Source organism: Pseudomonas sp. ZS1P83 (genome assembly GCF_054897825.1).
The window spans coordinates 5,773,882-5,829,806 of record NZ_CM142706.1 but is presented as its reverse complement, the minus strand read 5'-3'; the positions used below and the strand labels follow the sequence as shown (position 1 = coordinate 5,829,806).

The 55,925-nt window shown below is 59.8% G+C and carries 53 protein-coding genes (2 of these 53 only partly in view); 23 read left to right on the top strand and 30 right to left on the bottom strand.

All coding sequences use genetic code 11. The features are described from left to right. Together ftsE and ftsY are read right to left on the bottom strand one after the other, a co-directional pair. A protein-coding gene (gene ftsE, locus ACYZT0_RS27335) for a cell division ATP-binding protein FtsE (RefSeq protein WP_008152655.1) crosses the window boundary here: on the bottom strand, window positions 1–223 show its 5' portion. The gene continues 449 nt to the left of window position 1, outside the view; the window shows 223 of its 672 coding nt (coding positions 1–223); its start codon is at window positions 221–223; its stop codon lies off the left edge, out of view. Then, window positions 220–1,740, bottom strand: coding sequence for a signal recognition particle-docking protein FtsY (ftsY, locus tag ACYZT0_RS27330; RefSeq protein WP_462043808.1), 1,521 nt, complete (start codon window positions 1,738–1,740; stop codon window positions 220–222). The genes ftsE and ftsY overlap by 4 nt, the downstream gene beginning before the upstream one ends. A gap of 344 nt (window positions 1,741–2,084) precedes the next feature. Here ftsY and ACYZT0_RS27325 point away from each other — a divergent pair, with 344 nt between their 5' ends. From ACYZT0_RS27325 to ACYZT0_RS27310, 4 genes are all read left to right on the top strand, one after another. Further along, entirely contained in the window at window positions 2,085–3,440 is a 1,356-nt protein-coding gene (locus ACYZT0_RS27325) for a M16 family metallopeptidase (RefSeq protein WP_462043807.1), read from the top strand. After that, on the top strand, window positions 3,433–4,923 hold the full coding sequence (locus tag ACYZT0_RS27320) for a M16 family metallopeptidase (RefSeq protein WP_462043806.1): 1,491 nt from the start codon (window positions 3,433–3,435) through the stop codon (window positions 4,921–4,923). The genes ACYZT0_RS27325 and ACYZT0_RS27320 overlap by 8 nt, the downstream gene beginning before the upstream one ends. Continuing rightward, a complete protein-coding gene (gene rsmD / locus ACYZT0_RS27315) occupies window positions 4,923–5,534 on the top strand; it encodes a 16S rRNA (guanine(966)-N(2))-methyltransferase RsmD (RefSeq protein ID WP_282383173.1) in 612 nt (203 codons plus the stop codon). The genes ACYZT0_RS27320 and rsmD overlap by 1 nt, the downstream gene beginning before the upstream one ends. A gap of 63 nt (window positions 5,535–5,597) precedes the next feature. Beyond that, window positions 5,598–6,596: a hydrolase gene (locus tag ACYZT0_RS27310; protein ID WP_462043805.1), complete on the top strand. Its 999-nt coding sequence runs from the start codon at window positions 5,598–5,600 to the stop codon at window positions 6,594–6,596. A gap of 40 nt (window positions 6,597–6,636) precedes the next feature. Here ACYZT0_RS27310 and ACYZT0_RS27305 read toward each other — a convergent pair whose 3' ends face one another. Together ACYZT0_RS27305 and ACYZT0_RS27300 are read right to left on the bottom strand one after the other, a co-directional pair. Continuing rightward, window positions 6,637–7,491, bottom strand: coding sequence for a sulfurtransferase (locus ACYZT0_RS27305; protein ID WP_462043804.1), 855 nt, complete (start codon window positions 7,489–7,491; stop codon window positions 6,637–6,639). A gap of 33 nt (window positions 7,492–7,524) precedes the next feature. Further along, on the bottom strand, window positions 7,525–8,196 hold the full coding sequence (locus ACYZT0_RS27300; RefSeq protein ID WP_462043803.1) for a TetR/AcrR family transcriptional regulator: 672 nt from the start codon (window positions 8,194–8,196) through the stop codon (window positions 7,525–7,527). Window positions 8,197–8,342: 146 nt separating this feature from the next. Between ACYZT0_RS27300 and ACYZT0_RS27295 the strand changes: the two genes are divergently transcribed. The 5 genes from ACYZT0_RS27295 (at window position 8,343) to ACYZT0_RS27275 (ending at window position 13,044) form a co-directional block, all read left to right on the top strand. After that, complete coding sequence (locus ACYZT0_RS27295) at window positions 8,343–9,773, top strand: coniferyl aldehyde dehydrogenase (RefSeq protein ID WP_462043802.1); 1,431 nt, start codon at window positions 8,343–8,345, stop codon at window positions 9,771–9,773. Window positions 9,774–9,798: 25 nt separating this feature from the next. Continuing rightward, window positions 9,799–10,344 carry a twin-arginine translocation pathway signal protein gene (locus ACYZT0_RS27290; RefSeq protein ID WP_462043801.1) on the top strand — a complete coding sequence of 182 codons (546 nt, stop codon included), beginning with the start codon at window positions 9,799–9,801 and terminating at the stop codon, window positions 10,342–10,344. A 155-nt stretch (window positions 10,345–10,499) separates the two neighbouring features. Further along, a complete protein-coding gene (locus ACYZT0_RS27285; protein WP_462043800.1) occupies window positions 10,500–12,095 on the top strand; it encodes a GMC family oxidoreductase in 1,596 nt (531 codons plus the stop codon). A gap of 115 nt (window positions 12,096–12,210) precedes the next feature. Further along, window positions 12,211–12,690, top strand: coding sequence for a pantetheine-phosphate adenylyltransferase (gene coaD / locus ACYZT0_RS27280; RefSeq protein ID WP_008150570.1), 480 nt, complete (start codon window positions 12,211–12,213; stop codon window positions 12,688–12,690). A gap of 102 nt (window positions 12,691–12,792) precedes the next feature. Next, a complete protein-coding gene (locus ACYZT0_RS27275) occupies window positions 12,793–13,044 on the top strand; it encodes a YfhL family 4Fe-4S dicluster ferredoxin (RefSeq protein WP_010466792.1) in 252 nt (83 codons plus the stop codon). A 126-nt stretch (window positions 13,045–13,170) separates the two neighbouring features. Here ACYZT0_RS27275 and ACYZT0_RS27270 read toward each other — a convergent pair whose 3' ends face one another. The 3 genes from ACYZT0_RS27270 to ACYZT0_RS27260 are packed head-to-tail and all read right to left on the bottom strand — an operon-like array spanning window position 13,171 to window position 15,203. Then, a complete protein-coding gene (locus tag ACYZT0_RS27270; protein WP_462043799.1) occupies window positions 13,171–13,494 on the bottom strand; it encodes a multidrug transporter in 324 nt (107 codons plus the stop codon). A gap of 52 nt (window positions 13,495–13,546) precedes the next feature. Beyond that, window positions 13,547–14,359 carry a bifunctional DNA-formamidopyrimidine glycosylase/DNA-(apurinic or apyrimidinic site) lyase gene (mutM, locus tag ACYZT0_RS27265; protein ID WP_462043798.1) on the bottom strand — a complete coding sequence of 271 codons (813 nt, stop codon included), beginning with the start codon at window positions 14,357–14,359 and terminating at the stop codon, window positions 13,547–13,549. A 28-nt stretch (window positions 14,360–14,387) separates the two neighbouring features. Continuing rightward, window positions 14,388–15,203, bottom strand: coding sequence for an HDOD domain-containing protein (locus ACYZT0_RS27260; RefSeq protein WP_462046646.1), 816 nt, complete (start codon window positions 15,201–15,203; stop codon window positions 14,388–14,390). Between the two features lie 313 nt (window positions 15,204–15,516). Here ACYZT0_RS27260 and ACYZT0_RS27255 point away from each other — a divergent pair, with 313 nt between their 5' ends. From ACYZT0_RS27255 to ilvD, 5 genes are all read left to right on the top strand, one after another. Next, on the top strand, window positions 15,517–16,713 hold the full coding sequence (locus tag ACYZT0_RS27255; RefSeq protein WP_462043797.1) for a class I SAM-dependent rRNA methyltransferase: 1,197 nt from the start codon (window positions 15,517–15,519) through the stop codon (window positions 16,711–16,713). Window positions 16,714–17,137: 424 nt separating this feature from the next. Then, window positions 17,138–18,217 (top strand): SagB family peptide dehydrogenase, encoded by a 1,080-nt coding sequence (locus tag ACYZT0_RS27250; RefSeq protein WP_462043796.1) that lies wholly within the window; start codon window positions 17,138–17,140, stop codon window positions 18,215–18,217. After that, window positions 18,214–19,191, top strand: coding sequence for a diiron oxygenase (locus ACYZT0_RS27245; RefSeq protein WP_462046645.1), 978 nt, complete (start codon window positions 18,214–18,216; stop codon window positions 19,189–19,191). Before ACYZT0_RS27250 ends, ACYZT0_RS27245 begins: the two co-directional genes overlap by 4 nt. After that, on the top strand, window positions 19,184–20,392 hold the full coding sequence (locus ACYZT0_RS27240) for an MFS transporter (protein ID WP_462043795.1): 1,209 nt from the start codon (window positions 19,184–19,186) through the stop codon (window positions 20,390–20,392). The genes ACYZT0_RS27245 and ACYZT0_RS27240 overlap by 8 nt, the downstream gene beginning before the upstream one ends. Before the next feature lie 258 nt (window positions 20,393–20,650). After that, complete coding sequence (ilvD, locus tag ACYZT0_RS27235) at window positions 20,651–22,492, top strand: dihydroxy-acid dehydratase (RefSeq protein WP_462043794.1); 1,842 nt, start codon at window positions 20,651–20,653, stop codon at window positions 22,490–22,492. Window positions 22,493–22,585: 93 nt separating this feature from the next. Here the strand turns inward: ilvD and ACYZT0_RS27230 are convergent, their stop codons facing one another. Then, window positions 22,586–23,653 carry an HAD family hydrolase gene (locus tag ACYZT0_RS27230; protein WP_462043793.1) on the bottom strand — a complete coding sequence of 356 codons (1,068 nt, stop codon included), beginning with the start codon at window positions 23,651–23,653 and terminating at the stop codon, window positions 22,586–22,588. A 255-nt stretch (window positions 23,654–23,908) separates the two neighbouring features. Between ACYZT0_RS27230 and ACYZT0_RS27225 the strand changes: the two genes are divergently transcribed. Then, the gene (locus ACYZT0_RS27225) at window positions 23,909–25,300 is read left to right on the top strand and encodes an L-cystine transporter (protein ID WP_462043792.1); all 1,392 of its coding nucleotides are present in this window, start codon (window positions 23,909–23,911) and stop codon (window positions 25,298–25,300) included. Window positions 25,301–25,420: 120 nt separating this feature from the next. Here ACYZT0_RS27225 and ACYZT0_RS27220 read toward each other — a convergent pair whose 3' ends face one another. Further along, a complete protein-coding gene (locus ACYZT0_RS27220) occupies window positions 25,421–25,933 on the bottom strand; it encodes a dihydrofolate reductase (RefSeq protein ID WP_462043791.1) in 513 nt (170 codons plus the stop codon). Between the two features lie 85 nt (window positions 25,934–26,018). On the opposite strand from ACYZT0_RS27220, the gene ACYZT0_RS27215 reads away from it, so the two are divergent. Next, on the top strand, window positions 26,019–27,398 hold the full coding sequence (locus tag ACYZT0_RS27215) for a DUF2868 domain-containing protein (protein WP_462043790.1): 1,380 nt from the start codon (window positions 26,019–26,021) through the stop codon (window positions 27,396–27,398). Next, complete coding sequence (locus tag ACYZT0_RS27210) at window positions 27,391–28,767, top strand: GTPase/DUF3482 domain-containing protein (protein ID WP_462043789.1); 1,377 nt, start codon at window positions 27,391–27,393, stop codon at window positions 28,765–28,767. Before ACYZT0_RS27215 ends, ACYZT0_RS27210 begins: the two co-directional genes overlap by 8 nt. Window positions 28,768–28,881: 114 nt before the next feature. Here the strand turns inward: ACYZT0_RS27210 and ACYZT0_RS27205 are convergent, their stop codons facing one another. From ACYZT0_RS27205 to ACYZT0_RS27165, 9 genes are all read right to left on the bottom strand, one after another. After that, window positions 28,882–29,325 carry a hypothetical protein gene (locus ACYZT0_RS27205; protein WP_462043788.1) on the bottom strand — a complete coding sequence of 148 codons (444 nt, stop codon included), beginning with the start codon at window positions 29,323–29,325 and terminating at the stop codon, window positions 28,882–28,884. Next, window positions 29,316–29,849 carry a hypothetical protein gene (locus ACYZT0_RS27200; RefSeq protein ID WP_462043787.1) on the bottom strand — a complete coding sequence of 178 codons (534 nt, stop codon included), beginning with the start codon at window positions 29,847–29,849 and terminating at the stop codon, window positions 29,316–29,318. The genes ACYZT0_RS27205 and ACYZT0_RS27200 overlap by 10 nt, the downstream gene beginning before the upstream one ends. Window positions 29,850–29,982: 133 nt before the next feature. Further along, a complete protein-coding gene (locus ACYZT0_RS27195; protein ID WP_462043786.1) occupies window positions 29,983–30,543 on the bottom strand; it encodes a phosphonate degradation HD-domain oxygenase in 561 nt (186 codons plus the stop codon). Further along, a complete protein-coding gene (locus ACYZT0_RS27190) occupies window positions 30,543–31,676 on the bottom strand; it encodes a TIGR03364 family FAD-dependent oxidoreductase (protein ID WP_462043785.1) in 1,134 nt (377 codons plus the stop codon). The genes ACYZT0_RS27195 and ACYZT0_RS27190 overlap by 1 nt, the downstream gene beginning before the upstream one ends. Before the next feature lie 119 nt (window positions 31,677–31,795). Beyond that, on the bottom strand, window positions 31,796–32,821 hold the full coding sequence (locus ACYZT0_RS27185) for a putative 2-aminoethylphosphonate ABC transporter substrate-binding protein (RefSeq protein ID WP_462043784.1): 1,026 nt from the start codon (window positions 32,819–32,821) through the stop codon (window positions 31,796–31,798). Window positions 32,822–32,869: 48 nt separating this feature from the next. Next, window positions 32,870–34,594, bottom strand: a complete 1,725-nt coding sequence (locus ACYZT0_RS27180) for a putative 2-aminoethylphosphonate ABC transporter permease subunit (RefSeq protein ID WP_462043783.1) — start codon at window positions 34,592–34,594, stop codon at window positions 32,870–32,872. Next, entirely contained in the window at window positions 34,594–35,670 is a 1,077-nt protein-coding gene (locus ACYZT0_RS27175) for a putative 2-aminoethylphosphonate ABC transporter ATP-binding protein (RefSeq protein ID WP_462043782.1), read from the bottom strand. Before ACYZT0_RS27175 ends, ACYZT0_RS27180 begins: the two co-directional genes overlap by 1 nt. Window positions 35,671–35,901: 231 nt before the next feature. Next, window positions 35,902–36,765: a LysR family transcriptional regulator gene (locus ACYZT0_RS27170; RefSeq protein WP_462043781.1), complete on the bottom strand. Its 864-nt coding sequence runs from the start codon at window positions 36,763–36,765 to the stop codon at window positions 35,902–35,904. A 16-nt stretch (window positions 36,766–36,781) separates the two neighbouring features. Further along, window positions 36,782–38,992, bottom strand: a complete 2,211-nt coding sequence (locus ACYZT0_RS27165; protein WP_462046644.1) for a heavy metal translocating P-type ATPase — start codon at window positions 38,990–38,992, stop codon at window positions 36,782–36,784. Between ACYZT0_RS27165 and ACYZT0_RS27160 the strand changes: the two genes are divergently transcribed. Together ACYZT0_RS27160 and cadR are read left to right on the top strand one after the other, a co-directional pair. After that, window positions 38,951–39,130, top strand: coding sequence for a hypothetical protein (locus ACYZT0_RS27160; RefSeq protein WP_462046662.1), 180 nt, complete (start codon window positions 38,951–38,953; stop codon window positions 39,128–39,130). The genes ACYZT0_RS27165 and ACYZT0_RS27160 overlap by 42 nt on opposite strands. A 49-nt stretch (window positions 39,131–39,179) precedes the next feature. After that, entirely contained in the window at window positions 39,180–39,629 is a 450-nt protein-coding gene (gene cadR / locus ACYZT0_RS27155; RefSeq protein ID WP_462043780.1) for a Cd(II)/Pb(II)-responsive transcriptional regulator, read from the top strand. Window positions 39,630–39,749: 120 nt separating this feature from the next. Here the strand turns inward: cadR and ACYZT0_RS27150 are convergent, their stop codons facing one another. The 3 genes from ACYZT0_RS27150 to ACYZT0_RS27140 form a co-directional block, all read right to left on the bottom strand. Beyond that, window positions 39,750–40,721, bottom strand: a complete 972-nt coding sequence (locus tag ACYZT0_RS27150) for a thymidylate synthase (protein WP_462043779.1) — start codon at window positions 40,719–40,721, stop codon at window positions 39,750–39,752. Between the two features lie 48 nt (window positions 40,722–40,769). Continuing rightward, window positions 40,770–41,579, bottom strand: coding sequence for a prolipoprotein diacylglyceryl transferase (gene lgt / locus ACYZT0_RS27145; protein WP_462043778.1), 810 nt, complete (start codon window positions 41,577–41,579; stop codon window positions 40,770–40,772). An 83-nt stretch (window positions 41,580–41,662) separates the two neighbouring features. After that, window positions 41,663–42,445 (bottom strand): sulfite exporter TauE/SafE family protein, encoded by a 783-nt coding sequence (locus ACYZT0_RS27140; RefSeq protein ID WP_462043777.1) that lies wholly within the window; start codon window positions 42,443–42,445, stop codon window positions 41,663–41,665. A 133-nt stretch (window positions 42,446–42,578) separates the two neighbouring features. Between ACYZT0_RS27140 and ACYZT0_RS27135 the strand changes: the two genes are divergently transcribed. Beyond that, on the top strand, window positions 42,579–43,325 hold the full coding sequence (locus ACYZT0_RS27135; RefSeq protein ID WP_462043776.1) for an NRDE family protein: 747 nt from the start codon (window positions 42,579–42,581) through the stop codon (window positions 43,323–43,325). A gap of 119 nt (window positions 43,326–43,444) precedes the next feature. On the opposite strand, the gene ptsP is transcribed toward ACYZT0_RS27135, so the two are convergent. Next, on the bottom strand, window positions 43,445–45,724 hold the full coding sequence (gene ptsP / locus ACYZT0_RS27130) for a phosphoenolpyruvate--protein phosphotransferase (RefSeq protein ID WP_462043775.1): 2,280 nt from the start codon (window positions 45,722–45,724) through the stop codon (window positions 43,445–43,447). A gap of 22 nt (window positions 45,725–45,746) precedes the next feature. Further along, window positions 45,747–46,226 (bottom strand): RNA pyrophosphohydrolase, encoded by a 480-nt coding sequence (locus ACYZT0_RS27125; RefSeq protein WP_095083604.1) that lies wholly within the window; start codon window positions 46,224–46,226, stop codon window positions 45,747–45,749. Window positions 46,227–46,369: 143 nt separating this feature from the next. Between ACYZT0_RS27125 and ACYZT0_RS27120 the strand changes: the two genes are divergently transcribed. Then, entirely contained in the window at window positions 46,370–47,026 is a 657-nt protein-coding gene (locus tag ACYZT0_RS27120; RefSeq protein ID WP_462043774.1) for a histidinol-phosphatase, read from the top strand. A gap of 95 nt (window positions 47,027–47,121) precedes the next feature. Here ACYZT0_RS27120 and ACYZT0_RS27115 read toward each other — a convergent pair whose 3' ends face one another. Both ACYZT0_RS27115 and ilvA read right to left on the bottom strand, forming a co-directional pair. Further along, window positions 47,122–47,547 carry a DUF2269 domain-containing protein gene (locus ACYZT0_RS27115; RefSeq protein WP_462043773.1) on the bottom strand — a complete coding sequence of 142 codons (426 nt, stop codon included), beginning with the start codon at window positions 47,545–47,547 and terminating at the stop codon, window positions 47,122–47,124. 39 nt (window positions 47,548–47,586) lie between these two features. Then, the gene (ilvA, locus tag ACYZT0_RS27110) at window positions 47,587–49,101 is read right to left on the bottom strand and encodes a threonine ammonia-lyase, biosynthetic (protein ID WP_462043772.1); all 1,515 of its coding nucleotides are present in this window, start codon (window positions 49,099–49,101) and stop codon (window positions 47,587–47,589) included. 280 nt (window positions 49,102–49,381) lie between these two features. On the opposite strand from ilvA, the gene rpiA reads away from it, so the two are divergent. Beyond that, window positions 49,382–50,053, top strand: coding sequence for a ribose-5-phosphate isomerase RpiA (gene rpiA / locus ACYZT0_RS27105; RefSeq protein WP_462043771.1), 672 nt, complete (start codon window positions 49,382–49,384; stop codon window positions 50,051–50,053). 122 nt (window positions 50,054–50,175) lie between these two features. Here the strand turns inward: rpiA and ACYZT0_RS27100 are convergent, their stop codons facing one another. The 4 genes from ACYZT0_RS27100 to ACYZT0_RS27085 form a co-directional block, all read right to left on the bottom strand. Beyond that, window positions 50,176–50,994 carry an SdiA-regulated domain-containing protein gene (locus ACYZT0_RS27100; RefSeq protein WP_462046643.1) on the bottom strand — a complete coding sequence of 273 codons (819 nt, stop codon included), beginning with the start codon at window positions 50,992–50,994 and terminating at the stop codon, window positions 50,176–50,178. Between the two features lie 73 nt (window positions 50,995–51,067). Further along, entirely contained in the window at window positions 51,068–51,997 is a 930-nt protein-coding gene (locus tag ACYZT0_RS27095) for an SdiA-regulated domain-containing protein (RefSeq protein WP_462046642.1), read from the bottom strand. 261 nt (window positions 51,998–52,258) lie between these two features. Next, entirely contained in the window at window positions 52,259–52,924 is a 666-nt protein-coding gene (locus tag ACYZT0_RS27090) for a fumarylacetoacetate hydrolase family protein (protein WP_462043770.1), read from the bottom strand. 36 nt (window positions 52,925–52,960) lie between these two features. Beyond that, entirely contained in the window at window positions 52,961–54,355 is a 1,395-nt protein-coding gene (locus ACYZT0_RS27085; protein WP_462043769.1) for an FAD-binding oxidoreductase, read from the bottom strand. Between the two features lie 204 nt (window positions 54,356–54,559). Between ACYZT0_RS27085 and serA the strand changes: the two genes are divergently transcribed. Continuing rightward, a complete protein-coding gene (gene serA / locus ACYZT0_RS27080; RefSeq protein WP_462043768.1) occupies window positions 54,560–55,789 on the top strand; it encodes a phosphoglycerate dehydrogenase in 1,230 nt (409 codons plus the stop codon). A 63-nt stretch (window positions 55,790–55,852) separates the two neighbouring features. Here the strand turns inward: serA and ACYZT0_RS27075 are convergent, their stop codons facing one another. Continuing rightward, window positions 55,853–55,925: the 3' end of a DUF4399 domain-containing protein gene (locus tag ACYZT0_RS27075; protein ID WP_462043767.1), read on the bottom strand. It continues 353 nt past the right edge of the window; 73 of the gene's 426 nt are visible here — the last part of the coding sequence; its start codon lies off the right edge, out of view; it ends in the stop codon at window positions 55,853–55,855.

Here is a 55,925-nt window from a genome sequence, read left to right as displayed (position 1 = left end):
GGATCTGCGCATTGCTGATGGTGCTCAGATCTTGACCGGCCAGCAGCAATTTGCCGGTGGTTGGACGCTCCATCGCCAGCAGCAGGCGCAATAAGGTGCTTTTACCGGCGCCGGAATGGCCGGTCACAAACAGAAACTCGCCCCGACGGACGCGAAAGCTCAGCTCATGCAAGCCGACGTGACCGTTCGGGTAGCGCTTACCGACCTGCTCGAAACGAATCATGAACGCTCCCGCTCGGCAAACAGTGCCTGGACAAAGGGTTCTGCTTCAAAAGTACGCAAATCATCGATGCCTTCACCGACGCCGATGTAGCGAATGGGCAAACCAAACTGCTTGGCGAGGGCAAAAATCACCCCACCTTTGGCGGTGCCGTCGAGCTTGGTCAGCGCCAGGCCGGTCAGTTCGACGGTCTGGTTGAATTGCTTGGCCTGGTTGATCGCGTTCTGCCCCGTACCGGCATCGAGCACCAACAGCACCTCGTGAGGCGCGTCGGCGTCGAGTTTGCTGATAACCCGGCGAACCTTCTTCAGCTCTTCCATCAAATTGTCTTTGGTGTGCAGACGACCGGCGGTGTCGGCGATCAGCACATCGATGCCACGGGCCTTGGCCGCTTGCACGGCATCGAAGATAACCGAAGCCGAGTCAGCGCCGGTGTGCTGGGCGATGACCGGGATCTTGTTGCGCTCGCCCCAGACCTGCAATTGCTCGACGGCGGCGGCGCGGAAGGTATCGCCGGCCGCGAGCATGACTTTCTTGCCTTCAAGTTGCAGCTTTTTCGCCAGTTTGCCGATGGTGGTGGTCTTGCCGGCACCGTTGACACCGACAACCAGAATCACGAACGGCTTGCTCTGCGAAATGATTTTCAGCGGTTGCTCGACGGGCTTGAGCATCGCCGCCAGTTCCGCTTGCAGGGATTTGTACAGCGCATCGGCATCGGCCAGTTCTTTACGGGCGACTTTCTGGGTCAGATGCTGAATGATCACCGACGTCGCCTCGACGCCAACGTCGGCGGTCAGCAGGCGGGTTTCGATGTCTTCGAGCAACTCGTCATCGATGATCTTCCTGCCCAGGAACAGGCTAGCCATGCCTTCGCCGATGCTGGCGCTGGTCTTGGACAAGCCTTGTTTCAGGCGGGCGAAGAAACCGGCTTTGGTTTCTTCGGTACGCGCAGGCTCGGCAGGCGTTTCGACGGGAGCGACAGGTGCGGCGGCAACGGGAGCGACAACCGGTGCGGGTGCAGGTGCTGGAGAAACCGGAGCAACCGGAGCAATAAATGCAGGAGCGACAGGCTCTGGGACCACGCGCACAGGCTCGGCCATGACAACTGGCGCGACAACCGGCTCGACCACTGGCGCTTGAACGGGCTCAGGAGCCAATGCGCTCGGCGCCGGGATAGGCGGTGTAACGTGCGGCGCCAGCTCATCTTCGACCAATGCCACCGGTTCTTCCGCCACAGGTAACGTCAGCCACGGCTCGGCAATGGGTGTCAGCGGCACCTGAGTCACGACTTCGGCAACCACATCAGGCTCAGGCTCGGTGACCGCTTGCAGCACCGGCTCGGCGATCGGCAAGACAACCGGCGCGGGCTCTTCTTCTATGCCCGGCGCAGGTGTTGGCTCAGGAAGTGGCTGTGGCTGTTCGACGACGGGTTCCTGCGGCTTTTTGCGCAGCCATCCGAACAGGCTTTTCTTCTCACCAGCCGCAGCTGGGGCTTTCTTGTCGTCGTTGGAACCAAACATGGAGGACGGCTATCTCACGGTAGCGACGCGCCAAAGGGCGCCTCGGCAAATAAATATTCGATGCAGAACAGACTGCGATTGACCCAGCTTGTTCACGCGCAACATTTTGTCGAGGTGCAAACAGCACCTCAAAGGTTGACTAATACGAAGGACTGGAACGGCATCGTCGGCGAAAACGCAGAGTTTAGCTGACAAACTCAAAGCTTCCGCAGGTAACCCATGCAACCTTCCGGCCGATCAAAGGCCTGATAGGCGTGGCCGCCAGTAAAACGGACCAGTATCCTAGCACCCTCTCGCCCGCCGACGCTAAGACCAAGCGGGCAGCTCAACAGGTTTAAAAACGAATGAATGCTTTAGCCCGCCGCGCTGCAGGCCTGCTGCTCAGCACAGTTTGTCTGCCCCTCTCGGCCTTGGCTGCCGATCCACAACCCACCCACGAATTCACCCTCGATAACGGCCTGAAGGTCGTCGTGCGCGAAGACCATCGTGCACCGGTGGTGGTTTCCCAAGTCTGGTACAAGGTCGGCTCAAGCTACGAGACGCCGGGTCAGACCGGTTTGTCCCATGCCCTGGAACACATGATGTTCAAGGGCAGCGAAAAAGTCGGCCCCGGCGAAGCTTCGCTCATCCTGCGCGACCTCGGCGCCGAAGAGAACGCGTTCACCAGCGACGACTTCACTGCTTATTACCAAGTGCTGGCCCGTGACCGTCTGGGCGTGGCCTTCGAGCTGGAAGCCGACCGCATGGCCAGCCTGCGTCTGCCGGCCGACGAGTTCGCCCGCGAGATCGAAGTCATTAAAGAAGAACGTCGCCTGCGCACCGACGACAAACCAATGTCCAAGGCCTACGAACGCTTCAAGGCCATGGCCTACCCGGCCAGCGGTTACCACACGCCGACCATCGGCTGGATGGCTGACCTCGATCGCATGAAAGTCGAGGAGCTGCGCCACTGGTACCAATCCTGGTACGTGCCGAACAACGCCACGTTGGTCGTGGTCGGCGACGTGACCCCGGACGAGGTCAAAACCCTGGCCCAGCGCTACTTCGGCCCGATCGCCAAACGTGATGTGCCACCGGCGAAAATCCCGCTGGAACTGGCCGAACCCGGCGAGCGGCAGATCACCCTGCACGTGCAGACCCAACTGCCAAGCCTGATGCTGGGTTTCAATGTGCCAAGCATCGCCACCGCCGAAGACAAACGTTCGGTGAATGCCTTGCGCCTGATCTCGGCCCTGCTCGACGGCGGCTACAGCGCACGCATCCCGACGCAACTGGAGCGCGGCGAAGAGCTGGTGTCCGGCGGTTCGTCGAGCTACGACGCCTACACCCGTGGCGACAGCCTGTTCACCTTGTCGGCAACGCCCAATACCCAGAAAAAGAAAACCATGGCCCAGGCCGAAGCCGGTTTGTGGAAGCTGCTTGAACAGCTGAAAACCACCGCGCCGTCCGCTGAAGAGCTGGAACGCGTCCGCGCACAAGTCATCGCAGGCCTGGTCTACGAGCGTGACTCGATCACCAGCCAGGCCACCGCCATTGGCCAATTGGAAACAGTTGGCCTGTCGTGGAAGCTGATGGACACCGAACTCGCCGACCTGGAAAGCGTGACCCCGGAAGACATCCAGAAAGCCGCCAAGCTGTATTTCACCCGCGAACGTCTCAGCGTCGCCCATGTATTGCCAGAGGAGACGACTCATGAGTGAGCGTAAAAAACCGCGCTTGGCCCTGATTGGCCTGATCGCTGTCGCATTGATCGGGTCTGCAGCTTTTTACTTCTCGAAGACCGACGAATCCAAGGCCAGCGAAGCCCTCGACAAGGCCAAGGCCAGCCAGAAGCTGCAATCGCTGGCAGAACTCGACGGCAAGGCGCCAAGTCACCGCACCCTGGACGTGCAGACCTGGAAAACCGCCGAAGGCGCCAAGGTGCTGTTCGTTGAAGCCCGGGAGCTGCCGATGTTCGACATGCGCCTGATCTTCGCTGCCGGCAGCAGCCAGGATGGCGATGCGCCGGGTCTGGCGGTGCTGACCAACGCGATGCTCAACGAAGGTGTGGCCGGCAAAGACGTTGGCGCCATCGCTCAGGGCTTCGAAGGCCTGGGCGCTGACTTTGGCAACGGCGCGTTTAAAGACATGGCACTGGCTTCCCTGCGCAGCCTCAGCGCCGCGGACAAACGCGAACCGGCCCTGAAGTTGTTCTCTGAAGTCGTCGGCAAACCGACCTTCCCCGCCGATTCCTTTGCGCGCATCAAGAACCAGATGCTCGCCGGTTTCGAATACCAGAAGCAGAACCCCGGCAAACTGGCGAGCCTGGAGCTGATGAACCGTCTGTACGGCGATCACGCGTACGCGCATTCCAGCGACGGCACGGCGAAAACCGTTCCGGCGATCACCGTGGCGCAACTGCGCGCGTTCCATGAGAAGGCCTATGCGGCTGGCAACGTGGTGATTGCGCTGGTGGGCGACCTGTCTCGCGCCGAGGCGGAGGCGATTGCTTCGCAAGTCTCCAGCACGCTGCCAAAAGGTCCTGAGCTGGCGAAAATTCCGCAACCGGAGGAACCGAAAGCCAGCATCGGTCACATCGAGTTCCCGTCCAAGCAGACCAACCTGATGCTCGCGCAATTGGGCATCGACCGTGACGATCCGGACTACGCGGCACTGTCCATGGGCAACCAGATTCTGGGTGGCGGTGGTTTCGGCACCCGGTTGATGAGCGAAGTGCGCGAGAAGCGTGGCCTGGCTTACGGCGTCTATTCGGGCTTCACCCCGATGCAGGCGCGCGGCCCGTTCATGATCAACCTGCAAACCCGCGCCGAGATGAGCGAAGGCACGCTGAAACTGGTGCAAGACGTGCTCGCCGACTACCTTAAAACCGGCCCGACCGAGAAGGAACTCGACGATGCCAAGCGTGAACTGGCCGGCAGCTTCCCGCTGTCCACTGCCAGCAACGCCGATATTGTCGGCCAGCTCGGCGCCATGGGTTTCTACAACCTGCCGCTGAATTATCTGGATGACTTTATGCGTGAGTCCCAAAGCCTGACGGTCGAACAGGTTAAAACCGCACTGAACAAACACTTGAGCACGGACAAAATGGTCATCGTCAGCGCTGGCCCGACCGTGCCGCAAAAGCCGTTGCCGGCCCCAACTGATAAACCTGCCGAGCAACCGCTCGGGGTCCCGGAGCATTAATGGCCACTCGTCCTAAAAAACCCGTTCACAACGTGCACAACGGTGTGAACCAACTGCGCATCATCGGCGGTGAATGGGGCAGCCGAAAGCTGAGCTTCCCTGACGCACCGGGCTTGCGCCCGACCCCGGACCGGGTGCGTGAAACTTTGTTCAACTGGCTCGCGCCGTACGTTGCCGGGGCCAAAGTGTTTGATCCGTTCGCCGGCAGCGGCGCGTTGTTCCTCGAAGCCTTGTCCCGTGGCGCGGCCATGGGTCAAGCGCTGGACGCCAGCAACATCGCGGTCGCCAGCATCAAGGAGCATCTGGGCACGCTGCGCTGCACCACCGGCCAGATTCAGACCGCCGATGCCTTACGCTACCTGGAAACCCAGACAGCAACTGCGTACGACGTGGTGTTCCTCGACCCGCCGTTCAACCAGAACTTGTTGCCGACCGTCTGCACGCTGCTTGAAGAGCGTCAATGGCTGGCCAACGAGGCCTGGATCTACACTGAAAGCGAAAACGCACCCTCGATACTCGGTCTGCCAGGCAACTGGCGCCTGCACCGGGAGCAGAAATCCGGGCGGGTTTACTACGCGTTGTGGCAACGTATGGCAGAGATCGCCGGTTAATCGACCGGCCTGAAAAAGGTGCGTGCCTCAAGCGAGGCTCGCACCGCTGCATCGAGAATAAACGTGTCCCATCCGCCAGAACGTTTCACCCCCGCCTTCGGCCTCGGCAACCCGCACTTGCAAACCTTGTGGGGGCCGCTGTGGCGCAAAACCACGCACATCGAACGCCAACGCGAACGCCTGTGGCTTGAGGACGGTGACTTTCTCGATCTCGACTGGCACGGCCCGCACAGCGTCGATGCGCCACTGGTGCTGGTGTTGCACGGCCTGACCGGTTCTTCAAATTCGCCTTACGTGGCCGGGGTGCAGAAAGCACTGGGTGCCCAAGGCTGGGCCAGCGTCGCGCTGAACTGGCGCGGCTGCTCAGGCGAGCCGAATCTGTTGCCGCGCAGCTACCATTCCGGCGCCAGCGAAGACCTGGCCGAAACCATCAAACACCTGCGGGCCAAACGTCCTCTGGCGCCACTGTATGCGATCGGCTATTCCCTGGGCGGCAATGTCTTGCTCAAGCACTTGGGCGAATCCGGCAGTGACAGCGGCGTGCTCGGTGCGGTGGCGGTGTCGGTGCCGTTTCGTCTCGATCAATGCGCCGACCGTATCGGCCAGGGTTTCTCCAAGGTCTATCAGGCGCATTTCATGCGCGAGATGCTGGCCTACATCAAGAATAAGCAGCGACAGTTCCAGCATGACGGGCGCGAGGATGGACTGGCGGCCTTGGCTGCGCTGGGCTCGCTGGAGAACATGCGTACGTTCTGGGATTTCGATGGCCGGGTCACGGCGCCGCTGAATGGTTTTGCCGATGCCGAGGATTACTATCGCCGCGCCTCGAGTCGTTATTTCCTTGGCGAGATTCGTACGCCGACCCTGATCATTCAAGCGGCCGATGACCCGTTTGTATTTCCTCACAGCTTGCCGCAAGCCGAGGAATTGTCCGCCTGCACGCAATTCGAACTACAGCCCAAGGGTGGGCATGTCGGCTTCGTCGATGGCTCGTTCAGGCAACCGGGTTACTACCTGGAACGGCGCATCCCGCAGTGGTTGACCGGCGTTGGTCGCGAGTAATGGGTTGCGAGCAAGCCCGCTTCCACATTTAGATTGGGGATTACTCGCCGATGGCAATGCCGTGCGCAGGATCGTTGATCCACTCGCTCCACGACCCGGCATACAACGACCCCAACGGATACCCGGCCAGACACAATGCAAACAGGTTGTGACACGCCGTCACGCCAGAACCGCAGTACGCCACCAGATCGGTCGGCGAACGATGACCGAGTTTCGCGGCAAAACGCTGCTTGAGCTGATCCGCCGGCAGAAAACGCCCGTCGCTGCCCAGGTTGTCAGTGAACGCCGCACATTGCGCGCCGGGGATGTGCCCGGCAATCGGATCGATCGGTTCTACTTCGCCTTTGAAGCGCGGCAAGGCGCGGGCATCGAGCAAGGTCAGCGCGGGCTGGCCGAGGCGTTGCAGGAGCTGTTCGGCGCTCAAGATCAGCGCGTTATCCGGCGTCCCCGTGAAGGTGCCACGTTCAATCTCCGGCGCATCAAGACTCAGGGGCAAACCGGCCGCGTGCCAGGCCTTGAGCCCGCCATCGAGAATGAACACGCCGTCACGTTTACCCAGCCAGGCCAGCAACCACCAGGCCCGCGCCGCGTAGGCACCCGGACCGTCGTCGTACAAAATCACATCGCTGTCGGCGTTGATGCCCCAGGATTGCAGACGTTCAATCAAGTCTTCAGGTTCAGGCACCGGATGGCGCCCGGTTACCCCCTTGACCACAGTCCCGCTCAAATCACGCTCAAGATCGGCAAAGCTCGACCCGGCGATATGCCCTTCGGCATAACTGCGCTGACCGTAATCCGGGTCTTCGAGGGCAAAACGACAATCCAGAATCACCAGCCCCGGCTGTTCCTTTTTCAGGTCCAACGCTTGTGGGCTGATCAGTTGCGCAATGGGCATAACGGACTCCTGTGATTTTGGCGATGTTTGATCCTACTTCACTTCTTCCAGCGCCTGGGCCAGCGGCACGTAAAACTCCTCGAACAGCGCATTCACCGCGGCGCGAGACTGATCCGAGACAAAACCGGCCTCAAGCACCAGCACCTGATACACGCCGCGTTTAATGGCCTGTTCGCTCAGGTGATTGGAGTTTTCACGCGTGGTGCATAGAAAACGCACCCAGGACGTCAGGATGATCCAGGCATTAAGCGTCAGGGATTCAATCTGAACCTTGTCCATTTGCAGGATGCCGGCCTCGACGAAGCCCGCGTAGATGTGCATGCCGTGGATCAGACAGCGTTGGGAAAAGCGCCGATAACGGGCGGCCAGCTCCGGATCGCTGTCGAGCAAGTGCTCCAGATCGCGGTGCAAAAACCGGTAGCGCCACATGGCGGCCAGCAACTCCTGGAGGTAGACGCGCTTGTCGTCAACCGTGGCGGCGCGGCCCTGTGGCGGGCGCAGGAAGCTGTCCACCAGGCTTTCGTACTCACTGAACAGCACGGCGATGATCGCCTGCTTGTTGGGGAAGTGGTAGTACAGGTTGCCCGGGGAAATTTCCATGTGGGCAGCAATGTGGTTGGTGCTGATACTGCGCTCACCCTGCTGATTGAACAGCTCCAGGCTGTTCTGCACGATGCGCTCGCTGGTTTTGATCCGAGGGGCCATGGCTTGGGCTTTAATTCAGAGTGCGTTGACGGGCATCTTACGACCTAACGGGGAGTGGATAAAACAACGCTGCACCAGGATGTCATTTGACTTTCTAGAGCTTTGACTCTAAAAAGTCCCTTATTACACTAAAACCGGAGCCGACCATGACTGCTGACATCGCCTACCTGCAGAACCTTCAGCAGCCTCTGGAAGAGCTCCAGACTATGTTCGACGCCCAACGCACGGCGTATGCAGCCAACCCGATGCCGCCCGCTGCCCAACGCCAGCAATGGCTAAAAGCCCTGCGAGATCTGTTGAGCAATGAGCGTCAGGCACTGATCGATGCCATCAGCCAGGATTTCAGCCATCGCAGCGCCGATGAAACCCTGCTCGCCGAACTGATGCCCAGCCTGCATGGCATTCACTACGCCAATCAGCACCTCAAAGGGTGGATGAAGACGTCGAAGCGCAAGGTCGGGATTGCTTTTCAACCCGCGGCAGCCAAAGTCGTTTATCAACCTTTGGGTGTGGTCGGGGTGATCGTGCCGTGGAACTACCCGCTGTATCTGGCCATCGGGCCATTGGTAGGCGCGTTGTCGGCAGGCAATCGGGTGATGCTCAAACTGAGTGAGTCGACCCCGGTCTTCGGCTTGTTGCTCAAGGAACTGCTGGGCCGAATCTTCCCGCAAGACCTGGTCTGCGTGGTGCTGGGCGAAGCCGATATCGGTGTAGCGTTCTCTAAACTGCGTTTCGATCACCTGCTGTTCACCGGCGCCACCAGCGTTGGCAAACACGTGATGCGTGCGGCGGCCGAGAACCTGACCCCGGTGACCCTCGAACTCGGCGGCAAATCCCCGGCCATCGTGTCTCGCGACGTACCGCTCAAGGACGCTGCCGAACGCATCGCCTTCGGCAAGACGCTCAACGCCGGGCAGACCTGCGTGGCCCCGGATTATGTCCTGGTGCCGGAAGATCGCATCGGTGCGTTCGTCGAGGCCTATCGTCAGGCGGTTCGCGGGTTTTATCCGACCCTGACCGACAACCCGGACTACACCGCGATCATCAATGACCGACAATTGGCGCGCCTCAATGGCTACATCAGCGACGCCACCAGCAAAGGGGCGCTGCTGATTCCGTTGTTCGACCAGGGCCAAGGGCGCCGAATGAGCCACAGCCTGCTGCTCAATGTCAGCAACGACATGATGGTGATGCAGGACGAAATCTTCGGCCCGCTGTTGCCGATCGTTCCGTACAAGGATCTGGATCAAGCCTTTGCCTACATCAACCAACGACCTCGTCCGCTGGCCCTGTATTACTTCGGCTACGACAAGCGTGAGCAAAACCGCGTACTTCACGAAACCCATTCCGGTGGCGTGTGCCTGAACGACACCCTGCTGCACGTTGCTCAGGACGACATGCCATTCGGCGGTATCGGCGCCTCGGGCATGGGTCATTACCACGGCCACGAAGGTTTCCTGACCTTCAGCAAAGCCAAAGGTGTGCTGATCAAACAGCGGTTCAATGCGGCGAAATTGATCTACCCGCCGTACGGCAAATCCATTCAGAAGCTGATTCAGAAGCTGTTTATCCGCTAACGATCACCACCGGGTAATAACAATAATGAGCCCAAGTCTGTCCGATACACCCGCGCTGTCACGGCGCGGTTTGCTTAAATTCAGTCTGGGTGCCAGCGCCTTTCTCGCCACCGCTGGATTGGGAGCCAGCCTCCGCGGCTGCTCGTCGAGCATTCCAGCCAGTGGTTTCGCGATTCTGCGCAACGGTGACGTGCTGTTTCTGCGGGCACTGATTCCGGTGATGCTCGACGGCGCCGTGGCCGTCGAGAAAATGCCGGCGGCCATCGATGGCACCCTGCACTGCCTGGATAACAGCTTGAATCACCTGTCGCCGGAAATGCTCAAGCTGACCCAGCAGTTATTCGATGTGCTGGGAATGGCCGTGACTCGCGGGCCACTGACCGGGATCTGGGGCAACTGGGAAAACGCCAGTGCTGACGAGATTCGGCACTTTCTGGATCGCTGGGAAAACAGCTCGTTAAGTTTGCTGCGCATGGGCCACAGCTCGCTGCAGCAGCTGGTGATGATGGCGTGGTACAGCCGGGCGGAGTCGTGGGCGCATTGCGGGTATCCCGGGCCGCCTACGGTCTGAAACCGTGGCGACCCTATCGCGGGCAAGCCACGCTCCCACAGGGTTTGAGTCGTTCACAAAAGGGTGGTCCACCTCAAATCCTGTGGGAGCGTGGCTTGCCCGCGAAGACGTCAGCCGCTTCACCACCGAACTCAAAAGAAGAAGAGAACCTGAACATGCCCGTACCCGATCCGTTCCGCGAAGGCCTGGCCCGTGGCTGGAAAACCTATAACGGTTCGCAACTGACCCAGGACCTGACCCTCGAAGCGGACGTGGCGATTATCGGCAGCGGCGCGGGTGGCGGCACCACCGCCGAAATTCTCAGCGCCGCGGGCTACAAGGTGTTGCTGATCGAGGAAGGTCCACTCAAGACCAGCAGCGACTTCAAGCTGCTCGAAGACCAGGCCTACACCAGCCTCTACCAGGAAGGCATCGGCCGCATGAGCAAGGACGGCGCGATCACCATCCTTCAGGGCCGGGCGGTGGGCGGTACCACGCTGATCAACTGGACCTCAAGCTTTCGCACCCCGGACCCGACCCTCGACCACTGGGCCAAAGAACACGACGTCAAAGGCCACACGCCGGCCGAGATGGCGCCATGGTTCGAGAAAATGGAACAACGCCTGGGCGTCGCTCCCTGGATGATCCCACCCAACGCCAACAACGACGTGATCCGCAAAGGCTGCGAAAAACTCGGCTACACCTGGCATGTGATCCCGCGCAACGTGCGTGGCTGCTGGAATCTCGGGTACTGCGGCATGGGCTGCCCGACCAACGCCAAGCAATCGATGCTGGTCACGACCATTCCGGCGACCTTGGAAAAAGGGGGCGAGTTGCTCTATCTGGCTCGCGCCGAAAAGCTCTTGATCACCGGCGACAAGGTCACGGGCTTGCAATGCGTAGCGATGGACGACCGTTGCGTCGCTCCCATGGGCAGGACAATCACGGTCAAGGCCCGGCATTACGTGCTGGCTGGCGGCGGGATCAACAGCCCTGCGCTGCTCATGCGCTCCGAGGCTCCCGATCCTCACAAGCGGCTGGGTAAAAGGACTTTTCTACACCTGGTGAACATGTCGGCCGGGCTGTTCGACGAGGTGATCAACCCGTTCTATGGCGCACCACAGTCGATCTATTCCGACCATTTCCAATGGCAGGACGGCACCACCGGGAAGATGTCTTACAAACTGGAAGTGCCGCCGCTGCACCCGGCGCTGGCGACCACGCTGCTCGGTGGCTTAGGTAAGGAAAACGCCCGGCACATGGAAAACCTGCCCCATACCCACGCCATGTTGGCGTTGCTGCGGGACGGTTTCCACCCGGACAGCCGCGGCGGTAGCGTCGAGTTGCGCGGTGACGGCACGCCGGTGCTCGACTATCAGGTTTCTCCCTATGCCTGGGACGGATTGCGCCGGGCGTTCCACAGCATGGCCGAGATCCAGTTCGCTGGCGGTGCCAAGGCGGTGATGCCCATGCACGCCGACGCTCGCTACGTGAAAACCCTCGCCGAAGCGCGCACGCTGATCGACGGCCTGAGCCTTGAGCTGTATCGCACACGCCTTGGCAGTGCCCATGTGATGGGCGGTTGTGCCATGGGTGAAGACCCGAAAAACGCCGTGACCGACAGCCTCGGCCGCCATCATCAGCTAGGCAACCTGTCGATTCATGACGGCTCGCTGTTCCCCACCAGCATTGGCGCAAACCCGCAATTGTCGGTCTACGGGTTGACGGCGCAGTTGGCAACTTCTTTGGCCGAACGTTTGAAAAACCCATGAAAATGGAGAATATTCCAATCGTCTATAGTGCTTTCTTACTCAAAAGGCGACTTGGCCGACCGGGAAGGCTGCGATACCATCCGATTCCCCAACGGACTCCCGCCAGGACGACGCGATGAACCGAGTGTTGTACCCAGGTACCTTCGACCCTATTACCAAGGGCCATGGCGATCTGGTCGAACGCGCCGCGCGCCTGTTCGATCATGTGATCATCGCCGTCGCCGCCAGCCCGAAGAAAAACCCGTTGTTTCCCCTGGAACAGCGTGTGGCGTTGGCCCGTGAGGTCACTAAACATCTGCCGAACGTTGAAGTCGTCGGCTTCTCGACGTTGCTGGCGCACTTCGCCAAAGAGAAGAACGCCAACGTGTTCCTGCGTGGTTTGCGTGCGGTGTCGGACTTCGAATACGAATTCCAGTTGGCCAACATGAACCGTCAGCTGGCGCCGGATGTGGAAAGTCTGTTTCTTACCCCGTCCGAGCGGTATTCGTACATTTCCTCGACGCTGGTTCGTGAAATCGCAGCCCTGGGCGGCGATATCACCAAGTTCGTCCACCCTGCGGTAGCGGACGCCCTTAACGAGCGCTTCAAGAAGTAACAACCGCTCAGGCGGCGCCCGCGTGCACTGCGGGCGCCAATGCGGCACAATTGCGCGCATTGGTTTATTGCGCCCGGGCCTTCCGCCCTGGCTGGAGTTAGCATGTCCCTGATCATCACCGACGATTGCATCAACTGTGACGTCTGCGAACCCGAGTGCCCGAACGCCGCCATTTCTCAAGGCGAAGAGATCTACGTGATCGACCCGAACCTGTGCACACAGTGTGTGGGCCACTACGACGAACCTCAGTGCCAGCAAGTTTGCCCGGTGGATTGCATCCCGCTGGATGAAGCGCATCCGGAGACTGAAGAGCAGTTGATGGCGAAGTATCGGATCATTACCGGTAAGGCTTGAGTCATTTGGTGTCTGTGAGGACGCCTTCGCGGGCAAGCCTCGCTCCTACAGGTTTGGGCCGTTCGCTGTTGTCCGGTACGACTCTGGACCTGTAGGAGCGAGGCTTGCCCGCGAAGCTTTTAGGCTTCACTCCCGCCGCTCAAACCCTTCCCCGATACACCCCAGACACCGCACGAACGCCGCTTTCGCCGGGTCGACCACCAACGCCTGCCCCGCATCGCCAACGCCGCCACCCAACGCGGTAAACGGCAACGACACCACAAACGCCCCCGCACCGATTACTGTTGCCACGACCAGCAAGGGTCGGGCGATCAGCAAATCGCCGAGCATGGCGTACGCCGGGGGATTCTGGATGGAGTAACGCGGGTCGCCGCTGCCGGTGTTTGCCGCCAGCACTGGCGCGCCGACACTCAGCAGCAACGCGACGACAAGGGTTCGAAACAGGTTCATGACACGGTCCTTCGGCTAGGCAGTGAGCACTGACTATAGACCGTATGAGGTATCAACTCTGACAGCGCGGGCAAAAGACGCTGGCGCGCTGCCCGAGTTTCACGTCCCGCAGCTCCGTCCCGCAGACCTTGCATGGCTCACCGCCGCGGCCATACACGAACAGTTCCTGCTGGAAGTAACCGGGCTGACCATCACCTCCGATAAAGTCGCGCAGCGTGGTGCCGCCGCGTTCGATAGCGGCAGCCAGGATGCGTTTGATCTCGATCGCCAATTTCAGATAACGCGCCCGAGAGATGCTCTTGGCCTCACGACGCGGGTCGATACCTGCCGCGAACAACGCTTCGGTTGCGTAGATATTTCCCACACCGACCACCACCGCGTTGTCCATGATGAACGGCTTCACGGCCATGGATCGACCGCGGGACTTCTGAAACAAGCGCTCACCGTCGAACAGATCGGTCAACGGCTCCGGCCCCAGGCGAATAAGCAATTCGTGGTTGAGCGGGTCGAGGCTCCAGAGCATCGCACCAAACCGTCGCGGGTCGGTGTAACGCAAGGCCAGGCCGGATTCCAGCTCTATGTCCACATGCTCATGCTTGCCCACCGGCGTGCCGACTGCCACCAGACGCAGATTTCCCGACATGCCTAAATGGCTGATCAGCGTGCCGACTTCGGCATTGATCAGCAGGTACTTCGCGCGTCTTTCCACCAGCACGATGCGCTGACCCGACAGCCGCACATCCAGGTCTTCGGGAATCGGCCAGCGCAAGCGGCGGTCACGCACGATCACCCGGCTGACGCGCTGGCCTTCAAGGTGCGGCGCAATTCCGCGGCGAGTGGTTTCGACTTCAGGCAGTTCCGGCATGGTGCTCTCGAATCAGGCTGTGCAACGCTCAGCGGTGCGTGCCAAGGTCGCGAATCGTTTGTTTGAGGGTCTCGAAGTCGTAGTCCGAGAGGCCTACATAATCGAGAACCAAAGGCGCGATGCTGTTCCACTCGTGGTCATCACGCTGGTTGCCCAGCACCCGGAAGGACGCACAAATGTGCTCGGCCATCTTCAGGATCGCCAGCAGATTTTTCAGCTGACTGTTGCGCAATGACTCATCGCTGAAGATCGCCAACGCATTGTGGTGATTGGCGATGGCGGCGGTTACATGCTCCGGCAGGCGCCAGGATTTGGCGGTGTAATAACCCACCACCGCGTGATTGGTATTGAACACCCGATTCTCCGTGTCCACCACCCGGCATTCAGCGCTGGCGCTGGCATAGGCCTCTTCCAGAACGGTCATGTAGTTGGGAAAGCGCTGGAGCATCAGTGGCACGCCGCAGTCATGGAACAGACCCAGGGCGTACGCTTCATCGCCGGCCTGGGCGCCGATGCGCTTGGCCAGGGTCAGGCAGGTCATCGCCACGTCCTGAGCGGTATCCCAGAAACGATTCAAGGTGACGATGGTGTCGTCGTTCATCTCGCCCTTGATCGACTGGGCGTTGATCAGGTTGATGATCGAACGGCTGCCCAGCAGATTCACCGCACGCTGAATCGAGGCGATCTTGTTGCTCAAGCCGTAATACGGCGAGTTGACGATTTTCAACAAGGCGCCAGAGAGGCCCGGGTCCTGGGAGATCAGCTTCGCGATCACCTCCAGATCCGGATCGGGCATGTACTGTTCCATCTGCAAATCCACCATGATCTGCGGCTGGGCCGGCACGCTGATGCCTTGCAGCGATTGTTGAATCTGTTCGGAAGTCAGCTCTTGGGCCATAAGTACACACTCTGGGACAGGCGGCGATTCTAACCCTTATAAAGTTGGATCAGACACACCAATGGGGCATATCGCCGGAACTTTCATCGTCGACTTCGCATTCGAAATCGCCTTCGCGGGCAAGCCTCGCTCCTACAGAAATCACAAATCCGTAGGAGCGAGGCTTGCCCGCGAAGACGTCATCAGCGTTTCATCGCCCTCCAAGCCCGCCGCAACCCTCAACACGCTATACTCCCGCTCTTTTTTCCGGAGCGACGTCATGTCCCTGCCTAGCCTGCGCCTCAAAGCCAATGCCGACCGTCGCCTGCGAAATGGCCATTTGTGGGTCTATAGCAACGAAATCGATGTAGCCGCTACTCCTTTGCACGGTTTCAAGGCCGGCGATCAGGCGATCCTCGAAGCTGCCGGCGGCAAGCCGCTGGGCATCGTTGCCATGAGCCCGAACAACTTGATCTGCGCCCGTCTGCTGTCGCGCGACATCAGGTTGCCGCTGGACAAGTCGTTGCTGGTGCATCGCCTGAACGTTGCCCTTTCCCTGCGCGATCGTCTGTTCGACAAGCCGTTCTATCGCCTGGTCTACGGTGACTCCGACCTGTTGCCAGGCTTGGTGGTTGACCGTTTTGGCGACATTCTGGTGGTACAGATCGCCTCGGCAACCATGGAAGCTCATAAAGAAGACGTGATCGCGGCCCTGACCCAAGTGCTCAAGCCAAGCGGCATTCTGTTCAAGAACGACTCTGCTGCACGTGATGCCGAAGGCCTCAATCGCTACGTCGAAACCGTGTTCGGCCTGGTGCCGGAGTGGGTCGCGCTGGAAGAAAACGGCGTGAAATTCGAAGCACCCGTCATCCAGGGACAAAAAACCGGCTGGTTCTACGACCACCGCATGAATCGCGCGCGTCTGGCACCTTACGCCAAAGGCAAACGCGTGCTGGACCTGTACAGCTACATCGGTGGCTGGGGCGTGCAAGCGGCTGCGTTCGGCGCCAGTGAAGTGTTCTGCGTCGACGCATCGGCCTTCGCCCTCGACGGCGTCGAGCGCAACGCTGCGCTGAACGGTTTTGCCGACAAAATGACCTGCATCGAAGGCGATGTGTTCGAAGCCCTGAAAGAGCTGAAAGCCAGCGAAGAACGCTTCGACGTGATCGTTGCCGACCCGCCGGCATTCATCAAACGCAAGAAAGACATGAAGAACGGTGAAGGCGCCTACCGTCGCCTGAACGAGCAAGCCATGCGCCTGCTCAGCAAGGACGGCATCCTGGTCAGCGCTTCGTGCTCGATGCACTTGCCGGAAGACGATCTGCAAAACATCCTGCTGACCAGCGCCCGTCACCTGGACCGTAACATCCAGATACTGGAGCGCGGCGGTCAGGGCCCGGATCACCCGGTTCACCCGGCGATTGCCGAAACCCGCTACATCAAGAGCATCACCTGCCGTCTGCTGCCAAACAGCTGATTATGCTGGTTTGACGGGGAGCCAGCCGGCTCCCCGTTCTATTATCTGTTATTGATTTCTCCAACTTCCTCCTCCCGCAGTCTTACTGACTTGCAGGACGTTTCGCGCTGTCTTTTATTTTAGCGGACAGAACTTACAAGATTCGTCCAACCCTCAGATCGATCCGACAAGATTACTGGAACATTCCTACCCAATCTCCCCTTGCTAAGAACTCATTACAAACTATGATTAAGTCGTCACAAAGGAGTGACACTCACTATCAATTACAAGGAGTTCAAAACATGAAAGCAATTACTCTGGAAACGAACAAAATCGCTAACCTGGCTTTTCTGGTTGCGCCAAAAGTCCGCTAAGTAAATGAAACGCTGGGGAGTGCCGGCTACCCAGCGTTTTCTATGGCAAAGACCAGAGTGAGTCGCTAATCATGCAGATAAACCCCTATATATTCATACTTCCTCGCACGCCCGACCAAATAGTCTGGGATTACAAGAACCACAAACAGTTCGAATTGAATCTTGAATATTCAACCCGTCTCGCACACCTTATCGACAACCCTGAAAAGTTTGATGACAGCAACATAATAGACACGCAACTCCTGAACGCGGGAATACTCACCACTTCAATACAAGACACCCTTGAATGGGGCTGGGATGAACTGTCGAAGATATTTCATATCGGCACCAAGAACATTCCTTGTGAATATGTCCCTCAAGATATTAATGAATGGTCGAGACACTATCTGGACCATTGCGCCGAAGTACTGGCTACTCCTGCCCCGAAGGTCAGTCTCACAGAACGCCCGACAAGCGAGCGGATTGCCCTGCCCCAACCTTCCTGTCTGCCGCAAAGTGCACTTGCAAAGACCTTGATCGACCGAAAGACCTGTCGCTCCTTCACGGGTGAAGAGGTTTCTCTCGACGATGTGGGCACTCTTTTGTATTTGTCCCTTGGCTATCTGCGTGAGCGCGACAACGATATCGACGAAACCATCGCAGAAGGTCATGGCGCCCGGCGTAGCAGTCCGTCCGGTGGTGGACTGAATGCCTGCGAAGGCTTTCTTCATGTTCAAAACGTCAGCGGCCTGAATCCCGGGCTCTACGCCTACCACCCCACCGAACATGCATTGAGCTTCGTCAATCCGTTGCCTGCCTCGCCCATGGGGCAATTGTTGTGTGGGCAGCATTTCATCAACAACCTGCCAGTCGGTCTGTTTATCACCGCCCGCTTCGACAAACTGTGGTGGAAATATGAACACTCGCGGGCGTACCGAATGGCCTACGTGGAAGCAGGTCATATTTCCCAGACCTTTCAACTGGTGGCCACCGCACTTGGATTAAGTACCTGGCTGACCGGTGCGTTGGCGGACGATCAGGTTGAAACGTTGCTGGGGATCGAGGGCAGCGCCGAACAACCGTTGTTTTTTGTGGGCTGTGGCCAGAGTGACGGACAGGTGATGTGCAAGGAATTGAAAGCGCTGCTGAGCAGCCGAGGCTCACACCAATGACCGAGCCCCGCACAGACGACCTTTCCCTTCCCGACGCCTGGGCCCAGCGCTTCACCCTCGGCGACTGGAACACCCGAGCCTCGGTACGAACCAGCGAGCACACCTATCAATTGCCATTAGATCTGGAACGGCAACTGGAAACACGGCACTGGTTCCCGCCGGCCTTCATGCCCTACCTGAATCACCCGGTAATCAAAGCAGCAGGCAGCGCGATCACCCATCGACTATCGGCCAACCATCTGGTGTATTTCCTCGACTACACCACCCGGCTCGAACATCGGATCGTCAACCGCTCCGTGGAAACCATCGTCCACGATGAGCTCGGTGCGTCCATCCCCCGACGAATGAAAACGGCCGCCCTCCAGCTCTATACCGATGAGGGTTATCACGCCCTGTTTTCCAATAGCCTCGCCGAGCAGATAGCCGACCTCTACGGCATGACCCAACGCCCAGTGATGCCGCACCGCATTACACGACTGAACGCCCTCATCGACCACACCCCCGACAGGCATAAAGCGCTGGCCTGGTTTCTCGTCGGCTTCGTGTCCGAGACAATCATCGCCAGGGAACTGCTCGAGGTTTGCCGCAACGGGCTGGTCTCCAGCGTCCAGGAAATGCTTAGGGACCACCTCACCGATGAGGCCCGACACAGTCGCTATTTTTCCGAAGTGTTTCATTATCTGTGGCTGACCCTGAACAGCAGCCAACGCACTTTCGCCGCGAAGTTGCTGGTAGACGTCATCCCGATGTTCTTTGAGGTCGATGAGCGATGGCTGAAGGAAAGCCTGAACAGTGTGGGCCTCGACGAGCATTGCGTCGCAGAAATCCTCAGTGCCCTGACCGGCCCGCAAGCCTGCCTTCAGCGCTCCCGATCGGGTGCAGGCGCGACGTTTCAGGCAATGGAAAAGGCAGGTTTTTTCGACCTGCCTTCCAACCAGCAGCTCTTCGTAAAGGCAGGGCTTGCCGATGGATGAAGTAAAATCCGCAGTCAGTGACAAAAACCGCCGGGCCACGGTCATTCTGTTGATGACCATGACGCTGCTCGGTGTCTTCCCCCTCGATGTGGTGCTCCCGTCCTTTCCCGTTCTTTCTGCCTACTTTCAGACCTCACCGTCCGAGATTGCCCTGTCCGTCAGCGTATTCGCCATGGGCCTGGCGTTGTCCGTGGTGCTAGTCGGACCGTTGTCGGATTTGTGGGGGCGCAAGAAGCTGCTGCTGGCAGGTATCGCAATCGCGGTGGTCGGAGCGACAGGTTGCCTGGCGTCCAGCGAATACAGCTGGTTTCTGTTCTTTCGCGTGATCCAGGCGGTTGGTTGCGGATCCTTCGTGCTGTCACAGGCACTGGTTCAGGATTTGTTCGTCGGCAAAGAACAGGAGCGAATCAGAATATGGATGGTGACGGGCGGCGGGGTGTTCATTTCGATTTCGCCCCTGTTGGGGGCGTGGTTGCAATCGCAGCTAGGCTGGCAGGGCAGCTTCTATGTGTTTATCACGCTGGCCGTCATTGTCTGGCTCAAAGTCTGCTTTCTGCTCAAGGAAAACCCGCACCGTCATACGGCGTTGCACGGACGATTTTTCAGTGCCTATTGGCGGGTGTGTTCGGATCTACGCTTCATGGGTTACTGGCTAATTTCAGCGTTGGCCTTTGCCTGCCATTTTTCGTTCATCGTCATTTCACCGATTATTTTCATGGAGCGTCTGGCGCTTTCGTCGTACGAATTTGCCTGGGCGTTATTACTGTATGGCGTGGCCTATGTGTTCGGCGGGATTGTCGCCAGCGCCCTGCATCGGCACCTGCAAGCCAACACGCAGATAGCTATCGGTCTGGGTCTGATCGCTTTGTCAGGGTTAATCATGCTGTGGTTGGCGGATCAGTTCGGCCTCTCTGCTGCCGCAGTACTGGTACCCATGCTGATTTGTACAGCAGGCACCACCATTGCCAGACCTATCGCCAATTCCAAAGCGATGAGTCTCTACCCACAGAACGCCGGAACGTCTACCTCGGTCGGCGGCGTGCTGATTTTCATGTTCGGTGGCGTGATCAGCGTGGTGATCAATTTTGCGTACGACGACCTGACCACGGCGCTTGCCTTGTGTTTCCTGACCTTGAGTGCCGCGGGTCTTGGCTTGAATGTACTGATCACACGGCGGCATCTGGCGCTGAAGGTGGGCTGATAGCTGCCGATCGTCATCCCGTACGTTATGTGAGTACTGGATCAACACTTCCCGGCATTCCCTCCTGACGCCAGCCGTGTAGAATCGCGACATTCATCGCCAGTCATCCCCCGGCGGGTTTATGAGCTCAAGCTGAAGCGCGCGGCGATCCCGCAAAGTTATCGGCAACTTCCGGACACACGGCCATTTCTGAGTGTTCCAGACGTCAATAGAAGCTCACTTCCCTTTTGATACCTGATTAGCCGCCCGGAGTGCTTCATGCCTGATTACCGCTCGAAAACATCCACCCATGGCCGCAACATGGCCGGCGCCCGCGCGCTGTGGCGCGCCACGGGGATGAAAGATGACGACTTCAAAAAGCCGATCATCGCCATTGCCAACTCCTTCACCCAGTTCGTACCGGGCCACGTCCACCTCAAGGACCTGGGTCAGCTGGTCGCCCGCGAAATCGAACGCGCCGGCGGTGTAGCGAAAGAATTCAACACCATTGCCGTGGATGACGGCATCGCCATGGGTCACGACGGCATGCTTTATTCGCTGCCGAGCCGCGAGATCATCGCCGATTCCGTCGAATACATGGTCAACGCCCACTGCGCCGATGCGATCGTCTGCATCTCCAACTGCGACAAGATCACCCCTGGCATGTTGATGGCGTCCCTGCGCCTGAACATCCCGGTGATCTTCGTGTCCGGCGGCCCGATGGAAGCCGGCAAGACCAAACTGGCCAGCCACGGCCTCGACCTCGTCGACGCCATGGTGATCGCCGCCGACTCCAGCGCTTCTGACGAGAAAGTCGCTGACTACGAGCGCAACGCCTGCCCGACCTGCGGTTCTTGCTCCGGCATGTTCACCGCCAACTCGATGAACTGCCTGGTCGAAGCCCTCGGCCTGGCATTGCCGGGCAACGGTTCGACCTTGGCCACCCACAGCGACCGCGAGCAGCTGTTCCTGCAGGCCGGTCGCACCATCGTCGAGCTGTGTAAGCGTTACTACGGCGAGAACGACGAGTCAGTGTTGCCGCGCAACATCGCCAACTTCAAGGCGTTCGAAAACGCTATGACCCTGGACATCGCCATGGGCGGTTCCACTAACACCATCCTGCACTTGCTGGCCGCGGCCCAGGAAGCCGAGATCGATTTCGACCTGCGCGACATCGACCGTCTCTCCCGTCATGTGCCGCAACTGTGCAAAGTTGCGCCGAACATCCAGAAGTACCACATGGAAGACGTGCACCGCGCCGGCGGGATCTTCAGCATCCTCGGCTCGCTGGCCCGTGGCGGTCTGCTGCACACTGACCTGCCGACCGTGCACAGCAAAACCCTGGCCGAAGGCATCGCCAAGTGGGACATCACCCAGACCAGCGACGAAGCGGTGCATCACTTCTTCAAGGCCGGCCCTGGGGGCATCCCGACGCAAACCGCGTTCAGCCAGTCGACCCGATGGGAGACCCTGGACGACGACCGTGAAAACGGCTGCATCCGCAGTGTCGAACACGCCTACTCGAAAGAAGGCGGCTTGGCCGTTCTCTACGGCAACATCGCGCTGGACGGCTGCGTGGTGAAAACCGCCGGCGTCGACGAGTCGATCCACGTCTTCGAAGGCAACGCGAAGATCTTCGAAAGCCAGGACAGCGCCGTACGCGGCATCCTCGCTGACGAAGTGAAGGCCGGCGACATCGTGATCATTCGTTACGAAGGCCCGAAAGGCGGCCCGGGCATGCAGGAAATGCTGTACCCGACGTCCTACCTGAAATCCAAAGGCCTGGGCAAAGCTTGCGCCCTGCTCACCGACGGCCGTTTCTCCGGCGGCACTTCGGGCCTGTCCATCGGCCACGCTTCGCCAGAAGCGGCGGCGGGCGGCGCAATTGGTCTGGTGCAAGAGGGCGACAAAGTGCTGATCGACATTCCGAACCGCTCGATCAACCTGTTGATCAGCGACGAAGAAATGGCCGGGCGCCGTGCCGAGCAAGATCAGAAAGGCTGGAAACCAGTGGAAAAACGTCCACGCAAGGTGACCACCGCGCTGAAAGCCTACGCCCTGCTGGCGACCAGCGCCGACAAGGGTGCTGTGCGTAACAAGGCAATGCTCGACGGGCTGTGATGCTTAACCGTTGAACAAAAAAATGCCCCGCCAAGTGCGGGGTATTTTTTTGATCGTTCCCACGCTCCCGCGTGGGAACGATCATCGTGGCGCTTATTGAATCTCTTCAGGCTTGACGATCACCCAGTTCTTGTCCGCAGTGACCTGCAACCCTTCCTTGGCCTGAGCTGCCGCGTGCTTGGCCATCATGCCGTTAATCTGAGTCATGTATTTGTCTTTGCGGTTGACCCACAAGTGGATGCCACCCTTGGCCACGTCTACGCTGTGGAACAGCATGAAACCATCGCTGGTCGGTGTATCGCCGCCGACCAGAACCGGTTTTTTCCACTCATCGATGTAGGTCAGAATCGCCGCTTGCTTGCCGGCCATCCAGGTCGCCGGGGTCCACAAGTACGGGGTCAGTTCGAGGCCGAGGTTGGCCTTCTCGTCATACTTGCCGGCGGTGATTTGCTTGCGCGCGGTGGTCAACTCACCGGACTTGGGATCCTTGAGCAGCAAGCTCACGCCGATGACGTTCTGCGGTTTCACGTTGTAGCCGTACTTCGGATCGGCGGCGACCATCCGCACCAATTCTTCGGAGGCGGCGGTCATCACGTAGACCTCGATGCCGTTCTCCATCAGCTTGTTGTAGAGCTCTTTCTGGCCGGTGAAGATTTTCGGGGGGTTGACGTCGAGGTTCTTGACCACGTCGCCTTCGTAATAAGTCGCCGGCACCGGCTTGCCGGAAGCCATCAACTCGTCGACATAGCCCTTGAGTTCCTGGAGCGTGAAGCCTGCGAACACTTGGGCAACCCATGGATAGCAGACCATGTCGTCAACTTCGCAGAGGCGATAGTAGTAGCTGAACAGGCTTTCCTTGTGGTCGGCGGTGTCTTTGAACGGCATCAGTTTCAGGGAGGGGTCGAGCTTCTCGCGGGTGATCAGACCTTTGTTTTCCATGAACGGCAGCAACGACTCTTCGAGATCGTAGCGGTAACTGGTGTTGTCCATGTCGAACACCGCGTAGTTACCTTTGTTGGCGTTGGCCGCAATCATGGCGTCCAGCGCCTTGGCCTGATCGGCGGGCCAGTGCTTCAAGTCCGTAGCGAATACCTGGCCGGCGAGGCTCAGGCCCAAACTCAATCCCAGTGCAGCAACCAGAAATTTCGGTGCGAGCTTCATCGGCATGCTTTCCTTATTAAAAGACCCTGATTCAAAGAGATCGACGCTAACAAATTAATGTGACAGTGCTCGCCTGCCCGCGACCGCTTGCGTCCCTATTGCGCCAGCTGCATCTCTGTCAGCGACACTCGCTTATTCCAAAAACGACAGTATTCAGATGTTTTTGATATTAATTCATTAGATATCAAGCTGTTACGCTCGCCGGTTCGCGGCTGCCCCGGAAGGTAGCTGGCACAAGTCATTATCGGAGTTCCAATGAATCTACCGCTGATCCTCAATCTGCTGGTGTTCCTCGCCCTGCTCTTTGGCCTGGCGCAAACCCGTCACACCACGTGGAGCCTGGCCAAAAAAGTCTTGCTCGCGTTGGTGCTGGGCGTGGTGTTCGGTGTTGCTCTGCACACCGTTTACGGTGCCGGCAACCCGGTACTGAAAACCTCGATCGGCTGGTTCGATCTGGTGGGCAACGGTTATGTGCAGTTGCTGCAAATGATCGTGATCCCGCTGGTATTCGCCTCGATCCTCAGCGCCGTGGCCCGTCTGCACAACGCCTCGTCGCTGGGAAAGATCAGCTTCCTGACCATCGGCACGCTGCTGTTTACCACGGCCATTGCGGCGCTGATCGGTATCGGGTTGACCAACCTGTTTGGTCTGACCGCTGAAGGTCTGGTCGCAGGCACTCAGGAAATGGCCCGCCTGCAAACCATCCAGACTGACTACGCGGGCAAGGTCGCTGACCTGAATGTGCCGCAGTTGCTGCTGTCGTTCATTCCGCAAAACCCCTTCGCCGACCTCGCTCGGGCCAAGCCGACCTCGATCATCAGCGTGGTGATTTTCGCTGCATTCCTCGGCGTCGCGGCGCTGCAACTGCTGAAGGATGATGTCGAAAAAGGTCAGAAAGTGATCAACGCTATCGACACCCTGCAAGCCTGGGTGATGCGTCTGGTGCGTCTGGTGATGAAGCTGACCCCGTACGGTGTATTGGCGCTGATGACCAAAGTGGTCGCCGGCTCCAACCTGCAAGACATCATCAAACTCGGCAGTTTCGTGGTGGTTTCCTACATCGGGCTGGGCCTGATGTTTGTGGTCCATGGCCTGCTGGTGTCGGCCGCCGGGATCAACCCGCTGCGCTTCTTCCGCAAGATCTGGCCAGTGCTGACGTTTGCCTTCACCAGCCGCTCCAGCGCCGCGACGATTCCGCTGAGCATTGAAGCGCAGACCAGCCGTTTGGGTATTCCACAGTCCATCGCCAGTTTCGCCGCGTCGTTCGGCGCGACCATTGGCCAGAATGGCTGTGCCGGTCTGTACCCGGCGATGTTGGCAGTGATGGTGGCGCCAACCGTGGGCATCAACCCGCTGGACCCGTTGTGGATCGCGACATTGGTGGCGATTGTGACGCTGAGCTCGGCCGGTGTGGCCGGTGTGGGCGGCGGTGCGACGTTTGCCGCGTTGATCGTACTGCCGGCGATGGGGTTGCCGGTGTCACTGGTGGCGTTGCTGATTTCGGTTGAGCCGCTGATCGATATGGGCCGTACGGCGTTGAACGTGAGTGGTTCGATTACCGCCGGTGCGATCACCAGCCAGATCATGCAGCAGACGGATAAAGAACTGCTGGATGCGGATGAGCATGGGGCGTTGGTGCAGGCCTAAGACTGTCATCGTCTGAGCGGGCCTCTTCGCGGGCAAGCCTCGCTCCTACAGAATTTGTGTTGATCGCAAATATTGCGTACGACACAGCCCCTGTAGGAGCGAGGCTTGCCCGCGAAGCTTTTAGGCCTTTTCCCAAACCTCAAAGTTGTACGCTGGCTTGTCGCCTTCCGCCGCATTCGGAACATTCGACACCAACTTCCACGCCTTCAAATCAAACTCCGGAAACCACGCGTCCCCTTCCGGGCTCAACGCCACGCGCGTCAAATACAACCGATCAGCTTGAGCCAACCCCTGCGCATACAACTGCGCCCCGCCAATCAGCATCACCTCATCGACGCCCTGCTCATTTGCCCATTCCTGCGCCCGAACCACCGCTGCTTCCAGCGACGGATAGACCTGCGCGCCGTCCAGTTGCAGATCCGCCTGACGGCTGACCACGATGTTCAACCGGCCGGGCAACGGGCGACCGAGGGAATCCCAGGTCTTGCGACCCATGATGATCGGCTTGCCGAGGGTAGTGGCCTTGAAGTATTTGAAGTCCCCTGGCAGGTGCCAGGGCATGCTGTTGTCGACGCCGATCACACGGTTTTCACCGAGGGCTGCGATCAGGCTGAGGGAGAGTGATTTAGTCATGCCGGCGAGGATACCAGAGCCTCCCGTACCCCGATAAGCGCCACAGCGGTTATGCTCACCGTTCAATTGAGCGACGGAATGCCGCGTGACTGAACTGACTCCACTGCAAAACCTCTGGCTGACCGAGACGGTGCGCCTGCGTGAAGAACACGCCGGTCCCCTGGATGATCTGGAAGCCAACCGACTGGCCCGCAGCGCGGGCGGCGATCTGCCGACACGTATTGCGCGCCGCGCCCTGTGGCTGGCCGACCGCGATGGACTGAGCAGCGCCCTCAAACATTGGCTGCAAGGTGCGCGGCTGGCACTGTTGGTGCTGGCCGTTCTCGCCGTTGCCAGCGGCGCCGGCCTGGCGTTTGCCGCGCTGGGCGACGGACAAACCCCGGTCAATGTGTTCTGGGCCTTGGGCAGTTTGCTCGGACTGAATCTGATTCTATTGCTGAGCTGGGCATTGGGCCTGGTCTTCGCCGGCGAACACGGCGCCACCCTCGGCCGCTTATGGTTATGGCTCAGCGAAAAACTCGCTCGCGATGCCAAAGCCGCGCAACTGGCCCCGGCCCTGCTGCTATTGCTGCAAAGAAAAAAACTCAATCGCTGGGCGGTCGGTGTGCTGGTCAACGGTTTGTGGTTGCTGGCGATGCTCAGCGCCCTGGTGATCCTGTTGATGCTGATGGCGACCCGGCGTTATGGCTTCGTCTGGGAAACCACCCTGCTCAGCGGCGACACCTTCGTCGTCATGACCCAAGCCCTCGGCGCTCTGCCGGCCGTGCTGGGTTTCAACGTACCGACCGTGGAAATGATCCGCGCCAGCGGCGACGCCGCATTGAACATTGAAAGCGCCCGGCAAGCCTGGGCCACATGGTTGGTCGGCGTATTGGTGGTCTACGGTGTTTTGCCACGGCTGTTGCTGGCGCTGTTTTGCCTGTGGCGCTGGAAAACCGGCCAGGCGGCATTGCACCTGGATTTGAACCTGCCCGGTTACGCCCAGCTGCGCGAACGGTTGATGCCCACCAGCGAACGCCTGGGCATCAGCGACACTGCGCCAGAGCAACTGCATCCTATTGAAAAGGGTGTCAGCGACCTGCCAAGCGATGGCGCGCTGCTGGTGGCCATCGAGCTGGACGATCAACGCCCGTGGCCGCCGCCACTGCCGAAAACCGTGAGTAACGCCGGCATTCTCGACAGTCGCGAATCGCGGCACAAACTCCTAGAACAGCTGAGCCGCTTCCCTCCTGCCCGTCTGGCCATCGCCTGCGATCCGCGACGTTCGCCGGACCGCGGCAGTCTGGCATTGATCGCCGAACTGGCTCGCAGCGCCAGCGCCACTCGCGTCTGGTTGCTGCAAGCACCGCCGGGCGAAGCGCTGGATGCCGAAAGGCTGGGTGACTGGCACGTGGCGCTGCAGCAGCTGGACTTGCCGTTCGCCGATTGCGCGCCGTTGAACTGGCTGGAGACCGGTCATGACTAATCCCTGGAAACCGCCCTTGAAACTCGCCGTGGTCGGCCACACCAACGTCGGCAAAACCTCGTTGCTGCGCACCCTGACCCGCGATGTCGGTTTCGGGGAGGTGTCTCATCGCCCCAGCACCACACGACACGTCGAAGGCGCGCGGTTGTCGGTGGACGGCGAGCCTTTGCTCGATCTCTACGACACCCCCGGCCTGGAAGACGCCATCGCTTTGCTCGACTACCTCGAACGTCTGGAACGACCGGGTGAACGCCTCGACGGTCCGGCGCGTCTGGCGCGGTTTCTTGAAGGAAGCGAAGCCCGGCAGCGTTTCGAACAGGAAGCCAAGGTGCTGCGGCAACTGCTGACCTGCGACGCCGGTCTCTACGTGATCGACGCCCGGGAACCGGTGCTGGCCAAGTACCGCGACGAACTGGAAGTGTTGGCCAGCTGCGGTAAACCGCTGCTGCCGGTGCTGAATTTCGTCAGCAGCGCCAACCACCGCGAACCGGATTGGCGCGAAGCGTTGGCACGCCTCGGCTTGCATGCGCTGGTGCGGTTCGACAGCGTCGCACCGCCGGAGGACGGCGAACGTCGGCTCTATGAAAGCCTCGCGCTGCTGCTGGAAAACGCCCGCCCACAACTGGAACGCCTGATCGCCGATCAGCAAGCCCAACGCCAGGCCCGGCAACAGAGTGCGGCGCGGCTGATTGCCGAGTTATTGATCGACTGTGCCGCCTGCCGGCGCAGCGTGGTCAGTGAAGCCGAGCAAGAACAGCAGGCCATCAACGAACTGCGCAAAGCCGTTCGACAACGGGAACAACGCTGCGTCGAAGCGCTGCTCAAGCTCTACGCCTTCCGTCCACAGGACGCGGCGGCCAGCGATCTGCCGCTGCTCGATGGCCGCTGGGGTGACGACCTGTTCAACCCCGAAACCCTGAAACAGCTGGGCGTGCGAGTCGGTGGCGGTATCGCTGCCGGCGCGGCGGCCGGGGCCGGCGTCGACTTGTTGGTGGGCGGGCTGACCCTTGGCGCAGCGGCATTGGCCGGCGCGATTGCCGGCGGCGCGCTGCAAACCGCCCGCAGTTATGGCAGCCGCTTGCTGGGCAAGATCAAAGGCCAGCGAGAGCTGACCGTCGATGACAGCGTGCTGCGGCTATTGGCATTGCGCCAGCGGCAACTGCTGCAAGCGCTCAATGCGCGTGGGCATGCGGCGATGGACAGCATTCAGGTCGCCACACCCCAGGACAAATCCTGGCGCGAAGGCAAACTGCCCGAGGCACTGAACAAGGCTCGGGCGCATCCGCAGTGGTCGTCGCTTAACCCGCATCCGAAGTTGAACCAGGCGGAGCGGCAGGAGCAGGTTGAGGTGTTGGCGCAGCAGCTTTAGTTCTGTGGCGTCGGGACCGGCCCTTTCGCGAGCAGGCTCGCTCCCACATTGGAATGCGTTCTCACTGTGGGAGCGAGCCTGCTCGCGAAGGCCGTTACTCGGTTTCGGTATTGATCACTGCCAACCCAGCTTCAAAAACTGCTTCGCCAATGCCGTAACACGGCTTCGATCCATCCGATTTGAATGCCCGTCGTTGTCCACATCCGAAGCCAATATCAGCTCGAACTCCCCATCGTTATCAAGATCGCGAGTGGCTGCCTTGTAGGCAATCGTCGGCCCGTCATGAAAGTGCAGCCGTACCGTTTCCGGCGTGCCGTCGCCGCTGAGGTTTTCCGAGAAGATTCGCAAGTGTCGTGCCTCGCCCTCTCCAGCGTTGAACCAGGCACATTTCAGATAAGTTTTGCCAAAGACCTTGAGCCGCCGAAGCTCAGCAGCCGTTGCCTCACGCGGTAAATCCTCATCCTCGATAAACCGGTAAAGCACGGTATCGGCTTGCCCCTGGCCGGTGGAGTCCTGAGCGATTACTTTCAAGTAACGCGTGAACGGGCTCACTTCCATTTGAATTTCAGGTAAGTGCCACTCAATAACGACACCAGTTCCCGATCCGTGACATCAATATCGCCATCGTTATCCGTATCGAAGTGGATCACCCAGTCCAGCGTGCCGTTGTTATCCGTGTCGTAGCTCGCGGCGGTGGAAACCAGGGTTTTGTCGGTCGGTTTGCCGATACCTTCGTGAAAGTGAAAACGCACGGTGTCGGGACTGCCATCCCCAGCGGAGTCCTCGACGAATATCTTCAGATATCGTTTAGTGGAAGCACCGGGATTGAACCAGTTGAGCTTCAGACAGGCATTGGCGAAGTTATTCAGCAATCGCTGATCAGTATTGTTTTCCGCACCGTTGTTAGTGACATCGCCCATTTTGTAATCGACATGGCCATCAGCGTCGAAATCCAGGGCAAAGGCCTTGTTGAGCAGAATGTCGTCGCCAGGCGTACAGGCCGTTTCATAAAACTGCAATAAAACAGAGTCTGCCCGGCCGTTGCCGATTCGATCCTGAATGGTGACTTTCAAATAGCGCATGAGCATTCCTTGCCAATTAAAGAAGCTCAAACACTAGCGACTCCACCGCGCTGCGCCCATGGCGTAAATTCGCCGCAAGCAGTAGGGAAATTCGTTAAAAGTTACCCGCAGAATGATCCGCGAACGGAGGACGTTACGCCTTGATCAGTAGGACGGCTGCTTTCACCTTCAGCACCTCAAGATCAATCACCGGCATCCCCATTTCCTTGGCTTGTTCATCCCAATGGCGCATGCGCAAACTGACGGCACATAACGGATCGCGCTCGAACGCCTCAGCCTCGCCAACCGTCATCACCCCACCCTGATATGCCAGCGTCCGGCGGCTGGCTTCGCTCAAGTGCTCGTAATACCCCGATTCCTTCAGCGTCAGGTAACGCTTGGCCTGAACGTGGTATTCCACCAGCCGCGCCATGCGCTCGCTGAAGCCGGCGCGGCGCAAATAATCCGCGCCCAACCGCTCGTGGCTGACCACGCCAAAGCCGCCCATGTTCTCGGCGCTCTCTGCACAGATATGCCCGATGTCATGGAAGAACGCCGCCAGCACCACTTCATCATCGAAACCCTCGGCCATCGCCCGTTCGGCCGCCTGTGACATGTGCTCGATCTGCGACACCAGCTCGCCGATGTAATCGCTCTCGCCAAAGCGCTCGTACAGCGCGAACACCTCCTCGATCACTTGCCCATTGCGGTCCATCAACGCTCTCCCAACACAGTCGCGACGTTGCGTTCAGCCATCGCCGGCCCGACGCTCATGCCGACACCCGTGTGCATCAGTGCCACGCTCACACCCGGCATCGGACGCAGGAACGAGAACGGCCCCGGGCCCCCAGAACCATAGACACCCTGCCAGCGCTCCACCACTTGCACCTTGCAACCCAGGGTGTGTTCCGCGAGTTCAATCATCCAATGGTCCACCTGCTCGGCATTGAACGGCGACGGGTCGCTGCCGTAATGGTGGGAGTCGCCGATGATCAATTCACCGTGAGGCGTCGGGCTGATCAGCAGGTGAATGCCGTTTTCATGCAGATGCGGTTCCTCTCGCAGGATTTGCGCGTGCACCGCCGCCGCTTCCGGTAGATCGGCGAAGGCGCCGTAATGAATGCAGCTCAAACCGGTGAGCAAAGCGTGTTGCAGGTTGAGGTTGATTTGCGGTCGGGCGCGGAGCATTTGCAGACGACAGATTTGCGGGTTGAGTTCGGCGATCGGCTCGGCCAGCAGCGTCTGATAATCGTGACCGGAACAGACGATGATCTGTTCGGCGCTGAAGGTTCCGGCGGTGCTGTGCAGGCGGCCCGGCTCGATGTCGCGCACCAGGGTGGAGAAGTGAAACGCGACGCCAAGCTCGCGGCGCAGGTAGTCGATCAGCGCCGGAATCGCTTCGCGGGAATACAACTGCTGATCGTCCATCCCGTGCAATGCCGCGCGATGATGACTGAACTGACCACCGTACACATCGCGTAATGCAGCGCCGCGCAGCAGGTGGACGCGGTAACCGTATTCCACGGCGCGACCGGCGCAGAAGGCTTCCAGCAGGTATTCTTCCGCTTCGGTGCGGGCAAACAGGTACGAGCCGTTGCGCTTGAGTTGCAGTCCGGCGAGTTGTGCCCATTGGCCCCAGATCTCGCGGCTGGCCTTGGCCAGTTCGAGCATCGGACCCGGTGGTTGGCCGGTGACCAGTGCCTGGCCGAAGTTGCGTACCGAGGCGCCCAAAGGCGTTTCGCTGCGCTCGAAAACCGTGACCTTGAGACCGCGTTTGGCGGCGGCGTAGGCGTGGGACAGGCCGAGGATGCCGGCGCCGACGATCAGCATGTCGTTGTGTTGTGTCATGAAGAGGTGTCCTGAATTCGAGGCCGCCTTCGCGGGCAAGCCTCGCTCCTACAGGGAATCGCGATAATCTGTAGGAGCGAGGCTTGCCCGCGAAGGGGCCCTGTCAGCCGATGAAGATCTTACTTGGCAACCACTTTCTCGGATTTGCCGTCATAGCGCTTACGCCATTCGGTGAGGATTTCATCGCGATTCTTCGACGCCCAGGCAAAGTCGTTCTTGATCAAACGCTGCTCATAATCCGCTGGCAATTCGGTCTGCGGCTTGGCAATACCCGGCTGAGCGAGCACGGCGAAGTTCTCTTTATATAGCTCCATCGCCGCCGGACTGGCGGAGAAATCAGCCAGTTTCTTCGCCGCGTCTTCGTGCGGTGTGCCTTTGATCACTGCCGTCGCTTCGATCTCCCAACCCAGGCCTTCTTTCGGCAGGATGATGTCCAGCGGCGCGCCTTGGCGTTTCAACTGAACGGCGGGGTATTCAAAGGAAATACCGATCGGGAATTCACCCGCCGCCGCCAGCTTGCACGGCTTGGAACCGGAGTGAACGTACTGGCCAATGTTCTGGTGCAGGTCGTCCATGTACTGCCAGCCCTGCTTCTCGCCGAAGGTTTGCAGCCAGGCGCTGACGTCGAGGAAACCGGTGCCGGACGAGGCCGGGTTCGGCATCACGATCTTGCCTTTGTACTCAGGCTTGGTCAGATCCTGCCAGCTCACGGGTTTGCTCAAACCCTGTTTCTGGGCCTCAACCGTGTTGAAGCAAATGGTCGCGGCCCAGACGTCCATGCCGACCCAGGCTGGCGGGTTAGCGGCGTCGCGGTAGTTGCCGCCGATCTTGCCCAGGTCCTTCGGCGCGTAGCTTTGCAGCATGCCTTGCTGATCGAGGATCGCCAGGCTCGACGCCGCCAGGCCCCAGACTGCGTCAGCCTGCGGGCGGGCTTTTTCGGCCAGCAGCTTGGCGGTGATGATGCCGGTGGAGTCGCGCACCCACTTGATCTCGACGTCCGGGTTGGCCTTTTCGAAGGCTTCTTTATAGGTCTTCAGTTGTTCGGCTTCGAGGGCGGTGTACACCGTCAACTCGGTTTTCGCCGCGAAGGCGTTCAGGCTGAAAGCGGTGAGGACAGCAGCGGCCAGGGCCAGGGGCTTGAACATGATCTTTTCCTGTTTGAGTTGAAGGCTTTGGGGTTGAGGAGCAGGGAATCAATTGCCAGGCGCGGTCTGTCGCCAAGCCTGGGAGCGGCGCAGCAAACCGCGCGAGGCCCAGGCCAGCAGCAGGGACACGCCCGCCGAGGTGAACAGAATCAGGGTCGACATCGCCGCCGCGCCGCCGACGTTGCCGGCGTCGTCCATGTTTAGCACCGCCACCGCCGCGAGGAGGGTGTCCGGGCTGTAGAGGAAGATCGCCGCCGAAACGGTGGTCATGGCCGAGACGAACAGGTAGCGCACGATGTCCAGCAATGCCGGCAGGCAGATCGGCACGGTGACGCGCAGGTAGTGCCGATACAGCGGCGCCTTGAGCGACAGCGCGGCGGCTTCGAACTCGGCATCGAGCTGACGCAGCGCGGTGGTGGCGGTCATTTGCGCGGTGGTCAAATAGTGCGCAATGGTGCAGACCACCAGCAGGGTCATGGTTCCGTAGAGCACATGCAGCGGGTTGCCGCTGAGGTTGAAAAAGAAGACGTAACCCAGGCCCAGCACCAGACCCGGCACCGCCATCGGTACGAAACTGAGCATGCGCAGTGTCAGATTCAGCCCGCGCTGACCCTTGGTTTTTTCCATCAGGTAGGCGCCGGTGAAGATCAGCACGCTGCCGATCAACGCCGTGCACAGGGCCATCTTCACGCTGTTGCCGTAGGCCAGCCAGCCACCGCCCGCCGTGTCGTTGAACTGATAATGGTTGAGCGACAGCGACAGGTTGTAGGGCCAGAATTTCACCAGCGACGAGTACACCGCCATGCCGAACACCAGCAGCAACACCGCGCAGATCAGCAACACGATGGCCAGGTAGCAACCATCCCGCCTCTTCGACGGCGCCGGTTGAAACACCTGCGCCCTACCGCTCATGGAATCGCCATGACGGCGACGCAACCAGGCATCGACACCGAAGCTGAACAGCGCCGGCAGCAGCAGGACCATGCCGATCAACGCGCCGCGACCGAACTGTTGTTGGCCGACCACGGCTTTGTAGGCTTCAAGCGCCAGTACTTGATAATCGCCGCCGACCACCACGGGCACGCCGAAGTCAGTGATGGTCAAGGTGAAGACAAGACAGAACGCCGCGAACACCGCCTGACGCGTCGCCGGCCAGGTGATGCTGCGAAAGGCTTTGGCCGGACTGGCGCCCATGCTGGAAGCAGCATCGAAGAGTCGCGCATCCGCCAGGGACAGCGCCGACAGCAGAATCATCAAAGCGTGTGGGAAGGTGTAGATGACCTCGCCCAGAACAATGCCCCAGAAGCCGTAGATATTGTCCGAGAGCAAACCGCGCAGCATGCCCTGATTGCCGAACAGATAGACCAGCGCGATCCCCGGCAACATCGACGGCGCCATCAGCGGCAACAGCGACATGCCACGCCAGATGCCCTTGCCCGGAATCAAGGTGCGTTGCAATGCGTAGGCAAACAGGTAAGCCAGCGGTACGACAATCGCCGCGACGCTGAGGGAAACCTTCAGGCTGTTGCCCAGCAACCAGTGGAAATTCGCACTGGTGACCAGTTCTCGTGCAGCGACCAGCCCACCGCCCTGCCCGGCTTCAGAACTGAAGCCACGCCAGAAGATCGCCAGCAACGGCATCAACACCGCAACGCCAAGTAACACCAGCAAAAGGACTTTGCCGCCGACCACGAACACCCGGTCGCCGATCTCGGCACGGGAGGTCTGCCGAACCTGCTTGTGCGGTATCGGCAGCGCGATGTTCGCGCTCATCAGGCAAACACCTGCAGGCTGCGCGGTGGCAAGGCAACCATGATCTGCTGCGCGCCGAGACGCGGCATCGCTCCCGGCGCGAGTTCCGCCAGCAATGCATGGCCTGGCAGTTGATCGAGTTCGAAGCTCATGCGGCAGCGGTTACCGAGGAAGGTGATCTCGCGAACCTTGGCCGGGAACAGGTTTTCTTCATGCACGGGCGGGTTGACGTTGATCGCTTCGGGGCGACAGAACAAACGACCCGATGCGGCGTTTCCCGAATCTGCGGCCAGGCGCATGTTCATCCCGCCGACCTGAGCGTGGCTGTCGCTGCTGCGGCGGAACGGCAGCCAATTGCCTTGGCCGACGAACTCGGCCACAAACGGTGTTGCCGGACGGTCGTAGATTTCCTGCGGCGTGGCGTACTGCTCTACCTTGCCGTTGTTCATCACGGCGATGCGGTCGGCCATTAGCATGGCTTCGTCCTGATTGTGCGTGACCATCAGGGTGGTGATGCCGAGGTTGCGCTGCAGTTGGCGCAGTTCGGTGCACAGATGCTCGCGGACCCGGGCATCGAGGGCCGACATCGGTTCGTCGAGCAGCAGCAACGAAGGCGCCGGCGCCAATGCCCGAGCCAGCGCGACACGCTGTTGTTGGCCGCCAGACAATTGGCCAGGGTACTTTTTCTCACTGCCGATCAGGCCGACCAGTTCCAGCATCTGACCGACGCGCTGGCGCACTTCATCGCGACCACTGCCAGCGAGGCCGTAGGCGATGTTCGCTTCGACAGTGAGATTGGGGAACAGCGCGTAGGACTGAAACAGAATGCCGTAGTCCCGAGCTTGGGGTGCCAGGTGGGAAACGTCACGATCGCCGAGGTACAACTCGCCGCTGTCTTGCTTCTCCAGACCGGCAATGCAGCGTAATAAGGTGGTTTTTCCGCAGCCCGATGGACCGAGCAAACACACCAGCTCACCGGCCGCCACGTCGAGGGAAACGTTATCCAGCGCAGTGAACGCGCCGAAGTGTTTCTGCACGCCGCGCACTTTCATCGGGGCGCCGGGGTTGGTCAGGGCAGTTGCGATCGAGTGGTTCATGGACAGGCCTCATCAAGCAGATGAAGGCAATCCTAGATTTGTAATGCGTCCGTCATGTGGCAGTGAGGCAAAAACGGCTGATAGTGGTATTCAAGGAATTTGGTTCAAGGATTCAAGCCTTGCGCTGCCTGACTCGACGCCTTCGCGGGCAAGCCTCGCTCCTACAGGTCCCGCGTAGATTTGTAGGAGCGAGGCTTGCCCGCGAAGGGGGCCTGACATTCACCGCAATCCTTAAGCAGGGGCCATTTCCTGCGCCAACCCCAGAAACGCCGCCGGCAGCCGCGCGCCTTTTCGTTCCTTGAGGCAGTACAAATACTCCGGAATCTGCGGCGCATTCTCGATAGTCAGCACGCGCAATTGCGGATCATGCGGCACTTCCTGCCGGGCAATAATGCTGATGCCGATGTTGCGCAGCACCGCCTCACGGATCGACTCACGGCTGCCAATCTCCAGCAGCGGACCGAAACTCACCCCGGCGCTGGCCAACAATTCCTCGGTCAGGCGGCGAGTGGTCGAGCCCGACTCACGCATCAACAAGGTATGCCCGGCCAACGCACTGAGCGGCACATGGTCGTGGACCGCCAACGGATGATTGCGATGCACCGCCAGCACCAGCGGATCACTGCCGAGTACGCGGCGGATCAGCCGTGCATCGTCGAGCAACTGCGACGATGCTGCGACGTCAACCCGGTAATCCTCCAGCGCCTCCAGCACTTGCTGAGAGTTGCCGATTTCTACCGACACCTCTACGTGCGGCAAGCGCTCGCGAAAGGTCTTCACCAGATCGAGGATGTAATACGGCGCCGTGGCCGCAATGCGCAACGTGCCCTGGACCTGACCGCTGTTATGCAGGAAAAACTCGATGTCGGCTTCCTGCTGCAACAGCGCCTTGACCATCGGCAGCAACCGCGCGCCTTCATCGCTGACGCTGAGGCGGCGGCCGCCACGGTAGAACAACTCAACCGAGTACTGACTCTCCAGATGCCGAATCTGGGTCGTCACCGTAGGTTGGCTCAGGCCGAGTTTTTTCGCCGCCAGGGTAATGCTGCCCAAGCGGGCAACCATGTAAAACGCCTTCAGCTCGGCACTCAGCACACCCTTCCCTCATCGTCTATTTGCGCAACAGGCGCAAACCGTTGAACACCACCAACAGGCTCACGCCCATGTCCGCGAACACCGCCATCCACATGGTGGCGGTCCCGGCGAAGGTTACCCCAAGAAAGATCGCTTTGATGACCAATGCCAGCGCGATGTTCTGTTTGAGGATGCTTGAGGTTTGCCGTGACAGCCGGATAAAGGTCGGGATCTTGCGCAGATCGTCGTCCATCAGGGCGACATCGGCGGTTTCGATGGCGGTATCGGTGCCCGCCGCCGCCATGGCGAAACCGATCTCGGCCCGCGCCAGCGCCGGTGCGTCGTTGATGCCGTCGCCGACCATGCCGACGTTATGGCCCTGTGCATAAAGGTCTTCGATGGCTTGCAGCTTGTCGGTCGGCAACAGATCGCCCTTGGCCTCGTCGATGCCCACTTGCGCGGCAATCGCCTGAGCGGTGTGGACGTTGTCGCCGGTGAGCATCAGGGTTTTGATGCCCAGATCGTGCAGTTGCTGGATCGCCTCGCGGCTGGACTCTTTGACCGTATCGGCCACGGCGAACAGCGCCAGCGGGCCGGACTTGTCGAGCAGCAGCACCACGGACTTGCCCTGTTTCTCCAGTGCGAACAGCTTCTCTTCCAGTGCTGGCGAGCACAGGTTCAGCTCTTCCACCAAACGGTGATTACCCAAGTGGTAAACCTGACCGTTGATCTCACCGCGCACACCGCGACCGGCCAGCGCCTCGAAGTTATCCACAACGAGCGGCGCGAATTGTTTATCCACAGCCGCATTGGCGATGGCCAACGACACCGGGTGATCCGAGCGACCGGCCAACGCCGCCGCAATCGCCGGGGCTGATTCATCGACGGTCGGATCGAGGGACAAGTAATCGGTCTGCACCGGTTTGCCGTGAGTGAGGGTGCCAGTCTTGTCCAACGCCAGGTAATCGAGTTTGTAACCACCCTCCAGATAAACGCCGCCCTTCACCAGAATGCCTTTGCGCGCCGCCGCCGCAAGGCCGCTCACGATGGTCACCGGGGTGGAAATCACTAAAGCGCATGGGCAGGCGACCACCAGCAACACCAACGCCCGGTAGATCCAGTCGAACCATACGGCGCCCATGAACAGCGGTGGAATTACCGCGACGGCAAGGGCCAGGATGAACACCGCCGGCGTGTAGATTTTCGAGAAACTGTCAACGAAACGCTGGGTGGGTGCCCGCGCGCCCTGGGCTTGTTCGACGGCGTGGATGATCCGCGCCAGGGTCGAATTGTTCGACGCCGCGGTCACGGAGTATTCCAGGGAGCCGGCCTGGTTAATGGTGCCAGCGAATACTTTGTCGCCGACTGCTTTCTCAATCGGCAGGCTTTCACCGGTGATCGGCGCCTGATCGATGGTCGAACTGCCCGAAACCACTTCACCGTCCAGACCAATCCGCTCACCGGGACGCACCCGCACTCGCGCGCCCAGTTCGATGGTTTTGACGGACTGCGAGACCCAACTGCCATCAGCCTGCTGCACCGTGGCCTGTTCCGGGGTCATCTGCATCAGACCGCCGATGGCGTTTCGCGCCCGGTCCAGAGACTTGGCCTCGATCAACTCGGCCACGGTGAACAGGAACATCACCATCGCCGCTTCCGGCCACTGACCAATGAGGATCGCGCCAGTCACCGCGATGCTCATCAACGCGTTGATGTTCAGGTTGAGGTTCTTGAGCGCGATCCAGCCTTTCTTATAAGTGGTGAGGCCACCACTGAGGATCGAAATCAGCGCGATGACGGCCACGACCCAAGTCGGTGCGGCGTTGGCGAAGTGGATAACTTCTGCAGCCAGTGCGCCCACGCCGGACAGCGCCAAGGGCCACCAGTGCTTTTTCTCGGGGATTGGCGCTGGCGCTTCGGTGCCCTGCTCCATCGGCTCGGCCACCATGCCCAGGGACTTGACCGCCTCGATGATCGGCGCAATGCTCGGCAGGTCATGGGTCACGCCCAGTACCCGATTGATCAGGTTGAATTCCAGTTGCTGCACACCCACGAGTTTGCCGAGTTTGTTCTGGATCAGCGTCTGCTCGGTCGGACAGTCCATGGCGTCGATTCGGAAACTGCTCAGCCGTGCGCCGTCGGTCGGCTTGTCGCTCAACTTGATCAGCGATGGCGTCGCCACTTTCGAAGAACAGCAGGAATCCCCATGTCCGTCATGCTTGTGGCTTGCATTGTCATGCTGGGGCACGGGCTGCAGCGTGTGGCTGTGATCGTGATCGTGATCGTGATCGTGATCGTGATCGTGATCGTGACCAGCCTCGGGTTTGTGCGTGTGAAGGGAATCGCTCATTGGGTCGCGTCCAGAAAGGTGCCTGTTGCCAAGTAAAGACCCTGTAGCCACTATAGGGTCAAGCACCCTTTTGGAGATTGTCGCGATGAAAATAGGAGAACTGGCGAAACTCACCGACTGCGCCGTGGAAACCATCCGCTACTACGAGCGCGAAAACCTGCTGCCGGAACCAGCCCGCAGCGACGGCAACTACCGCGTCTACACCCAGGCCCACGCCGAGCGCCTGACCTTCATCCGCAACTGCCGCACCCTCGACATGACCCTGGAAGAAATCCGCAGCCTGCTGGCATTGCGCGACAGTCCGCAGGATCAGTGCGAAAGCGTGAATGCGTTGATCGACGAGCACATTCGTCACGTGAAGGCGCGGATCGATGGGTTGCTGGCGCTGCAGACACAACTGCTCGACCTGCGCCAGCGCTGTAGCGAGGGGCCGGATATCGATCAATGCGGGATTTTGCAGCGGCTTGAAGTGAGCGGCGGGGTGGTGGCGACAGAGGTTGAGCATTCTCATGTCGGCCGAAGCCACGGCCATTAGCGGCCATGATCGTTCCCACGCTCTGCGTGGGAATGCAGCCATGGACGCTCCGCGTCCACTGTGACGCAGAGCGTCACGGGATTCATTCCCACGCAGAGCGTGGGAACGATCAGAGCGGTGTCAGACTGCCATCGGCGCGGTCATTGGGGCGTGGTGCTCGTAGCCCTCAAGCGAGAAATCACTCGGCTCGATCAACTCCAGCCACTCCGGCTGATAAACACCCGTCTTCGCAAACTCAGGCACTCGCTCGGAAATCACCAGTTTCGGCATCGGGAACGGCTCGCGCTTGAGCTGTTCGTTGAGCATGTCCAGGTGGTTTTCGTAGACGTGGGCATCACCGATGAAATAGGTGAACCAGCGCGGCGTGTAGCCGGTCAGGCGACCGATCAGGCTCAGCAGCGCGGCGCCTTCGGTGAGGTTGAACGGCGTGCCCAGGCCCAGATCGTTGGAGCGGATGTAAAGGGTCAAAGAAATCTCTTTGGTCTCGACATTCGGGTGGAACTGATACAGCAAGTGGCACGGCGGCAGGGCCATTTCATCGAGCTGGGCGACGTTCCAGCCGTGGAACAGGATGCGGCGGCTGCCCGGGTCTTTGATGATGGTGTCGACGCACTGGCGGATCTGGTCGATCGCCTTGTACAGCACCACATAAGCCTGACCGTCCTCTTCGCCTTCGGCAATCTGACGATAACCCTGGCTCAGGGTCTGCTCGATGGCGGCCGTGTTGCTGACCGGGATCTGCTTGTACGCCGGCCATTTGCGCCATTGCACGCCGTAGATCTCGCCGAGGTCGTCTTCGCCCTGACGGAACGGATTGGCCAGCCACTGGGCGTTTTCGTTAGCGTTCTGATCCCAGACCTTGCAGCCCAGCGCCCGGAATTCGGCGGCGTTGTTCACCCCGCGCAGAAAACCACACATCTCGCCGATGGCCGATTTGAAAGCCATCTTGCGCGTGGTGATCGCCGGGAAACCTTCCTTCAAGTCATAACGCAACATCGCGCCAGGGAAGCTGATGGTATTCACGCCGGTGCGATTGGCCTGTTTGGTGCCGTTCTTGATGACATGGGCGACCAGTTCGAGATATTGCTTCATGAGTTACCTGTGTCCTTGAACCCAGGGCCAAAGCCCCGGGATTCGAATTTATAGCGCAGCGTTGGCTGGAGCTGCCGGTGCACGGTGATACGCCAGCCAGATCAGGAACAGACCGCCGACGATCATCGGTACGCACAGTACCTGACCCATGGTCAGCCAGTTCCAGGCCAGGTAGCCCAGTTGCGCATCCGGCACCCGGACGAATTCGACGATGAAACGGAAAATGCCATAGAACAGCGCGAACATCCCGGACACCGCCATGGTCGGCCGCGGCTTGCGCGAGAACAACCAGAGAATGGCGAACAACGCCACGCCTTCGAGCGCGAACTGATACAGCTGCGACGGGTGACGCGCCAGTTGCGCCGGATCGGTCGGGAAGACCATCGCCCACGGCACGTCGGTCGCCTTGCCCCACAACTCGGCGTTGATGAAGTTACCGATACGCCCGGCACCCAGACCGATCGGCACCATTGGTGCGACGAAGTCCATCAGCTGGAAGAACGACTTGCCGTTCTTTTTACCGAACCACAACGCTGCCAGCATCACACCGATAAAGCCGCCGTGGAACGACATGCCGCCCTTCCACACTTCAAAGATCAGCATCGGGTTGGCGAGGTAAGCGTGCAGATCGTAGAACAGCACATAGCCCAACCGGCCGCCGACAATGACCCCCATCGACATCCAAAACACCATGTCGGAGAGTTTCTCTTTACTCCAGGTCGGATCGAAGCGGTTCAACCGGCGCGACGCCAGCAGCCAGGCGCCGCCGATGCCGATCAGGTACATCAAGCCGTACCAGTGGATTTTCAGCGGACCGATGGCCAATGCCACCGGGTCGATCTGCGGGTAAGGCAGCATTGCGACTCCTCGTTAGAGTTGAAACTTTCAAAATTCCCGGGCGACGCTGCCACCTCAGGATTAAGCCAGGATTGCGCTGTGCGTCAGAGCAGAAAACTCAGGCCCACGCAGAACAGCAAAGCGGCGAACAGTCTTTTCAGCAAGCGCGGCGATAGCCTGTGGGCCAGTCGTGCGCCGAAGCGGGCGAAGACCATGCTGGTCAGGGCGATCCCCAGCAGCGCCGGCAAATAAACAAAACCGAGACTATGGGCCGGCAACAATGGATCGTGCCAGCCCAGAATCATGAAACTTAATGCACTTGCCAAGGCGATCGGCAGACCGCAGGCGGATGAAGTCGCCACCGCTTGCTGCATCGGCACGCTGCGCCAGGTCAGGAACGGCACGGTCAACGAGCCGCCGCCAATCCCGAAAATCGCCGAGGCCCAGCCAATCACACTGCCGGCCACGGTCAGACCGACTTTACCGGGCACCGTTCGGCTGGCCTTTGGTTTGAAGTCCAAGGCAAGTTGAACGGCGATGACCAGTGCAAATACGCCGATGATTTTCTGCAAATTTGGCCCGGAGATCGCCTCGGCAGTCAACGCGCCGAAACCGGCACCGATGAGAATGCCGAGCGTCATCCAGGCAAAAATGGGCCAACGCACGGCGCCGCGGCGGTGATGTTCGCGGATCGCATTGACCGAGGTAAAGATGATCGTCGCCAGGGATGTGCCGACCGCCAAGTGGGTCAGGATCGACGCATCGAAGCCCTGCAAGGTGAAACTGTACACCAGCACCGGGACGATAATGATCCCGCCGCCGACCCCAAACAGCCCGGCCAACACACCTGCACAGGCGCCGAGGGCCAGATAGAGCAGAAATTCCATGGCATTCCTTATTCGCTTCTCAAAAAAAGCACCGGCATGGTAACGGATGCAGGGGCTCAGGCTCCACTGGATGGCGATGGATAGAAGCGTGATGTCTGCGTAGAGTGAGCAAAAAACACACAAGGACCACCTTATGTGCCTGATTGTTTTCGCCTGGCGTCCGGGTCACGCCCAGCCGCTGATCGTGGCGGCCAACCGCGACGAGTTCTACGCCCGGCCCAGCCTGCCTCTGGCGCAATGGCCCGAAGCACCGCACGTTCATGCCGGTCGCGATCTGGAAGCCGGCGGCACCTGGCTCGGTGTTGGCGCCCATGGACGCTTCGCCGCACTGACCAACATCCGCGATCCGCATCAGCCCCCCGCACGCAAGTCACGAGGAGAGCTGGTGGCGCGATTTCTTAGCGGGGATATACCGATAGATGACTATTTGAGCGACGTTGTCGCACGTTCGCTGGAATATGCCGGATTTAATCTGCTGATCGGTAATGCCAACGAACTGTGGCACTTCAATGCCCGGGAGACTGAGGCGGTGATGCTGCCACCGGGGGTTTATGGGTTGTCGAACGCGGGACTGGATACGCCGTGGCCAAAACTGCTCAAGGCACGGACAGCGCTGGAGGAAGTGCTGGAAGAGCCGCAGCCCCAAGCGCTACTGGCGTTGCTGAATGATCCGCAGACGGCGCCGTTTGCCGAACTGCCGGATACCGGGGTCGGGTTGGCCACCGAGACGTTGCTGTCGAGTGTGTTTATTGCCAGCCCGACTTATGGGACACGAGCGAGTACGGCGTTGATTGTTCAGGCGGATGGGACGCGGTGGATGGTTGAACGGAGTTTTGGGCCGTATGGGGGGCATTTGGGGGAGGTGGAGATCAGGGTTTAGATTTGTGGCGTATTCGAGGACGCCTTCGCGGGCAAGTCGGATCGCCGCCCGCTCGCTCCTACAGGCAATATGCAAATCCTGTAGGAGCGAGGCTTGCCCGCGAAGAGGCCATTAGCCCTTTAAAGGGTCTTGGCCGAAGCCGGATTAATCATCCGCGCCAACCCAAGGTTCTTCAGCGCCAATTGCAGCGAGCTGTGGATAACTTGCGGGTTGTCGATGGTCATCAGCTCGGCGAGCAATTCCTTGGCCATGCTCAGGTTGATCTGACGCAACATCCACTTCACTTTCGGCAAGTTGGTGGCGTTCATCGACAGGCTATCGAAACCCATTGCCATCAACAGCACCGCCGCCGCCGGATCGCCGGCCATTTCACCGCAGATACTCACTGGCTTGCCTTCGGCATGGGCATCACGCACCACGCTCTGAAGGGCTTGCAGCACCGCTGGGTGCAGGCAGTCGTAGAGGTCGGCTACACGCGGGTTGTTTCGGTCCACCGCCAACAGGTACTGGGTCAGGTCGTTGGAACCGACCGACAGGAAGTCCACTTGCCGCGCCAGTTCCTTCGTCTGATAAACCGCCGCCGGAATTTCGATCATCACGCCAATCGGCGGCATAGGCACGTCGCAGCCTTCGTCGCGTACTTCACCCCAGGCCCGGTGAATCAGGTGCAGGGCTTCTTCCAGTTCGTGGGTGCCGGAGATCATCGGCAACAGAATCCGCAGGTTGTTCAAGCCTTCGCTGGCCTTGAGCATGGCGCGGGTCTGGACCAGGAAAATTTCCGGGTGGTCGAGCGTGACGCGAATGCCGCGCCAGCCGAGGAACGGGTTGTCTTCCTTGATCGGGAAGTACGACAGCGACTTGTCACCGCCGATGTCCAGGCTGCGCATCGTTACCGGTTGCGGGTGGAACGCGGCGAGTTGCTCGCGATAGATCGCCAGTTGCTCTTTTTCGCTCGGAAAGCGCTGATTGATCATGAACGGCACTTCGGTGCGGTACAGACCGACACCCTCAGCGCCACGCTTCTGCGCCCGCGCCACATCCGCCAGCAGGCCGGTGTTGACCCACAGCGGCATGCGGTGGCCATCGAGGGTCACGCACGGCAAGTCCCGCAAGGCGTCCAGCCCGAGGGCCAGTTGCTTCTCTTCCTCGACCACTTCGGCGAACTGCTTGCGCAGCACTTCGCTGGGGTTGGTGTAGACCTCGCCGTGATAGCCGTCGACGATCATCTGGATGCCGTCGACTTTCGAATACGGCAAGTCGACCAGGCCCATCACCGTCGGGATACCCATGGCTCGCGCCAGGATCGCCACATGGGAGTTGCCGGAACCGAGTACCGAGACCAGACCGACCAGCTTGCCTTCCGGCACCTCGCCGAGCATCGCCGGCGTCAATTCTTCGCTGATCAGAATGGTGTTGTCGGGGTAAACCAGGGTCTGTTGACGCTCTTCCTGCAAGTAAGCCAACAAGCGGCGACCAAGGTCTTTGACGTCGGAGGCGCGCTCACGCAGGTAGGCGTCGTCCATCAATTCGAAACGGTTGACGTGTTCGGTGACCACCTGACGCAACGCGCCCTGGGCCCACTGACCGGTCTTGATTACGGTGGTGATTTCGCTGCCGAGCGAGGCATCGTCGAGCATCATCAAGTAGACATCGAACAGCGCGCGCTCTTCCGGGCGCAACTGGTTCGCGAGCTTGGCGGACAAGGCGCGCATGTCGGCGCGCACGCCCTCGATAGCCGTCTTGAACAGCCCGAGTTCTGCGGCGATGTCGGTGATTGTCTTGTCCGGCACCACATCCAGATCGGCCGGCGGCAGCATGACCACCGCGGTACCGACCGCCGCACCGGGCGAACCCGGTACGCCGATGAACTTGGCTTCCTGGATGCCCTTGCCCTGACGGCCCAGCCCCCGGATCGAACCAGTGGCTTCGGCGTGGGCGATAACGCCGGCGAGCTGCGCGCTCATGGTCACGAGGAAGGCTTCTTCACCTTCATCGAACTGGCGACGTTCTTTTTGCTGAATGACCAACACGCCGACGACGCGGCGGTGGTGAATGATCGGCGCCCCGAGGAACGAAGCGTAGCGCTCTTCACCGGTCTCGGCGAAGTAGCGGTAGCGCGGGTGATCCGCGGCGTTTTCGAGGTTCAGGGGTTCTTCACGCGTGCCGACCAGGCCGACCAGACCTTCGTTGGGTGCCATGCTGACTTTGCCGATCGAGCGCTTGTTCAAGCCCTCGGTGGCCATCAGCACGAAGCGGTTGGTCTCAGGGTCAAGCAGGTAGACCGAGCAGACCTGGCTGCCCATGGCCTCTTTGACGCGCAACACAATAATCCCCAACGCCGCCTTGAGATCCTTGGCGGAGTTAACTTCCTGGACGATCTTGCGCAGCGTATTGAGCATGGCTCGGGGTCGAACTCCGTCGTCAGTCGCGCGTTAAAAGGCGCGGGGCAAGCTCTTTGAGAGCGCGTCGATACACCTCGCGCTTGAATGTCACCACCTGGCCCAACGGATACCAATAGCTGACCCAGCGCCAGCCATCGAATTCCGGTTTACCGGTCAAATCCATCCGCACCCGCTGCTCGTTGGAGACCAGGCGCAGGAGAAACCATTTCTGTTTCTGGCCGATGCACAGCGGTTGGCTGTGTGTCCTGACCAGACGTTGCGGCAAACGATAGCGCAACCAGCCCCGGGTGCAGGCGAGAATTTCAACATCTTCGCGCTCAAGACCCACTTCTTCGTTCAACTCGCGGTACAAGGCGTCTTCCGGCGTCTCCTGGGGGTTGATCCCGCCCTGTGGAAACTGCCAGGCATCTTGATTGATACGGCGAGCCCATAGCACCTGTCCGGCATCATTCGTGAGAATGATCCCGACATTGGGGCGGAAACCATCGGGGTCGATCACGGCAACAACCTCGCAAACGCATGTCGGCGCATTGTTCCACAAAGGTTGTGATAGCAGCAACGAGCCGGTCTACCTTATGTGCACTCTTGTGAAAAGTCCGTATTCTGGACGCCTTTCTACAGACTTTTCAGCGAGTAACTGCAATGCGGCTGGCTTTATTCGACTTGGACAACACGCTCTTGGGCGGTGACAGTGACCACGCCTGGGGCGATTACCTGTGCGAACGCGGCTTCCTCGACGCCGTCGCCTACAAGGCGCGCAACGACGAGTTCTATCAGGATTACCTGGCCGGCAAGCTGGATAACGATGCCTACCTGAACTTCTGCCTGGAAGTTCTCGGCCGTACCGAGATGGCCACGCTGGATCAATGGCACAGCGACTACATGCGCGACTGCATCGAACCGATCGTGCTACCCAAGTCCATCGAACTGCTGGCCAAGCACCGCGAGGCCGGCGACAAACTGGTGATCATCACTGCCACCAACCGCTTCGTCACCGGACCGATTGCCGAGCGTTTGGGTGTCGAAACCCTGATCGCCACCGAATGCGAAATGATCGACGGCCGCTACACCGGGCGCAGCACCGACATCCCGTGCTTCCGTGAAGGCAAGGTGACGCGGTTGAATCGTTGGCTGGAAGAGACCGGGTATTCGCTGGAAGACAGCTATTTCTATAGCGACTCGATGAATGATTTGCCGTTGCTGGAGCAGGTGGCGAATCCGATCGCTGTCGACCCGGACCCGAATCTGCGAGCCGAGGCCGAGAAGCGTGGCTGGCCGGTAATTACTTTGCGCGACTGACATCGCCTTCGCGGGCAAGCCTCGCTCCTACAAGACTCAACTCGGTCCTGTAGGAGCGAGGCTTGCCCGCGAACGGTGCGACTCGGTATCAAGCCTTAAACAGGCTTGGCGCCCATCAACCCCGCAATCGCGATAAAACAAACAAAACTGAACAACGCCAAGGCGAAAGTGAACTTGCCGCTGCCTCCCGGAACAGTGCGCAACTTGTTAAGCCGCACCAACAGCCAGAACCAGCCCAACGCCGCCACGGTATAAAGCACACTGGACGCCAGCAACCAGGTCTGCCCCAGCGGCCAGCCCACCAGATGCACCATCCACCAGCCGGTAAACGGCATGCTCAGCAGCGCCAGCCCCATCACCAGCCAGATAAACAGTCGTGGCCGTTGCAACGTGCGCGCGTGAGCCGTCGCGTCACCGTTACGGCGCGTACGCCAGACCCAGATCGCCAAGCCCAGGGCGCTGACCAGCAGCAACACCGTCGCCACGATGTGAGCCACTTTCAGGGCGGTTAACGTTTCCATTGTTCGATTTCCTTATGGCCTGCCCATCAGCGTAGCCGTTCAGCCGAGAAACAGCTGATAGGCCGGGTTGTCGCTTTCGTCCCAGTACGGGTAGCCGATTTCTTCCAGCGCAGCAGGCACCAGATGGCGTTCATCGTGAGGCACTTGCAGACCTGCGACCACCCGGCCATCCGCCGCGCCATGGTTGCGGTAGTGGAACATCGAGATGTTCCAGCGCCCGCCGAGCTTGTTGAGAAAGTTGAACAGCGCGCCCGGACGCTCCGGGAACTCAAAGCGCAGCACCACTTCATCGACCACATGGGCGGCACGCCCGCCGACCATGTGGCGGATGTGCAACTTGGCCAATTCGTTGTCGGTCAGATCGAGTACCGGGAAACCCTGCTCGGTCAGGCTGGCAATCAGCGCACTGCGCGGATCATTTTCCGGATGCGTCTGCACGCCAACGAAGATGTGCGCTTCGCTGCCGGTGTTGTAGCGGTAGTTGAATTCGGTGATCTGGCGCTTGCCGATGGCTTCGCAGAACGCCTTGAAGCTGCCCGGTTTCTCGGGGATGGTCACGGCGATGATGGCTTCGCGACCTTCGCCAAGCTCGGCACGCTCGGCGACATGGCGCAGACGGTCGAAGTTGACGTTGGCGCCCGAGTCGATAGCCACAAAGGTGTGACCGGTGACGCCGCGTTGCTCAACGTATTTCTTGATCCCGGCCACACCCAGGGCGCCGGCAGGTTCGGTGATCGAGCGGGTATCGTCGTAGATGTCCTTGATCGCCGCACAGATTTCATCGGTACTGACGGTGATCACTTCATCGACATAGTCTTTGCAGATATCAAAGGTGTGCTGACCAATCTGCGCCACTGCGACGCCGTCGGCGAAGAGGCCCACGGTCGGCAGGATCACGCGCTCGCCGGCAGCCATGGCGGCTTGCAGGCAGTTGGAATCATCCGGCTCGACGCCGATGATTTTGATTTCCGGGCGCAGGTACTTCACGTACGCCGCGATCCCGGCGATCAGCCCTCCGCCGCCCACCGGGACGAAAATCGCATCCAGACGCCCAGGGTGCTGACGCAGAATCTCCATCGCCACCGTGCCCTGCCCGGCAATGGTGTGGGGATCGTCGTAAGGGTGGATGTAGACGTAGCCTTTTTCGTCGACCAGTTTCAGCGAGTAGGCCAGGGCTTCCGGGAACGAATCCCCGTGCAGCACCACTTTGCCGCCGCGCGAGCGCACGCCTTCGACTTTGATTTCCGGAGTGGTCTTGGGCATGACGATGGTCGCTTTCACGCCCAACACCTTTGCCGCCAAGGCCAGGCCTTGTGCATGGTTGCCCGCCGACGCGGTCACAACACCGCGAGCGCGCTCTTCATCGCTCAGCTGGGTCAGCTTGTTGTAGGCGCCGCGAATCTTGAACGAGAACACGGGCTGCAAGTCTTCGCGCTTGAGCAAAATATTATTGCCCAGCCGCTCGGAGAGCTGGCGGGCAGTCTGCAATGGGGTTTCTACGGCAACGTCATAAACGCGCGAGGTGAGGATCTTTTTGACGTACTGTTCGAGCATCGGAAAGCATCACTGAGCGGGTTGGGCAGGGCTAAGGAGTCTAACCCGGCTTTCGACCGGACGACCACACTAAACAGACGGACCTGTAGGAGCGAAGCTTGCTCGCGAAGACGTCATCACATCCGATGCAAATGTTGGCTGAGAGACCGCTTTCGCGAGCAAGCTTCGCTCCTACAGGGTTGGGGCATGACATTGACCCTCAACGTGGGCAATGACCTTCCCCGCCCCGGGGCCTATAATGCCGGCCTTTCCGTTTCCCCTTGCCCGCTTCGGAGCCCGCATGACCCAGGATCAACTCAAACAGGCAGTGGCCCAAGCCGCCGTCGACTTCATCCTCCCGAAACTCGACGACAAGAGCATCGTCGGGGTCGGCACCGGCTCCACCGCCAACTGCTTCATCGATGCACTGGCCAAGCACAAAGGCGCGTTCGACGGCGCGGTCGCCAGTTCCGAAGCCACCGCCGCCCGCCTCAAAGGCCACGGCATTCCGGTGTATGAGCTGAACACCGTCAGCGACCTGGAGTTCTACGTCGACGGCGCCGATGAAAGCGACGAGCACCTGAACCTGATCAAGGGCGGCGGCGCAGCCCTGACCCGCGAGAAAATTGTGGCGGCCGTGGCCAAGACCTTCATCTGCATCGCCGACGCCAGCAAACTGGTGCCGGTGCTCGGTGCGTTCCCGCTGCCGGTCGAAGTCATCCCGATGGCCCGCAGCCACGTGGCCCGCGAGCTGGTGAAGCTGGGCGGCGACCCGGTCTACCGTGAAGGCGTGCTGACCGACAACGGCAACATCATCCTCGACGTGTTCAACATGCAGATCACCAACCCGGTGGCGCTGGAGACGCAGATCAATGCCATCGTCGGCGTGGTCACCAACGGGTTGTTCGCGGCACGTCCTGCGGATTTGTTGCTGCTGGGCACCAGCGAAGGCGTGAAAACCCTCAAGGCCTGAACCCCTGCACTTCCGTAGGAGCAGAGCTTGCTCGCGAAGAGGCCGTAACAGTCGACAGAGATGTTGAATGTTACGGCCTCTTCGCGAGCAAGCTCTGCTCCTACAGGGATTTGAGGTGTTGGTTAGGGTTGTGGTGGTTTTTTGAAGACATAGAACAGGTTCGGCTCGCTCACCAGGTACATCGTACCGTCGTCATCCATGGCGATCCCTTCCGCTTGCGGCACCGTCTTCTGCAACCCCTGACGGCCCTTGCTCAGTGACAGGGTGCTCAGCGGACGCCCGTCCACATCCAGTTCCAGAATCAGCCGCGACTCGTCCGACAGCGCCAGCAAATGCCCGCTGCGCTCGTCATATTGCAAGCTCGACAGGTCTCGCACGAACATCCCGGCATCGCGCTTGGGGTTGTTCACGACGTGCACCGCGTAGGATTTTTCCGGGTTGTAATGCGGGAAGCCCTGCACTTCATAGATCAGCATCGGGTCGCGTTCCATGGCGACAAACAACCGCTTGCCCACCGAATCGTAAGCCAGACCTTCGAAGCCCTTGTTGCCACTCGTGTGCACGCCAAGGGTCATCTGCTCGGCGTCCGCTGCGTCGAGGAACATCGTGTCCTTCTCCAGATGAATCTTGATCAGCCGCTGCTCGCGCTCGTCAGTGATCACGTACGTGTCGGCGCTGATGAATTCTACGGCTTCCGGATCGCCAAACCCGACCAGCGCAATGCGTCGAATAATCCGGCCGTCCAGAGACAGCTCGATCAGCTCAGAGTTTTTGTTGGTGACGGTGAACAGACTTTTGCGCACCGGATCGAAGGTCAGCGCCGACACATCGTCGTCCAGGCCTTCGATGGTTCGGGCCTCGACCGTGACCTGATAGTGATCCAGAGCGATGGACTGATCGTTCGCCGGCTGCCAAAGCGTGTGCAGATTGAACAGGCGCATGTAATGGCCGACCGAAATCAGCGCGATCAGGGCAATCAACGACAGGCCACCGCGCGCCACCCTCACGACGGGCTTATTTCTGTTTTTCGAAACGGTAGAACAGGTTCGGCTCGCTCACCATGTACAGCGTACCCGCATCGTCCATGGTCACGCCTTCGGCGCGAGGGATGGTTTTCTTCAACCCATTGAAGCCGCCCAGCAAGGTCATGAAGCTGACCTGCTCGCCCTTCTCGTCCAGCTCCAACAGCAAGTGGGAGTCGGCGGACAACACCAGGGTGTGACCGGTGCGCGGGTCGATGGCCAGGGCCGAGAGGTTGCGGATGTCCAGTTCGTCATTGGCAAGTTTCTGCTTGTCGCCGGCGAGTGTCTGGCCATCGTTGCTTTTCCAGGCGAACAACGCCGGTGGACGCTCTTCACCCAGCAACATTTGGTGATTGCGGGAGTCCCAGACGATGGCTTCGAAGGCCTTGTTCTGGTCTTTCGAAGGGCCGAGGTCGTATTTCGGGAAGTTGGCGATATTCAGCTCGCGGGTGTCGGCGTCAACCTTGACGATGGAAAGCATGTGTTCGCGCTCATCGACGATGGCCAGCAGACCGTTACCCATCACGGTCACCCCTTCCGGGTTGCTCCAGCCCACCAGCGGCATTTTGCGCAGGACGTCGCCCTGCAAGGTCAGCTCGACCAGAAACGGATTTTTGCCCATGACTGAAAACAGGGTTTTGGTTTGTGGGTCGTAGGCCAGGTCCGACGCTTCGTCCTTTTCCATGCCCGGTAGCAGTTTGGCGTCGATCACCGCCCGGTAATCCGGCAGCCAGATGCTCGCCTGACGTTCGGCGGGGCTTTCAAAACGCTCCCGTACCCAGAGCACACCGCGATCATCCCAATGCATCGCAAATGCAACGCCGTACGCGACGGCCGCCACCAGCAAAAGCCAGGAATACCAACGCGTGACAAAGCGCGAGCGGCGGGCAGTTTTAAGTTTGGGCAGTGGCTGGGTGACCATCAAGGATGCGTTCCAGAAATTCAGGCTAAGGGTAATAGCACAATTGGGGCCGGCTCAGACGCCGCAAGTCCCGGAATTATCCTGACGTGATGTGAAAAAAACGGGAAATGGCGGGATTGCCCTACACCTGATCGTTCCCACGCTCTGCGTGGGAATGCCGCCATGGACGCTCCGCGTCCGCTTCGGGATGTGACGCGGAGCGTCACGGGATGCATTCCCACGCGGACGGTTCGACGCCTCGACGTGGGAACGATCATTGGATCATCGCACGCTACTGGTGAAGCTGCTGGCGCCTGGCAATTCCAGCACCAGTTCATCACCGACATTCAGCGGACCGACACCAACCGGCGTACCCGTCAGGATCACGTCACCGGCCTGCAGCGAGAAACAGCCGGCCATGTGCTGGATCATCGGCACGATCGGATTGAGCATCGCGCTACTGTTGCCATCCTGACGCACTTCGCCGTTGATGGTCAGGCGGATGCCGATGTCGGTCAGGTCAGCAAACGTGCTGCCGGACACGAATGGCGCAATCACTGCCGCACCGTCGAAGGACTTGGCGATTTCCCATGGCAGGCCCTTGGATTTCAGCTCGGCCTGCTTGTCGCGCAGCGTCAGGTCCAGGGCCGGAGCGAAGCCGGAGATGGCATCGAGCACTTCTTCACGGCTCGGTTTGGTCGACAAAGGCTTGCCGATCAACACCGCGATTTCCGCTTCGTAATGCACTGAACCACGTTCGGTCGGAATGCTGAAACCGTCTTCCAGCGGCACGACGCAACTGCCCGGCTTAATGAACAGCAGCGGTTCTGTAGGCACCGGGTTGTCCAGTTCCTTGGCGTGTTCGGCGTAGTTACGGCCGATGCACACCACTTTCCCCAGCGGGAAGTGAATACGCGTGCCGTCGACATACTGGTGCTGATAGCTCATTACCGACTCCTGTTTCGTAGCTCTTAAATTCAAAAGTCAAACAGCGAAAATTTTGCCCGGGTTCATGATGCCGTTCGGGTCGAACACCGCTTTGACGGCTTTCATGTACTCGATCTCAACCGGGGAACGGCTGTAGGTCAAGTAGTCACGCTTGGTCATGCCCACGCCATGTTCGGCGGAAATCGAGCCGTTGTACTTCTCGACGGTTTCGAACACCCACTTGTTGACAGTCGCGCACTTGGCGAAGAACTCGTCCTTGCTCAAGTTCTCCGGCTTGAGGATGTTCAAGTGCAGGTTGCCGTCGCCGATGTGGCCGAACCAGACGATTTCGAAATCCGGGTAGTGTTCGCCGACGATCGCGTCGATTTCCTTCAGGAACGCCGGAACTTTCGACACAGTGACCGAAATGTCGTTCTTGTACGGCGTCCAGTGCGAGATGGTCTCGGAGATGTATTCGCGCAGCTTCCAGAGGTTCTGCAACTGGGTTTCGCTCTGGCTCATCACACCGTCCAGCACCCAGCCCTGCTCGACGCAGTGCTCGAAGGTTTCCAGGGCGTGGTTGGCCACTTCTTCGGTGGTCGCTTCGAATTCCAGCAGCGCGTAGAACGGGCAATCGGACTCGAAAGGCGCCGGCACGTCGCCGCGAGCCATCACCTTGGCCAATGCTTTGTCGGAGAAAAATTCGAAGGCGGTCAGGTCGAGCTTGCTCTGGAACGCGTGCAACACCGGCATGATCGAGTCGAAATCGGCCGTGCCGAGGACCATGGCGGTGAGGTTTTTCGGCGCGCGGTCCAGACGCATGGTGGCTTCGACCACAAAACCGAGGGTGCCTTCCGCGCCGATGAACAACTGACGCAAATCGTAACCCGTGGCGTTCTTGATCAGGTCTTTGTTCAGCTCCAACAGATCGCCTTTGCCGGTGACGACTTTCATGCCCGCGACCCAGTTGCGGGTCATGCCGTAGCGAATGACCTTGATCCCGCCGGCATTGGTGCCGATATTGCCGCCAATCTGGCTGGAACCTGCCGAAGCGAAGTCCACTGGGTAGTACAGGCCTTTTTCTTCGGCGACGTTCTGCAGGTGTTCGGTGACCACGCCTGGCTGGCAGACCGCCGTGCGGTCGGTCAAGTTCACGTCGAGGATCTGGTTCATGTAGTCAAAGGACACGACGACTTCGCCATTGGCCGCCACGGCAGCGGCGGAAAGCCCGGTGCGACCGCCGGACGGCACCAACGCAACATTGTGCTCATTGGCCCAACGGACAATGGCTTGAACCTGCTCGGTGGTCTTGGGGAACACGATGGCGGTTGGGGCCGGGGCGAAATGCTTGGTCCAATCCTTACCGTAAGCATTCAGGGAGTCGGCATCGGTCAGCACCTTGCCAGGCTCAACCAGGGTCTTCAGCTCTTCAATCAGGGCAGGATTGGTCATCGACAGAACTCTCGAACAATTCATGGTCATCCTGAGAACGCTTCACGTCGCAGGAATGAGTGTTTAGCGGGGTGCATATGCTAGCATACCGACCCCGCAGCATAGTGCCCAACGGCTGTTCTGCGGCGACGGCATTCTTGTCGTCCGGGTCAGCGTCTGCTGGCTATTTCCTGCCATTTTTCTCCGGGATACAGGTTTACGCAGATGAGCAAGACTTCTCTCGATAAGAGCAAGATCAAGTTCCTTCTTCTCGAAGGCGTCCACCAATCGGCTGTCGACGTCCTCAAGTCGGCGGGCTACACCAGCATCGAGTACCTCACTGGTTCTCTGCCGGAAGCCCAGCTGAAGGAAAAGATCGCTGATGCTCACTTCATCGGCATTCGCTCCCGCACTCAACTGACCGAAGAGATCTTCGATCAGGCGAAGAAACTGGTGGCTGTCGGCTGTTTCTGCATCGGCACCAACCAGGTCGACCTCAACGCTGCTCGCGAACGCGGCATCGCGGTGTTCAACGCACCGTACTCCAACACGCGTTCCGTAGCGGAGCTCGTGTTGGCAGAGGCGATCCTGTTGTTGCGCGGCATTCCTGAGAAGAACGCTTCCTGCCACCGTGGCGGCTGGATCAAGAGCGCAGCCAACTCCTTCGAAATCCGCGGCAAGAAGCTGGGTATCGTGGGTTACGGTTCGATCGGTACTCAACTGTCGGTCCTGGCTGAAGGCCTGGGCATGCAGGTGTACTTCTACGACACCGTGACCAAGCTGCCATTGGGCAACGCGACGCAAGTTGCCAGCCTGACCGAGCTGCTGGGCATGTCCGACATCGTCACCCTGCACGTTCCGGAAACCGCTGCGACCCAGTGGATGATCGGCGAGAAGGAAATCCGTGCGATCAAGAAGGGCGGCATCCTGATCAACGCTGCTCGCGGCACCGTGGTCGAACTGGACGCCCTGGCGGAGGCGATCAAGGACAAGCACCTGATCGGCGCGGCCATCGACGTATTCCCGGTGGAGCCTCGCTCCAACGATGAAGAGTTCGCAAGCCCGCTGCGTGGCCTGGACAACGTGATCCTGACCCCGCACATCGGCGGTTCTACTGCTGAAGCGCAAGCCAACATCGGTCTGGAAGTGGCAGAGAAGCTGGTCAAGTACAGCGACAACGGTACATCCGTATCGTCGGTAAACTTCCCGGAAGTTGCCCTGCCGGCTCACCCTGGCAAGCATCGTCTGCTGCACATCCACGAGAACATTCCGGGTGTGATGAGCGAGATCAACAAGGTCTTCGCCGAAAACGGCATCAACATTTCCGGTCAGTTTCTGCAGACCAACGAGAAAGTCGGCTACGTCGTGATCGACGTCGACGCCGATTACTCGGAAATGGCGCAAGAGAAGCTGCAGCACATCAACGGCACCATTCGTTGCCGCGTGTTGTTCTGATAGCGACTTGAGCGACAAAAAAGGGAGACCCTCGGGTCTCCCTTTTTCATTCGCGCGACATCGTTACTTGACGTTGACGGTGATTTTCTTCGAAACGATTGGCGGATCGAACGGCAGGTGACCGCTGTCACCCAAC

What these genes read in the sequence shown, in the direction of transcription:
- ACYZT0_RS27320 (WP_462043806.1), top strand. Translation starts at nt 3,433, where the DNA reads ATGAGTGAGCGTAAAAAACCGCGCTTGGCCCTGATTGGCCTGATCGCT.
- ACYZT0_RS27185 (WP_462043784.1), bottom strand. Translation starts at nt 32,821, where the DNA reads ATGTTCAAGCCCCTGGCCCTGGCCGCTGCTGTCCTCACCGCTTTCAGC.
- ACYZT0_RS27240 (WP_462043795.1), top strand. Translation starts at nt 19,184, where the DNA reads ATGGATGAAGTAAAATCCGCAGTCAGTGACAAAAACCGCCGGGCCACG.
- ACYZT0_RS27290 (WP_462043801.1), top strand. Translation starts at nt 9,799, where the DNA reads ATGAGCCCAAGTCTGTCCGATACACCCGCGCTGTCACGGCGCGGTTTG.
- ACYZT0_RS27100 (WP_462046643.1), bottom strand. Translation starts at nt 50,994, where the DNA reads ATGCGCCTGTTCAATCTGCACACGCTTTGGCAGCCGGCGAACGATCAG.
- ACYZT0_RS27195 (WP_462043786.1), bottom strand. Translation starts at nt 30,543, where the DNA reads ATGGACCGCAATGGGCAAGTGATCGAGGAGGTGTTCGCGCTGTACGAG.
- ACYZT0_RS27210 (WP_462043789.1), top strand. Translation starts at nt 27,391, where the DNA reads ATGACTAATCCCTGGAAACCGCCCTTGAAACTCGCCGTGGTCGGCCAC.
- ACYZT0_RS27190 (WP_462043785.1), bottom strand. Translation starts at nt 31,676, where the DNA reads ATGACACAACACAACGACATGCTGATCGTCGGCGCCGGCATCCTCGGC.
- ACYZT0_RS27300 (WP_462043803.1), bottom strand. Translation starts at nt 8,196, where the DNA reads ATGGCCCCTCGGATCAAAACCAGCGAGCGCATCGTGCAGAACAGCCTG.
- cadR (WP_462043780.1), top strand. Translation starts at nt 39,180, where the DNA reads ATGAAAATAGGAGAACTGGCGAAACTCACCGACTGCGCCGTGGAAACC.
- ACYZT0_RS27175 (WP_462043782.1), bottom strand. Translation starts at nt 35,670, where the DNA reads ATGAACCACTCGATCGCAACTGCCCTGACCAACCCCGGCGCCCCGATG.
- lgt (WP_462043778.1), bottom strand. Translation starts at nt 41,579, where the DNA reads ATGCTGCCTTACCCGCAGATCGACCCGGTGGCATTGGCCATCGGTCCG.
- ACYZT0_RS27225 (WP_462043792.1), top strand. Translation starts at nt 23,909, where the DNA reads ATGAATCTACCGCTGATCCTCAATCTGCTGGTGTTCCTCGCCCTGCTC.
- ACYZT0_RS27180 (WP_462043783.1), bottom strand. Translation starts at nt 34,594, where the DNA reads ATGAGCGCGAACATCGCGCTGCCGATACCGCACAAGCAGGTTCGGCAG.
- ACYZT0_RS27255 (WP_462043797.1), top strand. Translation starts at nt 15,517, where the DNA reads ATGTCCCTGCCTAGCCTGCGCCTCAAAGCCAATGCCGACCGTCGCCTG.
- ACYZT0_RS27230 (WP_462043793.1), bottom strand. Translation starts at nt 23,653, where the DNA reads ATGAAGCTCGCACCGAAATTTCTGGTTGCTGCACTGGGATTGAGTTTG.
- ACYZT0_RS27115 (WP_462043773.1), bottom strand. Translation starts at nt 47,547, where the DNA reads ATGGAAACGTTAACCGCCCTGAAAGTGGCTCACATCGTGGCGACGGTG.
- ACYZT0_RS27120 (WP_462043774.1), top strand. Translation starts at nt 46,370, where the DNA reads ATGCGGCTGGCTTTATTCGACTTGGACAACACGCTCTTGGGCGGTGAC.
- ACYZT0_RS27245 (WP_462046645.1), top strand. Translation starts at nt 18,214, where the DNA reads ATGACCGAGCCCCGCACAGACGACCTTTCCCTTCCCGACGCCTGGGCC.
- ACYZT0_RS27285 (WP_462043800.1), top strand. Translation starts at nt 10,500, where the DNA reads ATGCCCGTACCCGATCCGTTCCGCGAAGGCCTGGCCCGTGGCTGGAAA.
- ftsY (WP_462043808.1), bottom strand. Translation starts at nt 1,740, where the DNA reads ATGTTTGGTTCCAACGACGACAAGAAAGCCCCAGCTGCGGCTGGTGAG.
- ilvD (WP_462043794.1), top strand. Translation starts at nt 20,651, where the DNA reads ATGCCTGATTACCGCTCGAAAACATCCACCCATGGCCGCAACATGGCC.
- mutM (WP_462043798.1), bottom strand. Translation starts at nt 14,359, where the DNA reads ATGCCGGAACTGCCTGAAGTCGAAACCACTCGCCGCGGAATTGCGCCG.
- ACYZT0_RS27090 (WP_462043770.1), bottom strand. Translation starts at nt 52,924, where the DNA reads ATGAGCTATCAGCACCAGTATGTCGACGGCACGCGTATTCACTTCCCG.
- coaD (WP_008150570.1), top strand. Translation starts at nt 12,211, where the DNA reads ATGAACCGAGTGTTGTACCCAGGTACCTTCGACCCTATTACCAAGGGC.
- ACYZT0_RS27250 (WP_462043796.1), top strand. Translation starts at nt 17,138, where the DNA reads ATGCAGATAAACCCCTATATATTCATACTTCCTCGCACGCCCGACCAA.
- ACYZT0_RS27200 (WP_462043787.1), bottom strand. Translation starts at nt 29,849, where the DNA reads ATGCGCTATTTGAAAGTCACCATTCAGGATCGAATCGGCAACGGCCGG.
- ptsP (WP_462043775.1), bottom strand. Translation starts at nt 45,724, where the DNA reads ATGCTCAATACGCTGCGCAAGATCGTCCAGGAAGTTAACTCCGCCAAG.
- ACYZT0_RS27205 (WP_462043788.1), bottom strand. Translation starts at nt 29,325, where the DNA reads ATGGAAGTGAGCCCGTTCACGCGTTACTTGAAAGTAATCGCTCAGGAC.
- ACYZT0_RS27270 (WP_462043799.1), bottom strand. Translation starts at nt 13,494, where the DNA reads ATGAACCTGTTTCGAACCCTTGTCGTCGCGTTGCTGCTGAGTGTCGGC.
- ACYZT0_RS27135 (WP_462043776.1), top strand. Translation starts at nt 42,579, where the DNA reads ATGTGCCTGATTGTTTTCGCCTGGCGTCCGGGTCACGCCCAGCCGCTG.
- rpiA (WP_462043771.1), top strand. Translation starts at nt 49,382, where the DNA reads ATGACCCAGGATCAACTCAAACAGGCAGTGGCCCAAGCCGCCGTCGAC.
- ACYZT0_RS27295 (WP_462043802.1), top strand. Translation starts at nt 8,343, where the DNA reads ATGACTGCTGACATCGCCTACCTGCAGAACCTTCAGCAGCCTCTGGAA.
- ACYZT0_RS27275 (WP_010466792.1), top strand. Translation starts at nt 12,793, where the DNA reads ATGTCCCTGATCATCACCGACGATTGCATCAACTGTGACGTCTGCGAA.
- ACYZT0_RS27305 (WP_462043804.1), bottom strand. Translation starts at nt 7,491, where the DNA reads ATGCCCATTGCGCAACTGATCAGCCCACAAGCGTTGGACCTGAAAAAG.
- ACYZT0_RS27220 (WP_462043791.1), bottom strand. Translation starts at nt 25,933, where the DNA reads ATGACTAAATCACTCTCCCTCAGCCTGATCGCAGCCCTCGGTGAAAAC.
- ACYZT0_RS27140 (WP_462043777.1), bottom strand. Translation starts at nt 42,445, where the DNA reads ATGGAATTTCTGCTCTATCTGGCCCTCGGCGCCTGTGCAGGTGTGTTG.
- ACYZT0_RS27095 (WP_462046642.1), bottom strand. Translation starts at nt 51,997, where the DNA reads ATGGTCACCCAGCCACTGCCCAAACTTAAAACTGCCCGCCGCTCGCGC.
- rsmD (WP_282383173.1), top strand. Translation starts at nt 4,923, where the DNA reads ATGGCCACTCGTCCTAAAAAACCCGTTCACAACGTGCACAACGGTGTG.
- ACYZT0_RS27160 (WP_462046662.1), top strand. Translation starts at nt 38,951, where the DNA reads ATGTCCGTCATGCTTGTGGCTTGCATTGTCATGCTGGGGCACGGGCTG.
- ACYZT0_RS27325 (WP_462043807.1), top strand. Translation starts at nt 2,085, where the DNA reads ATGAATGCTTTAGCCCGCCGCGCTGCAGGCCTGCTGCTCAGCACAGTT.
- ilvA (WP_462043772.1), bottom strand. Translation starts at nt 49,101, where the DNA reads ATGCTCGAACAGTACGTCAAAAAGATCCTCACCTCGCGCGTTTATGAC.
- ACYZT0_RS27085 (WP_462043769.1), bottom strand. Translation starts at nt 54,355, where the DNA reads ATGACCAATCCTGCCCTGATTGAAGAGCTGAAGACCCTGGTTGAGCCT.
- ACYZT0_RS27150 (WP_462043779.1), bottom strand. Translation starts at nt 40,721, where the DNA reads ATGAAGCAATATCTCGAACTGGTCGCCCATGTCATCAAGAACGGCACC.
- serA (WP_462043768.1), top strand. Translation starts at nt 54,560, where the DNA reads ATGAGCAAGACTTCTCTCGATAAGAGCAAGATCAAGTTCCTTCTTCTC.